Raw genomic sequence first — 57,671 nt, 5'->3', positions numbered from 1 at the left:
AAATGAATCTGGGCAGCCAGTATCTGAATGCGTTCAGTGTGGGCGATCAGTTGTTGTGGGGCGCTGCTGAGCCGCTACGACGCATGCTTCGGATTCTTATTGAAGAAGCTTAATTCGCTTTTTTAATTGTCTTTTTATAGCCCGACATTGCTCGGGCTGTTTTGTTTTGGGATGGTAATGGACAGAGTAGTTAATGTAGCGATTGTTGGGGCTACCGGTTTGGTTGGTGAAGCGATACTCAACTTCATCGCGAGTCGAGCATTTCCCGTGGGTGAATTGCATCTGCTTGCCAGCGAGCGTAGTGCTGGTAATTCGATGGAGTTTTCTGATCGACACCTTAAAGTGCGCGTTTTAAGAGATTTTGACTTCAGTGCAGTAGATGTTGCCTTCTTTGCGGTGGATGCGGACGTATCGCTTGAATTCGCACCCATAGCGGCGGACGCAGGGTGCTTGGTGATAGACTGCTCTTCTGCATTTCGTTTAGAGCCGGATGTGCCGCTTGTGGTTCCAGAGGTAAACCCTGAGTCAATCGCCGACTATGGTATGCGCAATATGATTAGCTGCCCGGGTAGCCAAGTGATACAGGTGTTAACGGCGCTGGCTCCGATTCATAATGAAGTAGGTCTTGATCGGGTAAGCTTATCTACCTATCAGCCTGTATCGGGCGTAGGAAAGCAGGGTGTTGAGGCGTTGGCTAAGCAAACGGCGAACTTACTCAATGCGCGAGAAATTGATCCACAATGTTTTACTAAACAAATAGCTTTCAATGTAATTCCTAAAATGGGAGATGTACTGGAAAATGGTTACACTCTGGAGGAGATGAGAATTCAGTGGGAAATTCAAAAGGTTTTACAGGACGATGCCGTTTCGGTTGATGCTACTTGTGTTACCGTACCTGTGTTTTTTGGGACGAGTGTGTCACTTTGTGCTGAAACGAAAGCGTATATCAGCGCTGACGAAACCAAAAGCTTATTAGCACAAGCCGAAGGTATTGATCTGCTAAATGATTCGGGTGAATCAGATTTTGCTACGCCGGTTACTGAAGCTGCGGGTCAGGATGCTGTTTTTGTGAGTCGTATTCGAGAAGATTTAGGTGAGCGGCAGGCGATATCTTTGTGGTTATCTACTGATAATATCCGCAAAGGGGCAGCTTTAAATGCTGTTCAGGTGGCAGAGATCGCTCTGAAAAACTATATTTAAACGCAAAAATTAATAAAATTATGACTTAATATGCTATCTGTTGGTTCAGTTTCTTGACCCGCTGGTACTTTATACATAATACTTTGAGCATAATTCAGACCGGCAACTTGCTGATTATGCAAGAAATAATCAGCAAGTAACTTAAGGAAAATAAAATGCTGCGCAAACTTGCTTTAAGTCTGGCTGTTGCAGGTGCACTTGTATCTACTCAGGCTAACGCGTTGGGGCTTGGTGATATTCGTATTAAATCGGCTTTAAATGAACCGTTGAATGCAGAGATTCAGCTGCTTCAGGTTCGTGATTTAAACCCGTTGCAGATAAAACCAAGGATGGCCGACCAAGATGAATTCGCACTGGCTGGCGTTAGTCAGCAGCGAGCCTTGTCCGATGTTCGTTTTCAGGTCAAGGTAAATCCAAACGGTACGGGCGTTATTATGTTAACGTCAAGAAGGCCCATCAAAGAGCCTTTCATGAACTTTTTGGTTGAGGTTAATTGGCCTAGCGGTCGATTGGTAAGAGAGTACACTGTACTGCTTGATCCTCCCGTTTTTGATCCAACACCCACCCAGAGGGTTGTGCAGCCTGCTCAAACGAGATCGGCAGAAGTGACGCCGAGCGTTAAGGCAGCCCCTGCATCTGTCGAGCCCGCTACATCCAATGTTCGTAGCCGCACCGATAAAAAAACGCAAACCTATGTTGATGTGAAGGATACGCTATGGGAAATTGCCATACGCTATCGGGCTGCACCGGATATCTCTTCCTATCAGATGATGGTTGCGTTACAGAAGAAAAACCCCCACGCATTTCCCGATGGTAATATTAATAACCTAAAAGCGGGTGTGACCATTGATCTTCCTACTGAAGCTGAAGCGCGAGCCGTGACATCTGAGCAAGCGGCTGCTGAAGTTAGACGGCAAACCGGTTTATGGAAACAAAAAGGTAAGGTTGCTACATCTAAAGCCCCTGTTGATGGAAGTAAAAAAAGTTTAAAGAGTGAAGCCGCAGATTCTAATGTAGCCGAAGAAGCTGACAATGGGCAATTGAAGGTTGTCACGCCGCCTGAAGCAGCACCAGCGGATGATGCGGCACTCAATGACCAAACAAAACAAACAGACTCTGAATTAGATGAAAAACAAGCACTCATTAATAAAAATGAAGAGCTTGAAAACAAACTTGCGGTCTCTATGGAGTCTATTGACCGGCTTGAGAGAGATAATAATGATCTTTCTGAAAAAATGGATGCAATTCAGCAGCAGCTGGACTCGCTCCAACGGTTAATCGAGCTGAAAGATCAGCAAATGGCCGCGTTACAAACGGAGCTCACTAAAAAGGCCGAGATGGCTTCTACTCCACCCGCAGCGCCAGAAAAAAGCTTGATAGATAAAATCATGCAAACGCCAGAATATTTGGCGGGCCTTGGCGCTGGTTTGATCGCTGTTTTGGCTGGTATTTGGTTAATTATTCGCCGTAAAAAGCAGCAGGAGGAAGCGGCTGAAGAAGCGGAGTTTATGGCTTCTGCAATTGCTGATCCAGACATAGAAGATATGGCGGACCAGATATCACTTGATGACTCTCCTTTGGATGAGTTGGACTCTATGTCTGATGAACTCGCTATTGCTGCTGCAGAAGAAGCTGCTAGCGATGTGGCTGACGAGCTTCAGATGAGCGAGTTGGACGATTTGGATGACTTAAATCTCGATATGGATCTGGATCTAGATGAGTCGTTTGAAGATGAGCTGGATGCATTGGCAGTCGACGATATGGCTCAGGATGCTCCAGAAGAAAACAATGCCCTAGATATAGATGATGAAGACCTGCTGGGAAGTATTCTAGAGGAGCAGGACGAGGTTGTTGCGGATGAAGAATTCGACCTAGGCGTCGATGATATAGAGGACGAGCTGGCTGCTTTGGATCAGGATGATAACCTGATGGCGGATTTGGATGAAGAGTTGGCCATGCAGGATGAACCAGCTGATTTGGATATTGACAGCTCTCTTGATGATTTACTCACTGCGGACTCTGCAGAGGAAGAGTTTATCGAGCAGTCTCGTCAGCGTAATGAACGTTCCGGCATGGGGTCGGTTGAGCCACTAACTGAAATTGACGAAACGGAAGATACGTTAGAGTCGTTAGGTTTAGATAGCTTGATGGCAGAGAGTTCAGAAACGCCTGAAAATGAAGAAGAGCTGGAGTTTGAGCTTTCAGATACAGAGCCTGCAGATGTTGAAGCGCAATTAGCAGAGATTGATGCAGAACTCGAAAGCTTAGAGTTTGATTCAGCAGATTTAACCAATGCCGAAGAGTCTGATGATTTTGAAATGGATCTGATGGCTGATCTTGACTCCATTCTGGATGACACTGAAGAGGCTCAAGAGCAGGAGCCTGAAGTAGACTTAGGTGCTGATCTGGACTTTGAATTGACTGATGAGGCTGACCTATCCAGCGAGTTGGATGCGCCTGAGCTTTCAGAGGTAGATTCTTTGGATGCTGAGGTTGCCCCTGTTGAGTCTGCTAATGATTTAGACTTGGCAGGAATTGAGCTGGATGATACCGAAGACTCGTTACCTAAAACGCCTAGTGACGCTGAAGTGACAGAGGAGTTAACCTCCAATATAGAGCATGATCTGGATGCAGAGTTAGACGGGGAGCTGGAAGCGTTGCTTAACAGTACTGATAACGATATTGCTTTGGAAGAAACGGTGTTGGAAGATGAACCAGTGCTAGATTCTTTGGGGCTTTTAGATGGTGCTGATGAAGTTGAAACTAAGTTGGATTTAGCTCGTGCATACATCGATATGGATGATGCCGAAGGCGCTAAAGATATCCTGCAAGAGATTCTTCAGGAAGGTAACGAAGCCCAGAAAGCAGAAGCTACGGGTCTAATGGAGGGATTGGCTTGACGGAAGTACCAGTCAAACCAAGTGATACACAAGGGGCGATTTTTATCGCCCCTTATCGTTATGCACTGTGTATAGAGTATGCCGGGAGTAGCTACAAAGGCTGGCAAAAACAAAAAGCAGACGAAGTGCCGACTATTCAGGGATATGTAGAGAAGGCTTTGTCGATTGTAGCAAATGAAACGGTTTCGGTTGTGTGTGCTGGTCGAACGGATGCCGGCGTAAATGGCACTTACCAAGTTATTCACTTTGACACCTATGCTAAACGGGAACCCCGTGCATGGGTTATGGGTACTAATACCCACTTGCCATCCGATATAGCAGTGCGATGGGCGAAACCCGTTGACGATTCGTTTCATGCGCGATTTAGTGCGCTTGAGCGTCGATATCGGTATTTAATTTATAGTCAGGAAGTTATGCCGGCTCTTTTGTCTAAGGGAGTTACATGGACGTATAAAACGTTAGATGTTGAACGAATGCGTTCCGCAGGTGCTTACTTGGTGGGAGAGCATGATTTCACTTCCTACCGTGCTGTAGGCTGCCAGGCAAAAAGTCCGGTGAGAACTATCCGGTCTTTAGAGGTTTATACTTCTGGCGATCTTATAGTCATCGATGTGACGGCAAATGCCTTTTTGCATCACATGGTCAGAAATATAGCGGGTGTTTTAATGACGGTTGGGGCGGGTGAGGCAGAACCTGAGTGGGCAAAAGCTGTGCTAGATGCAAAAGATCGAGCAAAAGGAGGGGTGACGGCGCCACCGTTTGGACTGTATTTCGTTGATGTAAAATATCCTGAAAAGTTTGAATTGCCTAAATCGACGTTGGGGCCCTATTTCTTAAATATATCCAACTAACGTTGTGGCATGAGTTCTGTTAGAATCCTGCCTTTAGTTAATTCTGAATTGATCTTACATCATGGCAGTACGTGTAAAAATATGTGGTATTACCCGTCTTGAAGACGCTAAGTTGGCCGTTTGCGCTGGGGCTGATGCGTTGGGTTTTGTATTTTATGGGCCTAGCCCACGTAACGTGTCTGCCAGTGTGGCTGCTGAGATCATTGCATCCCTCCCTCCTTTTGTAACAACCACCGCCTTGTTTGTTAATGCATGTGCTGACTTTGTATTGGATACGATTGGGCAAACACAGATTGACCTTCTCCAATTTCATGGTGATGAGTCACCTGAGTATTGTGAGCAATTTGCCAGACCTTATATCAAAGCGCTTCGGGTTAAACCTGGGTTGAATTTAGAGGTTGAGAAGCAACGTTTCGCTTCTTGTCGTGCTTTGCTTCTGGATGCCTATAAACCAGGAGTTCCCGGTGGTACTGGAGAGTCATTTGATTGGGAGCTCATTCCAAGAGAGATGCGATCTGAAATTATTTTAGCGGGTGGATTAACGCCTGAAAATGTAGCGGCAGCTATACAACAGGTTTCGCCTTTCGCCGTAGATATTAGTGGTGGAGTCGAGCGGGCTAAAGGCGTGAAAGACGCAGATAAAATTCAACGTTTTTTTGAAGAGGTGGCACGTGCCAACAAAAACTGATCTCGCTGCTTTAATGCAGTTGCCTGACGAGCGTGGACACTTTGGTCCTTATGGCGGTCGCTTTGTTTCTGAAACCCTGATGGGTGCACTTCAAGAACTTGAGCGCGTTTATGAAAAGCTTTCTAAAGAGCCAGCTTTTCAGGAAGAGTTCGATCGAGATCTGGCTCATTACGTAGGTCGCCCCTCGCCATTGTACTTTGCTGAACGTCTGACTGAGCAGGTAGGCGGTGCAAAAATATATTTAAAGCGTGAAGATCTCAACCATACGGGTGCGCATAAAGTTAATAACACTATAGGACAAGCGTTGTTAGCTAAGTTTATGGGTAAGCCTCGCATTATTGCTGAAACGGGTGCAGGGCAACACGGTGTGGCCTCTGCAACGGTAGCTGCACGTTTAGGTCTAGAGTGTAAGGTCTATATGGGTATTGATGATGTACGTCGTCAGTCTCTGAACGTTTACCGAATGAAGCTTTTAGGCGCTGAAGTGGTGGCTGTTGAGTCGGGTACTCGCACCTTAAAAGATGCCATGAATGAAGCGATGCGAGATTGGGTGACCAATGTGGATAATACCTTCTACATTATTGGCACAGCAGCAGGCCCCCATCCTTATCCTAAACTGGTGCGAGATTTCCAATGTGTGATTGGTCGCGAAGCGCGTCAGCAGTGTTTGGCACAAGAGGGGCGTTTGCCCGATGTACTTATCGCTTGTGTGGGCGGAGGTTCAAATGCAATTGGTTTGTTCCATCCGTTCATTGAGGATGAAGCGGTTCGTATGATTGGTGTTGAGGCTGGAGGTTATGGTGTTGAAACTGGCCAACATGCAGCCCCACTTTGCGCGGGTCGTCCGGGAGTCTTGCATGGAAACAGAACGTATTTGATGGAAGATGATGCAGGACAAATTTTAGGCACGCACTCAGTTTCTGCAGGCTTAGATTATCCAGGTGTTGGTCCTGAACATGCGTGGCTAAAGGATTCAGGCCGTGCGGAGTATGCAGCGATTACAGATGATGAAGCTTTAGATGCTTTTCGTATGCTGACCCGGGTTGAAGGTATTATGCCTGCACTGGAGTCTAGCCACGCCGTCGCGCATGCGATCAAAGTCGCTAAGACAATGGATAAAGATCAAATTGTATTGGTGAACCTATCGGGCCGTGGTGATAAAGACATCCATACAGTTGCCGGTATTGACGGAATCGAGCTGTAATTGCTGAGGAGATTGAGAAGATGAGTCGTATTAATCAATGCTTTGCAGCACTGAAAGCTAAAGATAAAAAAGCCCTGATCCCCTACGTGACTGCAGGAGATCCACAACCAGCGGTTACGGTTCCTTTGATGCACGCTATGGTAGAGGCGGGTGCGGATATTATTGAGTTAGGTGTACCTTTCTCGGATCCAATGGCGGATGGTCCTGTGATTCAGTTGGCCTGTGAACGTGCATTAAGCCATGGCACTCGCTTGCTGGATGTGCTGTCGATGGTGAAAACCTTCCGCGAAAAGGATGATATAACTCCTGTTGTATTGATGGGGTATTTGAACCCTATAGAGGTGTTAGGGTACGAGTCTTTTGCTGCACAGGCCAAAGCCGCAGGTGTGGATGGTGTTTTAACTGTAGATCTGCCGCCAGAAGAGTCTGCTGAATTTGTTGAAGCGATGAAGCAAAACGCGTTGGATGTTATCTATTTGTTGGCACCGACTACACAAGAGAGTCGTATCGAACAGGTTTGTGAATACGGTTCAGGCTATGTTTACTATGTATCTGTTAAAGGTGTAACAGGCTCCGCTGCGTTAGATGTATCAGAAGTGGCAAGCAAACTTGAAGTAGTGCGTCGCCACACAGATATGCCTGTTGGTGTGGGCTTTGGTATACGTGATGGCGCATCCGCAGCGGCTGTCGCTAATGTTGCTGATGGTGTGATTGTTGGCAGTGTTTTGGTTAACGCGATTGCAGAAAAAGTTAACCAGCCAGAACAGATTTCTAAGGATGTCGCTGGTATCATAGCGCAAATGCGTGGTGCGATGGACGCCTGAGGCGAACACAACTTTATTGACACTGGATTGAAAAAGAATGAGTAATTGGTTAGACAAAATTGTCCCATCACTTGTTCGCTCAGAGAACAAACGAGCGAGCGTTCCTGAAGGCCTTTGGAAAAAATGCCCAAAGTGCGAAGCTGTATTGTACCGCCCGGAACTAGAGAAAAACCTCAACGTATGTACCAAGTGCGATCACCATATGCGCCTGACGGCACGCCAGCGCCTTGAAAGTTTCCTTGATAAGGGGTCTTTTACTGAGATAGCCGCAGAAGTTGAACCAGTGGATCGCTTGAAATTTCGTGATTCAAAAAAATATAAAGATCGTCTTTCGGCTGCTCAAAAAGCGACAGGGGAGAAAGATGCTCTGATTGCTATGCGAGGCACGCTTAACGGTATGCCTGTGGCGGCTGTCGCTTTTGATTTCCAGTTTATGGGCGGGTCAATGGGTGCGGTTGTTGGTGAGCGATTTGTGCGCGCGGTTAACGAAGCGCTAAAAGATAATATGCCTCTAATCTGTTTTTCCGCATCGGGTGGTGCTCGAATGCAAGAGGCTTTGATTTCGCTGATGCAGATGGCTAAAACCAGTGCGGCATTAGAAAAAATGCGCCAAGCGGGCCTGCCTTATATTTCGGTGTTAACTGACCCTGTTTATGGTGGTGTGTCGGCAAGTTTAGCGATGTTAGGCGATTTGAATGTTGCAGAGCCTAAGGCGCTGGTTGGCTTTGCTGGCCCTCGTGTCATTGAGCAAACCGTTCGTGAGAAATTACCAGAAGGCTTTCAGCGGGCAGAGTTTCTGTTGGAGCATGGGCAGGTCGATATGATTATCTCTCGTTTGGAACTGAGAGATCGTCTGAGTTCAGTGCTCTCCATGTTTATGCATCGTCTTACAACTCAGGAGTCCCTAGCTGAGGTGACAATGGATGAAGTTGCAGACGATGAGTTAGATGTGGCGGCTGAGCCTGTTCAAGGAGGAGATGAGCAGCCGGGTGTTGAGCCAGAAAGCACGCCTAAACATTAAGTTATACTGAGCAAAGGCCGGTAGTTACCGGCTTTTCTTATTCTTAAAGAGTGCCCATGAACAGAGCGGAATTTTCTCTCGACCAATGGTTAAGTTGGATGGAGCAAAACCATCCCGTTTTAATAGACCTTGGGTTGGATCGCGTTCGAAAAGTGTTTGAATCCCTTTCACTGGACTTTACTGGTATTCAATTGATTACCGTGGCAGGCACAAACGGAAAAGGTACGACGTTGGCGTACCTGGATAGCATTTTTCAAGAAGCGGGATATACCACACTGTGTTACACCTCACCTCACCTTGAGCTTTATAATGAGCGTGTCAGGCTTTGTGGAACGATGGTTGAAGATGGGGTGCTGGTTGATGCATTTCAGGCGATTGATCGGGCTAGGGGTGAGATATCCCTTACCTATTTTGAGATGGGAACCTTAGCGGCGCTTTGGATCCTTGATCAGTACCGACCTGATGTTGCCTTGTTAGAGGTGGGATTAGGCGGTCGTTTGGATGCGATCAATGTGGCAGATGCGGACATTGCGGTCGTAACCACTATAGATATCGATCATATTGAATGGTTAGGAGATGATCGTGAGCAAATAGGGCGAGAGAAAGCTGGTATTTTCCGTGCGAATGCGCCTGCCGTTTGTGGGGAACTACTACCCCCAGCATCGATTCAAGCCTATGCCGATGAACTAGGTACGCCTTTGTATCAGCTGAATCAGGCTTTTTCCTACCATAAATCCGATGAAAGTTGGTGTTGGCAAGGGCAAACATTAGCCGGAAATACACGTATCATCGAGGATTTGCCTTTACCAAGATTGCCTTTGCAAAATGCAGCAACGGCCTTACAGGTTGTACAATTATCAGGGTTGTCTTGTGATGCTGATGCGATAAAACGTGGTGTGGCGAACGCAAGCGTTGCTGGCCGTATGGATACGTTTACCCATAAGGATCGCCGTTTTATTCTTGATGTTGCTCATAATCCTCAATCGGCCCAGTATCTGGCTGCACACCTCTCTCAAGAGCAGGGGCCTGTTCAGTTGATTCTCGGCATGTTGGCTGATAAAGACTGTCAGCAAGTTATGGTGTCGCTAAGTTCGGTGGTTGATCAATGGCACTTGGTTACTTTAGATGTGCCAAGAGGGCAAGCAGCCGAGGCGTTAAAGGGGCGGTTGCCTCAAGAGATCCAGAGCCATCAGGTTTGTTGTTATCGCTCAGTAGAAGAGGCGATTAGGTGTTTGCTTGATGACACCCCTCAGGGTGAAAACTCAGGAGTTATTGTTGTGGCAGGCTCCTTTTTTACCGTTGGTGCTGCTTATCGTGCACTAAATAGAGAGATAAAGTAATGCATTCTCAGTTGAAAAGACGCTTAATTGGCTCTGCTGTGTTGCTGCTAGCAGCTATAGTTTTTTTACCGTTTTTTCTAACAGGCGAAGGCTATCGCGAGAGACAATTGGAGAGCCGTATTCCTGCACCTCCACCGCTGTCTGCGCCTATAGAGATAAAGCAAGAGACATCCGTACTGCCTGATACTTCCGAGTACCCACCTGTTCAGGTTGAGCCTAAATCTGAACCTGAAGCCGTTGTCGTTAAAGTGGAAGTTGAATCAACTGAGGAAGTACAAGAGGCCTTGGAAGAAAAACGTCCGGTGATTGGCGTAGAGAATAAGCGGCCAGAGCTTGATGAGCAGAATGTGCCCGTTGCTTGGACATTGCAGTTGGCTAGTTTTAAAGATGAGGCAAATGCGCGTGCTTTACGTAAGCAGTTAATGGATTCAGGGCATAAGGTATATACCCGAAAAACGGCTGATTTGTTCAAAGTATATGTCGGCCCAGACCTACAAAAAGCGCGTTTAGAGAGCCTCAAAGAGGGGCTGAAAAACGACTTTGGGTTGGATGGAATAATTGTCCGATTTACTACGCAATGATTGGGTTCCATTTAACCCTCTGTTAGAATGCGCGCAAATTTTATGGATGGTATATCAATGATGAATTGGGCTGATTGGACGATATTGGCCATCGTGGCTATATCGGGCCTTTTCAGTATTCGCAGAGGCTTTGTGAAAGAGGCGTTATCCCTTGTTACTTGGGTAGCTGCCTTTATTATTGCTCGCCTTTTTACACCAGCGTTGACTGTTGTATTGGCTGACTATATCCAGACTCCGTCGTTTCGTATTGGCGCAGCTTTTATTAGCCTATTTGTTATTACGCTAATAGTAGGTGCTTTGTTAAGTAACTTAGTGGGTATGTTGGTAGAAGCGACAGGACTCAGTGGTACAGACCGCATGTTGGGTATGGGGTTTGGTATCGCCAGAGGTGCTATTATTGTTGTAGTTTTAATTGCGCTGCTGGGACAAACGCCTGCAGTGCAAGATGCTTGGTGGCAGGAGTCTCAATTGATTCCTCACTTTGTGTTGATGGAAGCTTGGACCAAAGATGTTGCCACCGAAGTGGGGCAGATGATTTGGAACGCAGGACGTTAAGATAAGTGGCCTGTTTGCAGGTCGATAGCTTTTAAGATTCCTCTTGAGGTAGTTCAAATGTGCGGTATTGTCGGCCTTGTAGCCAAATCACTTGTTAACCAGACGATCTTTGACGCTTTAACGGTATTACAACATCGTGGTCAGGATGCTGCAGGTATGGTTACCTGTGAAGGTAATCGTTTCTTCCTACGCAAAGATAACGGTTTAGTTAATGAGGTTTTCAGGACGCGGCATATGAAGCGTTTGGTGGGCCATGTTGGTATCGGCCATGTCCGCTACCCTACTGCCGGTAGTTCCAGCGCCGCAGAAGCGCAACCGTTCTATGTCAACTCGCCCTATGGGATTGCACTAGCACACAACGGTAACCTGACCAATGCCGATGAGCTAGGTGAAGAGATGTTCCGAGCAGATCTTCGTCATATCAATACAACCTCCGACTCTGAAGTGCTACTGAATGTTTTTGCTCATGAGCTCCAGCGCCAAGGCAAATTAACGCCTGATGCGGATGATATTTTTGAAGCAGTGTCTAAAGTTCATAAAAGGGTTAAAGGTGGATATGCCGTTGTAGCCGTGATTACCGGTTATGGCGTCTTGGCATTTCGTGATCCAAATGGTATCCGACCACTGGTTTATGGTACGCGCTCAACACCTGAAGGCGAAGAGTGTATGGTTGCTTCTGAAAGCGTAGCATTGGATATCTCAGGTTTTACCCGTGTGAGAGATATTGAACCTGGTGAAGCAATTTTCATCGACATGGATGGAAATGTTTTTACGCGTCAATGTGCTGAAAAAACGAATTTAGCACCCTGTTTGTTTGAGTTTGTTTATCTGGCACGGCCTGATTCGATCATCGATAATGTTAACGTTCACCAAGCGCGTATGCGTATGGGGGTTAAACTGGCTGAGAAAGTGCTTAAAGAGCGGCCAGATCATGATATTGATGTGATCATCCCGATCCCGGACACCAGCCGTACTTCAGCCTTAGAGATGGCTAAGCATCTTAATGTGACGTTCCGTGAAGGTTTTATTAAAAATCGCTATATTGGTCGTACCTTTATTATGCCGGGTCAAACTCAGCGTAAAAAATCAGTACGACGTAAACTGAACCCGATTGAGATGGAATTCAAAGGTAAAGTCGTCATGCTGGTAGATGACTCAATCGTTAGGGGAACAACTTCTAAGCAAATCGTGCAAATGGCACGGGATATGGGTGCACGCAAAGTCTATTTTGCTTCGGCGGCACCGCCAGTACGCTTCCCGAATGTCTATGGTATTGATATGCCATCGCCAACAGAGTTTATAGCGCATAATCGTACCGAGTCTGAAATTGGTGAAGCGATCGGTGCTGACTGGATGCTATACCAAGACCTGAACGATCTGAAAGAAACGGTCGCTGAAGGATTGGATATCGCGTTAACAGATTTCGATTCGTCGGTGTTTGATGGTTATTACGTGACAGGCGATATTGATGATGCCTATTTAGAGCGGATTGATCAGAAGCGAAATGATGCGGCGAAAGTGAAGCCTGAAAGTGTTGATCATGAAGATGAAGCCCCTGCGGATCTTCATACAAAAATACAGTAAGAGAGAAAGATAATGGCAGTTAATGGGTTTGAACGGGAAGATCGTATACAGTTTGATCTGACAGAAGCAGAACTGGCAACTATGGCGGTTCGTGCCGGGCAAACCCGAACAATGGAAGGGGAGCATAGCGATGCGATTTTTCCTTCTTCCAGCTTTGTTTACTCGACTGCCAGAGAAGCGGCTGCTCGTTTTAGCGGTGATGAAGAGGGAAATATTTACTCTCGTTTTACCAATCCGACGGTAAATGCCTTTGAAAAGCGTATTGCCGCTCTGGAAGGTGCAGAGCGAGCAGTAGCGACCGCTTCAGGTATGGCCGCTATTCTGAGTATTGGCTTATCCTTGCTGCAAAATGGTGATCACGTGGTCTGCTCTCGTAGCGTGTTTGGTTCTACGGTATCGCTGTTTGAGAAATACTTAATCCGTGCGGGTATAACAACCAGCTTTGTTGATCCCACCTCGTTGAACGCATGGGAAGCTGCAATACAGCCAAACACTAAGCTGTTATTTCTTGAGACGCCCTCAAACCCATTAGGTGAGCTGACGGACATTCAGGCAGTGGCTGAAATTGCTCATCGTCATAATGCCTTATTAGCGGTCGATAATTGTTTCCTGACGCCTATCTTTCAGCGACCAATTTTGTTGGGTGCAGATATAGTGATTCATTCTGCAACCAAATATTTAGATGGCCAAGGCCGTTGTGTTGGTGGTGTGGTTTTAGGAAGCCATCAGTTGATGGAAGAGATCTTTGGTTTTATTCGGACAGGTGGAGCCTGTATGAGTCCGTTTAATGCTTGGGTTTTCCAGAAAGGCCTAGAGACTCTGAAAGTTAGAATGGAAGCACATGCGCGAAATGCGCAAGAGTTGGCTACATGGCTACAAGCGCAACCGGCTATCGAACGTGTGTTTTATACCGGTCTTACAAGTCATGCCCAGTATGAGTTGGCGAAAAAGCAACAAACAGGCTCTGGAGGCGTTTTGGCTTTTGAGGTCAAGGGTGACAAAGAGGCCGCTTGGCGATTCATTGATGCTACCCGAATGGTGTCTATTACGGGTAACTTAGGGGATGTGAAAACAACGATCACTCACCCTGCAACAACAACTCATGGTCGAATGAGTCCTGAAGCCCGTGCGCAAGCGGGTATAAAAGATAATCTGATACGTTTATCTGTTGGTATAGAAGACATTGATGATATTCGAGCCGATATGCAGTTAGGTCTGGATGCGGTTTAGCCATTAGGTATGCGCCGGATAGATCTGCTCTATTCGGTGCAATGCTGCTGAGGAACGAGTCCAGCTGCTCTTTAAATTAAAGTATCGACCTCAAAGTTAAGGTTGTCGAAGTGACGACGGCTTTCTAGTAAGCGAAGCACTAAGGATTCTTCATTTTTAGCCGTGTAGGCCAGAGTGATATGCGGCTTAAAGGGTCTGCCTTCATAGCCTAGCCCGAGTTTATCCAGCTGTTTTCTTAATTGTTGATGCAGTGCTACCAGTTGCTCTTCTGGCGTGACACCTAACCAGATATCCCCGCTGTTAAAGCTACCAAAGTGGTCACAGGACAGTTGAAACGGTTGGAACGTGATAGACCGTAATAGGTTATCTACGGCCGATAGTTGTGACGTTTTGACTTCGCCCAGAAAGGCGAGGGTAATGTGTAGTCGTTCAGGTGGAGACCAAGTGACGCCATGAAATTTGCAATAAAGCCGGCTGATCTCCTGCTGTATATTGTCAGGGATATCGATCGCAACGAACAAACGCATAAGTACTCCGTACGATAGAGGTAGGCATTAAGCATAGCTATGAACACCGATGAAGTGAACGCTAATCATGGGAAAATCGTTCTTGCACCCATGGAGGGTGTGGTGGATTCGACCATGCGGCATGTCATTACGCAGCTGGGTGGTGTGGACCTATGCGTGACGGAATTTATACGTGTCACCGACCGAGTGCTGTCCCCGCGGGAAATTCTGAAACATGCCACCGAACTTAGCGGAAGTGGACTAACGCCTTCCGGTGTCCCTGTTGCAGTACAGCTTCTAGGGAGTGTTCCTGAAGTATTAGCGCAAAGTGCTATTGAAGCGGTGAAAATGGGGGCACCTTCCATAGATCTGAATTTTGGCTGCCCATCCAAAACCGTTAATAAACACCGCGGAGGTGCAGTGCTTCTGGATGAGCCTGACCTGATACACGCTATTGTAAAGACTGTCCGACAGTCTGTGCCGCAAAATATAGCGGTGACGGCAAAAATGCGCCTAGGTAACCTGGATAAATCTCTTGCTTTGGATAATGCCAAAGCGATTACTGATGCGGGAGCAGATGGTTTAGCGATTCATGCTCGCACGAAAGTAGAAGGCTATAAACCGCCGGCACATTGGGAATGGATAGGTCGCATCAAAGAGGAGGTTGATATTCCTATTGTGGCGAATGGCGAAGTATGGAACTGTGAAGACTACCAACGATGCCGAGCGCTGAGTGGCTGTGAAGATGTCATGATTGGTCGTGGTTTAATCGCAAGGCCAGAGCTTGGATTGATGATTAAAAGTTACCAGCTCGGGACAAGCCATAGTGGTGCAGCTTGGCGCGACATAATCAGCATTTTACTTCACTACTTTGCGATTGTAGAAAGCCAATTGCCTCCTAAATATGTGCATGGGCGTATTAAGCAATGGTTACATATGATGCGGCCTCAGAGAGAAGAGGCAGAAGGTGTTTTTCGTGAAGTTAAAATATTATCTGATCTTAATCAGCTGCGTGCGCGTTTAGAGGCTGAATTATAACGGTTACAAAGATAGGCCTTCCAATAGGTTGTTAACTTTATCGTACGTCTCTTGGTATTCCATCTGGCTGATAGAGTCCGCTACAATGCCACCACCCGCCCAGCAATGCACTTGATTCTCTTCTATTAAAAGCGTGCGAATGGTGATGCTGGTATCCATGCTCCCGGATAAACTGATATAACCGATACTACCGCAATAGATGCTTCTACGATGTGTCTCTAGCTCATCAATAATTTCCATTGATCTTATCTTGGGGGCTCCTGTGATAGAGCCGCCGGGAAAGCAGTTTCTTAGCAAGTCGATGGGTGATTGGTTCTTAGATAGTGTCCCTACCACAGTGCTAACCAGATGGTGAACGTTCTTATAGTGCTCGATATCGAAAAGTGAGGGTACTTTTACACTGTGCGGCTCACAGACTTTGCTGAGGTCATTTCGAAGCAAATCAACAATCATCACATTTTCAGCTCGGTCTTTTTCTGATGAACGAAGTGCTTCAGCTAACGCCTGATCTTCTTCTGGGGTCTGACCTCTAGGACGTGTTCCTTTGATCGGTTGGGTAATCACATGCCCCGAATTGTCGACAGCTAAAAAGCGCTCAGGTGAGTAGGATAAGACGGCCCCTTGGGGGGTATCGTAATAGGCGGCATAGTGCGTTGGTGCCGCTTCTCTCAGTTGCTTATAAGCTTGCCATGGGTCGCCTTCACAGGTTGCAGAAAAACGTTGTGCAAAGTTAACCTGGTAACAATCCCCTGCGTGGATATAGTCATCAATTCTCTTGAGTGCTTTATGGTAGTCCTCTTCAGAGGTATTGCTTTTAAACGCGGAGGTCATTTTAAAAGGGGAGTCTTGTCTAGAGGAGACCTCTGTCAATATCGTCTGGAGCAGGCTTTCTTGTTTGTGAGAATCAAACAACGGACTGGGAACCCATGTGGCTCGCTCTTCAAGATGATCAATAATAATTGCCCAATGATAAAGACCTACATGCATCTCTGGTAGTTGGGTGTCATCTTCTGCGGATGTTGGAAGTTGTTCGATAACTCGCCCTAGATCATAGCCAAAATGACCTACCAGTCCACCACAGAAGGGAAACAGATGATCAATGTTTGAGGTCTGTGCCTTGGCATATTGATAAAGGCTTTCTAGCGCATCGAAGGGATTCTGATACAGCTCAATAGCTATCGGCAGATTAGTCCCTAATAGCTCGCCGCGATGATAGGATAATTGACACTGAGGTTCCGCCACTAAAATATCATACCGGCCTCGCGCACATGCTGGCTTTCCACTATCGAGTAGAATCGCACCGCCTAGCGGTCGGATACGCTCAAAATATTCTGTAGCTGATACACCGAAAGAGAGTGAAACCGGTTGCAACACGCCATTAACCTTACAGCAAATAAAAGGCGCATTTTACGCATCCTCTTTAAGGATAGCGAGTGGTAGGTGGATATCGCCTTTGCCTTAGCATAATCGCGTATAATACAAATTGTCGACAATTGCGCATGGGAGTTAAGCGTGCATGAGAAGTAAGCTCAATATCCGCAAGGATACATTTTTATTGTCGGACCAGATCATCACTTATCGAGTCCTGAAACATCCTGACATACATAACGGCAAGCGTTTAGTGTTACTGCATGGCGCTGGTGTTGCCGGAGAAGATACGTGGCTGGCTATCGCGTCAATGTTGACGCAATGGCAGGAGATTCTTATTCCCGACCAGAGGGGCATGGGGGAAACCCATTATCCTGATCACAAAGAATATCCCTTTACGGCACACAGGTTAGTGGCGGATATCAATGCACTGGTTGACCATTTAGGTTGGTGGTCGTTTGATATGGGAGGTTACTCATTGGGAGGAATGGTTTCCTTACTATACAAACAACAGCACCCAGACCGCGTAGAGAAGCAATTTTTACTTGAGTCAGCTCTACTGGACAGGCCGTGTTGGGACACAACAAAGGTGTTGCGACAGAAATACAGTGAGGCTGCTCACTTTTTAAGAAGTGATAATAAGGAGCAAGGAATTCGTAACTTTCTCGACACCATCTCTCCTAATCGCCGCACAACCAGCCAAGTGGATGACTTATCGATTATGCGCCTAGGGGCTCGCCCTTTGGGTTTCGCGCATGCATTAGATTGTGTGACCGAAGCGATAAATTCAATCGATAGGGAGTTGTTGGTGGCTGCACAGGGTGATGTATCTAGCTTTATTGGGGGGTTGAGTGTTGATCTGATGCATCAATACCACAGAGATATGGCGGAAGGGATGCCTAATTGGCATTACTTCATGGTGCCGGGAACTGACCACTCTTTGCCTTTTCAAAAGCCGCGGCAGATTGCCAAAATCATGAACGCCGAAGCGCAAAGATACCGAATCAGTCGAAATATATAGATTGGGGCAAACCCTTAAACTTTTGTATTGTGTAGACAACTTTATACTTTTGTTCGGTTGACGAGCGTAAAATAGCGTTGTATCGTTGTTTTAAATAAAGATTGTCGACAATCTTGGAGAGGTAGGTTGTTATGACAGAGATGGCAAACGATATTCCCATAGAGAGCCGCACATTAGCGGATAAAGTCTGCGAACAGATCGTAACTGCGATCATCGTCGGCGATATACCTCCGGGCCAAAAAATCAGTGAGCCAGAATTGGCACGTACCTATGGCATTAGCCGAGGTCCTCTCCGAGAAGCGATACGTCGCTTAGAAGGCTTACGTTTGATTGAACGCAAACCTCATGTGGGTGCGCGGGTTGTTAAACTCAGCCTCAAAGAGCTGGTTGAAATCTATCGTGTTCGTGAGGCACTTGAAGGCATGGCATGCCGAATGGCTGCTGAATTTATGCCTGCGAATGAGATTGCAAGCCTGCGCGCGCTGCTTGAAGAGCACGAGCGGGATGTCGAACAATTAGAAGGTCGATCTTATTTCCAAAAAGAAGGTGATCTCGACTTTCATTATCGAATCGTGCAGGGCAGTAAAAACGAGAAATTGTTAGAACTGCTCGGCAGTGACCTGTACCACTTGGTACGCATGTACCGCTATCAATTCAGTGTATCTAGCTCTCGTCCAAAGCGAGCGCTTAAAGAGCACCACCAGATTGTGGATGCGATTGAAGCGCGAGACCCAGAACTGGCAGAGCTCTTGATGCGTCGGCATATCAGTGCTGCCCGTAAAAACATTGAAGCGAAGCTGAATATGGCAACTGACCTTAAAGGGGAGAATCATGGCTAAACTGACTGCAGGCGGTCGATTCCGCAAAGCGCTGGACGAAACTAAACCACTACAGATCGTAGGTACAACAAACGCATATCACGCAATGATGGCGGAACGCGTCGGCCATAAGGCAATTTACCTGTCTGGTGGTGGTGTAGCTAACCACTCCTATGGTCTTCCGGATCTAGGTATGACATCTATGAACGATGTTGTGGAAGATGTACGTCGTATTACGAGCGCTGTAGAAACGCCTTTATTGGTAGACATCGACACGGGTTGGGGTGGTGCATTCAATATTGCTCGCGCTATTAAAGAGATGACAAAAGCAGGCGCTGCCGCTGTGCATTTAGAAGACCAAGTTGCACAGAAACGTTGCGGCCACCGTCCAAATAAAGAGATCGTATCGTTAGAAGAGATGGTAGATCGTGTTAAAGCGGCGGTTGATGCAAAGACTGACGACGATTTCTTCATCATTGCACGTACGGATGCTTTCCAGATGGAAGGTCTGAATGCAGCTGTTGAACGTGCTCAAGCGTGTCTTGAGGCTGGTGCAGACGGTATTTTCGCAGAAGCTGTTCATACGCTAGAAGACTATAAAGCCTTTGCTAATGGCATCAATGGTGCCCATTTGTTAGCGAACATCACTGAATTTGGAGCTACGCCACTGTTCAATACAGAAGAGCTGGCTGCCAACGGTGCAAGTATGGTGCTTTACCCGCTATCAGCATTCCGTGCTGCGAATAAAGCTGCTCTCAATGTTTACGAAGCGCTGTTGCGTGACGGAGATCAGAAAGCGGTTGTCGACACAATGCAAACACGAATGGAACTGTATGATTTCTTAAATTACCACGATTTTGAGCAGAAGCTTGATGCTTTGTTTGCTCAGGGTAAAAACAAGTAATTCCCTACTAAGGTATTCCAATAACTAGAACAAAAGGGCGAGGCGTGCCCCGCCCCAATAGAAGGAGAGACAGGATGGCAGAAGCAAAACAACTGGGTGGCGCAGGTTTACGTGGCCAATCAGCGGGTGAAACTGCACTCTGTACTGTGGGTAAAACCGGTGCAGGCCTGACCTACCGTGGTTATGACATTAAAGAACTGGCTGACAAAGCACAATTTGAAGAAGTAGCTTACCTTTTATTATATGGAAAGCTGCCAAACCAAGCTGAGTTGGATGCTTATAAAGCACGCCTGAAGGGTATGCGAGCACTTCCAGATGCACTGAAAACTGTTTTAGAACAGATCCCTGCTGATGCGCATCCTATGGACGTTATGCGTACGGGTTGTTCTATGCTGGGTAACCTGGAAACTGAGCAAGACTTCTCTGAACAACTGGATCACATCGATCGTATGCTGGCGGCTTTTCCTGGCATCATCAACTACTGGTACAACTTCAGCCACAACGGCAAGCGTATCAATGTAGAAACGGATGCTGACTCAATCGGCGAGCAGTTCTTGTGGACGTTACACGATAAAAAACCTGAGCCTTTACATGTTGATGTTATGCATGCCTCTTTGATTCTTTATGCAGAGCATGAATTTAACGCTTCTACTTTTACTGCTCGTGTATGTGCATCCACGTTGTCTGATATTCATAGCTGCGTAACCGCTGCTATTGGCTCTTTACGTGGTCCATTGCATGGCGGCGCGAATGAAGCTGCAATGGCAATGATTGAAAACTGGCGTTCAGCTGATGAAGCTGAAGCTGAAATCATGGCGATGCTGGCGCGTAAAGACAAAATTATGGGCTTCGGACATGCAATCTATCGCGATTCTGATCCTCGTAATGCGATCATCAAAGAGTGGTCTAAGAAGTTGTCCGATCAGGTGGGTGATGAGTACCTTTATGCAGTATCTGAGCGTGTTGAAGCGGTCATGTGGCGTGAGAAGAAGCTTTTCTGTAATGCCGATTTCTTCCACGCATCTGCATACCACTTCATGGGTATTCCAACAGAACTATTCACACCGATCTTTGTATGCTCTCGCGTCGCTGGGTGGGCAGCACATGTGATGGAGCAACGCGCTAACAACCGTATCATACGTCCAAGTGCCGATTACTCCGGCCCTGAGTCGGCTGAGTGGATTGATATCGCTGACCGCCCTTAATTGAGTGCTATCAGGGAGGGCTTTCTACGCCTCCCTTACATGAACTGAATGAATAGCAGGTGTTATATGAACACTGAATACCGTAAAGCTTTACCTGGCGCTGGTGTTGACTACTTTGATACCCGCGCAGCTGTCGAGGCTATCCAGCCAGGCGCTTACGCTAAGCTGCCATACACCTCCCGTGTTTTGGCAGAGCAACTGGTTCGTCGTTGCGAGCCGGAAACGCTGACGGACTGCCTGAAGCAGCTTATCGAAAACAAACGTACCTTGGACTTTCCATGGTATCCAGCGCGTGTTGTCTGTCATGACATTCTGGGTCAGACTGCATTGGTTGACTTGGCAGGTCTGCGTGACGCTATCGCTGACCAGGGTGGCGACCCATCCAAAGTTAACCCGGTTGTACCAACTCAGCTGATCGTTGACCACTCTCTGGCTGTAGAAGCGCCAGGTTTTGATCCCGATGCGTTTGAGAAAAACCGCGCAATTGAAGATCGTCGTAACGATGACCGTTTCCACTTTATCGACTGGTGTAAAACAGCGTTTGATAACGTAGACGTGATCCCAGCCGGTAACGGTATCATGCACCAGATCAACCTGGAGAAGATGTCTCCGGTGATCCAGAATCGCGATGGTGTTGCTTACCCGGATACTTGTGTCGGAACTGACTCTCACACCCCCCATGTTGATGCGCTGGGCGTAATCGCCATTGGTGTTGGTGGTCTGGAAGCTGAAACCGTCATGCTGGGTCTGCCATCAATGATGCGCCTCCCAGACATCATCGGTGTGAAAATTATTGGTGAGCGTCAGCCTGGCATCACGGCTACGGATATCGCCTTGGCAATGACTGAGTTCCTGCGTAACGAGAAAGTTGTTTCTGCATACTTGGAATTCTTTGGCCCAGGTGCAGCTACGTTGTCTATCGGTGACCGTGCTACTTTGTCTAACATGACACCTGAGTACGGTGCATCTGCTGGTATGTTCTATATCGATGAACAGACCATCGACTATCTGAAGCTAACTGGTCGTGAACCAGAACAGGTTGCACTGGTTGAGCAGTATGCGAAAGAAACAGGCCTGTGGGCGACTGATCTTGAAGCGGTAGAGTATGAGCGCGTTCTGGAATTCGATCTGTCGACTGTTGTACGTAACATGGCAGGTCCATCTAACCCACATCGTCGCCTGCCTACATCTGCGTTGAACGAGCGTGGTATTGCCAGCGATGAGATGCTGGCTGCGGCTAAAGTTCAGGAATCTGAAGGTTTGATGCCGGATGGCGCAGTTATTATTGCTGCGATCACCTCTTGTACGAATACGTCTAACCCACGCAACGTTGTTGCTGCCGGCCTGCTGGCTAAGAAAGCGAATGAGTTGGGTCTGGTACGTAAGCCTTGGGTTAAGACCTCTTTTGCTCCAGGTTCTAAAGTTGCAAAACTGTATCTAGAAGAAGCAGGGCTACTATCTGAGCTGGAAAAACTGGGCTTCGGTATCGTTGCTTACGCATGTACTACCTGTAACGGTATGTCCGGTGCGCTGGATCCAGTGATCGAAAAAGAAGTGGTTGAACGCGACCTGTACGCGACAGCTGTACTGTCTGGTAACCGTAACTTCGATGGTCGTATCCACCCGCACGCTAAGCAGGCATTCTTGGCGTCTCCGCCACTGGTTGTTGCTTATGCAATCGCAGGTACCGTGCGTTTTGACATCGAAAAAGATGTACTGGCAGTTGTTGATGGCAAAGAGATTACGCTGAAAGATCTGTGGCCATCCGATGAAGAGATCGATGAAATTGTCGCTAAGGCGGTTAAGCCTGAACAGTTCAAGCAGATCTACATTCCAATGTTTAATCTGGGTGATATTGAGCGCGCGGAAAGCCCGCTGTATGACTGGCGTCCAATGTCTACCTACATTCGCCGCCCGCCATACTGGGAAGGTGCACTGGCAGGTGAGCGTACTATGAAAGGTATGCGTCCTCTGGCAGTACTGGGCGACAACATCACAACAGACCATCTGTCACCATCCAACGCTATTCAGGCGTCCAGTGCGGCGGGTGAATACTGCGCGAAAATGGGTCTGCCGGAAGAGGATTTCAACTCTTACGCAACTCACCGTGGTGACCACCTGACAGCACAGCGTGCAACATTCGCTAACCCGAAACTGTTGAACGAAATGGTTCGCAATGAAAATGGCGAAATCAAGCAGGGCTCTCTGGCACGTATCGAACCAGAAGGTACTGAAAGCCGTATGTGGGAAGCAATTGAAACCTACATGGAACGTAAGCAGAACCTGATCATTGTTGCAGGTGCTGACTACGGCCAGGGTTCTTCCCGTGACTGGGCTGCTAAAGGTGTACGTCTGGCGGGCGTTGAAACCATCGTTGCTGAAGGTTTTGAGCGTATCCACCGTACTAACTTAGTAGGCATGGGTGTGCTGCCGGTTGAATTTAAAGCCGGTGATACTCGTCACACTTATGGTATCGATGGTACAGAGACATTCGACATTGAGGGTGAAATCTCTCCACGTTGTGACCTGACTCTGATCATCAATCGTAAAAACGGTGAGCGGGTAGAAGTACCTGTAACCTGCCGTCTGGATACCGCTGCTGAAGTAAATGTTTACCATGCCGGTGGTGTTCTGCAGCGCTTTGCTAAAGACTTCTTGGAAGGAAGTGCTTAAGCCTTAGTGCACTGATAGGCGTTGCTTGCTTTTTAGCATAAACAATCAAGTAAGCAGCGCCCATCCTAATTAGTGAGGCTTTTTACTAATAACTACTGCTGGAATAAAGAGCAGATAGCCGCAGTAGTTGTTACTAAGAATTTTCTGAATCGCGGCATATAACCGATACAGCTGCAACCAAAACAGGATAATGTTCTTATGGCACACGTACCACAGATTAAAATCCCTGCGACCTATATTCGCGGCGGAACCAGTAAAGGTGTTTTCTTTAGACGTCAGGACCTGCCAGAAGTGGCACAGGAGCCGGGCGAAGCGCGCGATAAGATTTTGATGCGTGTGATCGGCAGTCCTGATCCATACGGTCAGCAGATTGATGGCATGGGTGGTGCAACCTCTAGTACTTCCAAGACGGTTATTCTGGATAAAAGCGCTGAGCCCGATCACGATGTGGATTACCTTTTTGGTCAGGTAGCGATCAACAAAGCTTTTGTTGACTGGTCCGGCAATTGCGGCAACTTGACAGCAGCGGTAGGTGCGTTCGCTATCTCTGGCGGTCTGGTTGATCCAGCACGTATCCCGCAAAATGGTATCTGTACAGTGCGTATCTGGCAGAAAAACATTAAGAAAACCATCATTGCGCATGTGCCGATCACTAACGGGCAGGTTCAGGAAACCGGCGACTTTGAGCTAGACGGTGTCACCTTCCCAGCTGCAGAAGTCGTGATTGAGTTTATGGACCCAGCTGATGGCGAAGGTTCCATGTTCCCAACGGGTAATTTGGTGGATGATCTTGAAGTGCCGGGTATTGGTACATTCAAGGCGACTATGATCAATGCGGGTATCCCGACTATCTTTGTTAACGCTGAAGATATTGGCTACAAAGGGACCGAGTTGCAAAAAGATATCAATTCTGATGCTGCAGCATTAGAACGTTTTGAAATCATGCGCGCCTATGGCGCAGTTAAAATGGGCCTGATCAGCGATATTTCTGAAGCTGTTGCTCGTCAGCATACGCCTAAGATCGCGTTTGTAGCACCAGCAACCGATTATGAAGCTTCTAGTGGTAAGCAGATCTCTGCTTCTGATATCGATGTATGTGTCCGTGCATTGTCTATGGGCAAATTGCACCATGCCATGATGGGTACCGCTTCAGTTGCGATTGCTACGGCAGCGGCAGTGCCAGGCACCTTGGTGAACTTGGCAGCAGGTGGAGGCGAGCGTGACGCGGTTACCTTTGGCCATCCATCCGGCACCCTACGTGTAGGTGCGGCTGCATCTGAACAGGAAAATGGTGATTGGACTGCAACCAAAGCGGTTATGAGTCGTAGTGCGCGTGTTTTAATGGAAGGTTGGGTGCGTATACCTGGTGATTGCTTCTAAGCAACGCCTGGCTTTCTCAAGTTCTGAAGTGGGGATGTGGTAGATCTGACTGCCTATCAGGAACGATCTACTTCTACTTCTTTTATACCCCGCATGTTCGCATGCGGGTTTTTTTTGCCTTTAATACTGAAGTGCTTCTTTTGCAATGTTTCTGACTTCTGCACTTATATCTTTTGCCGCCTGATTGAGAAATGCCCGAGACGCTTCAGTGTCAGGATAGGACGAGATAAGTTTTACGGCTGCAATGCGTACTCTAGGTTCGGGATCTGAGAAAAGGATTTGTCCTAATAAAGGTTGGGCTACTTCGGGCGTAATATGCATAAGGGACTCGATAACAATAAGCCTTACGTTTGGGTCAGGATCCCCCAAAGCATCGGCTATTAAGTTAACATTGCCTGTTGATGCTAGGTGTCGAATTGCATACTGGCGAGTAGTCGGATGTTCATCAAAAATAAGATGGCTTTTCTGCTCTTTTACAAACGGTTTTGTTGGAGAGTGGTTTTCTTTATATTCTTCTGTGGGGGTAGATAAGTATTCAGAAGAGGTCGCGATAGTTTCGGCATCTTCTGCTTCTATTGCAGTGCTATTTCCTTTGCCGACAATCAGTGCTTTATCGATGGTTTCTTGCTTGGTGCTCATGACCAGTGCTAGGCCATTAGGGAAAGCGAGAGATGTAATAACTTGGCGAAGTGGCGTTTGAATAAAGAACCAGTCTTGAATAATTTCAGTCGGTTGACCAATTAAAATGACTTCCATATCTGCTTCATCAGATAGCCTTCTCAATAACTTAATATTCGAGGTGGCAGGAGCTGATAAACTTACTTTTCCCGCCTGGTACGTGATATCCGGTAGGCTCTCAGCGTTAGTTCGAGTGACGTAGATTGCACCAGATACAATAAGCCCAGTTACTAAAAAAATTATGCGGTGATAGGACTGCTTGAAAGCCATACTTACCATTACTAATTACAGCTGCTTTCGCCGATTAACATTAAGCTTTCCTCAGCAAAACCTGTTCCGGCTTCTGTGTAGAAGTTAAAGACATTGTTTATGCCGCTTGCCAAAAGTTGTTCCCTCTCATCTTCATAGCGGGCAATGGCGGCAACTTGGCCTTCATAACCTGCTTCTCTGAGTTGAATGGTAATATTAATATCATCTTGGATAGAGGGAAGTGCCAATAACACCAGCCTTATTGGGCTTGTATCAAAGCTCTCCCAAAGATCAGCATCTTCACCGTCTCCAAAAAATACGTTCATACCTTTTTGCTGGTAGAGTTTAACGCGTGTTCGATCAGCATCCATTCCAGCGACGCGTTGATCCAGCATATTTTGCAATGCTTTAAATGCACCTTTCCCGACTCGACCTAAGCCGATGACGAGTATTTCTACATGTGGAGGTTGTATAAAGCGATCTTCAGGTAAGCGTGTAGGGCTTTCATGGCGCTTAATGACCTCTTTATGTTGGCGGTAGAAAGAGTGAGCATGGCGGTAGAACAAGCTGGTTAGTATGAAAGATAAAGATACGGCTAAGGCAAGAATGACTAACCACTCTTTGCTTAGCCAACCTGAATCTACGCTTAATGCAGCAACGATTAACCCAAACTCACTGAAATTACTTAAAGCCAGAGAGGCTAAAAAAGCCGTTCGGCCACGAAGCTGCAGACGAGTAAATATATGGAAGAACATAGCAAATTTGATTAATAGCAGTAACGACAGTAGAAAAGCCATGCCAAGCATCGACCAAGTAGGCAATGCGGTGAAACCGATAGAAAGGAAGAAACCGATCAAAAAGATATCTTTGAAACTTAACAGCGATTTCGTTAGCTCGCTCGCTTTTGTATGATGACTGAGCAGCATGCCAAAAATGAGTGCTCCAAGATCGCCTTTAACGCCCACCAGAGAGAATAACTCGTAGCCGCCAAGAGCTAAGAAAAAGCCCGTCAGCGGCAGCATTTCACCGTGGCCTGCTCGATTGAGAAGCGCATCTAAAAGTGGCCGTACAAAGACTAAGCCCAGTAAGCCTATTGCCCAAATAGTAGGAAGCTTGCCGGTCGCTATCACCAAGAATATAACGGCAGCGATATCCTGCATAACCAGCACACCAATGGCTATTTGGCCGTGGCGTGTTTTCATCTCGCCACTTTCTTCAAGTAATTTTACGATGCAAACGGTACTGCTAAAGCTTAACGCAAAACCTAATAAAGCCGCTGTTTTGAGATCGAAATCGGTAAAGTAGGGAAGGCTAATGAGCGACAACAGCAGTGCCAGCGCAGCGATAAGGATAACCCATACACCCATATGGGAGAGAGTGCTCGCCCAAATCTCTTTTTTTAGTAAATCTTTAACGTGTAGTTTTAAGCCGATAGTAAACAGCATGAGCGTAATGCCAAGGTCGGCCAGCGTATTAAGAGAATCTGTTGGCTCAATACCAATGGCGTGAAGAATAAAACCTGCACATAAAAAGCCAATAAGGGGGGGGAGGCCTGCCAGCTTGACTAGCAAACCGCAAACAAAAGCAAACAAAATCCAAATAAAATCCATACGCGCTTAACTATTTCACATTAGATGTAAGAGGGTTGTAACTGGCAATTATATACGTAAATTCTGATTCTTATTGTAGTTTCCTAAGCATCGACCAAGATAATTATGTTATTCCTCAAATGGTATACTTAAGCAGGGCAAATCTATTTAGTGGCAACGGGTTTGTACAGCCTAGCTCTATGTTAAGATAGTGCTCCTGAAAAGCATCTCCACGCGGTTGTTTTTTGCTCTGTTATCAATTTGTGCATTGGGAATATGAATGTTTAAGAAGCTGAAATCTATTTTCTCCTCGGGTAATGAACAGACTAAGGAGAATCAGTCTATTAATGAGGCTGCTCAGCCTGTAGAGCAATCAGAGAGCAGAGACGTAGTATCCGTTGAAACTGATGTGGCTACAAAAGCAGAAGAGAGCACCACGAAAGTGGATGTTGTTTCCGTTGAAAGCACTACCATTCAGCCAGAGCCAGAGCCAGAGCCAGAGCCAGAGCCAGAGCCAGAGCCAGAGCCAGAGCCAGAGCCAGAGCCAGAGCCAGAGCCAGAGCCAGAGCCAGAGCCAGAGCCAGAGCCAGAGCCAGAGCCAGAGCCAGAGCCAGAGCCAGAAAAGAAAGGTATGTTTGCGCGTATTAAGGCGGGACTAAGCCGAACAAAAGCGAACTTATCAGAGCAGCTAGGTAACCTCTTTTTAGGGAAAAAAGAGATTGATGATGAACTGCTGGAAGATATTGAAACGTTGCTGTTGACCGCAGACGTTGGCGTAGAGGCGACTACAGATATTATCGATCGCCTAACGGATCGGGTTGCCCGTAAGCAGCTTGCCGATGCCGAAGCACTTCATCAGGCCCTCAAACGAGAGCTAGCGGCTTTGCTTGATCAAGTTGAGCAACCCCTTGTGATCTCTGGGCATAAACCTTATGTAATTTTAATGGTTGGTGTTAACGGTGTTGGTAAAACCACCACCATTGGCAAGCTGACGAAGCGATTCCAGAGTGAAGGTAAATCAGTCATGCTTGCTGCAGGGGATACATTCCGTGCAGCAGCGGTTGAGCAGCTACAAGTCTGGGGTGAAAGAAATAATGTGCCAGTCGTTGCTCAGCATACAGGGGCTGACTCAGCATCGGTGTTATACGATGCGCTGCAATCTGCTCAATCCAAAAATATAGATGTACTGATAGCAGATACAGCGGGGCGTTTGCAAAACAAAGATCACTTGATGCAAGAGTTGGAAAAAGTGGTGCGTGTCATGAAAAAAATTGATGAATCTGCGCCCCATGAGGTGATGCTTATTTTGGATGCGGGTACAGGCCAAAATGCCATGAGCCAAGCCAAAATATTCAAAGACGCTGTGGGTGTTACCAGCATCACGCTTACAAAGTTGGACGGCACCGCAAAAGGTGGAATTATTTTTGCCATTGCTAAACAGTTGGGATTACCGATTCGCTTTATCGGTGTGGGAGAACAGGTTGATGACTTAAGGCCATTTGTGGCTGAAGAGTTCGTTAATGCGCTGTTTGATTAGACGCGCTAAGGATTGGTAATCTGAGTAAAGTACTGTATATTTAACCATATTTAAATCCTTGTAGGGCAAAAGCTTTGATCGGACGTTTAAAAGGTGAGTTAGTAGAAAAGCAACCACCGCACCTTATGGTAGATGTACAGGGCGTAGGTTATGAAGTAGAAGCTTCTATGAATACCTTCTTTCGGTTACCTGAGATTGGTCAGGGAGTTCTGATCCATACGCATTTTGTTGTTCGAGAAGATGCACAGTTGCTTTATGGCTTTATCGATAAGCAGGAACGCAGTCTTTTTCGAGCACTGATCAAAGCCAATGGTGTTGGTCCTAAGCTTGCCTTGTCTATCTTATCAGGCATGACTACGGAAGATTTTATCGGATGTGTGCAGCGTGATGATGCTACTGCTCTAACTCGTATTCCTGGCGTTGGGAAAAAAACGGCTGAACGACTGATTGTTGAACTACGGGACAAGTTAAAGCAGTTTCACCAAGAAGCGCCTGCCGATTTCTCTTTAAGTGGCGGTGACTTTGTCGAACAACCATCGGTAAATCACTATAGAGATGAGGCTGAAAGTGCGCTGTTGACGCTGGGGTACAAGCCTGCACAGGCAACCAAAGCGGTTGCTCAAGCAGAGAAAGAGCTAGGAACGAATGTTAGTTCTGAGTCTCTAATTCGTTTGGCGCTACGCTCTATGGTTTCAGGGCAATAACCGATGATAGAAGCGGATCGTTTTATTGCGCCTAAAAGCTCCCCCGTCGAAGAACAACACGATCGGGCTATACGCCCCAAACAGCTCGCTGATTATCGAGGTCAGCCAGTCGTTAAAGAGCAGATGGAGATATTCATCCATGCAGCGAGAAATCGTGGAGAGGCTTTAGATCATACATTAATTTTCGGGCCACCAGGCTTAGGTAAAACCACGTTAGCCAATATTATTGCTAATGAAATGGGCGGAGATATCAAAACAACCTCAGGCCCTATTCTTGAAAAGGCGGGTGATCTTGCGGCGTTACTCACTAATCTCGAACCCGGCGATATTCTTTTTATTGACGAAATTCACCGGCTTAGCCCTAATGTTGAAGAGGTTCTCTACCCCGCTATGGAGGATTATCAACTCGACATCATGATTGGTGAAGGTCCCGCTGCCCGTTCAATTAAGTTGGACCTACCTCCTTTTACTTTGGTGGGAGCGACGACCCGAGCCGGTTCGCTTACATCGCCACTACGTGACCGCTTTGGTATTGTCCAGCGCTTAGAGTTCTACAATATTGAAGACCTGACCCACATTGTTATGCGCTCGGCAGAACTGTCTGGTACCCATATTGACGAAGAGGGGGCAAAAGAGGTTGCTAAGCGAAGCCGAGGCACGCCGCGTATAGCTAATCGTCTTCTTCGCCGTGCGAGAGACTATGCCGAAGTTAAAGGGCAGGGAAGGATTACACGGGATATTGCAGATCTTGCACTGAATATGCTTAGTGTTGATGAGCAAGGCTTCGATCATATGGACCGACGTCTTTTGTTGGTTATGATTGAGAAATTTTCAGGTGGGCCGGTTGGTATCGACAGCCTTGCAGCGGCAATCAGCGAAGAGCGAGATACCATAGAGGATGTGCTGGAACCTTATCTGATTCAACAAGGTTATATGATGCGCACACCGCGTGGGCGAGTCGTAACAGATCATGCCTACCTCCACTTCGGTATTCAGAAGCCTGACTCGGATCAATAAACCTCTAATAAGGCGTATGTTTTTTTTTAATCGTGATGTTGGTCATAGTTTGAGCGCAGTAAGCTCAGTAGCATGAAATGAAACCAACCATCGAGAGAAAAAATATGTCACCCAATCTGACTCTGACTCAAATAAAAACGATAAAGGCAGAGCTTCTGGATCTTCTTGAACATCTTCGCGAGGAGGTGAAGGGGGAACTGGCTGATCAGCATGGCGAACGAGGTTTAATCTCATCAGCGGGTACTCATGATCTTGGAGACGAAGCTTTAGCGGATCTGGATGCTTCTATTAATATAGCCAATATCTCTCGTCATCTTCAGGAGATAAGAGAGTGCCAAGCAGCTCTTCACCGTCTCGAAACGGGTGATTACGGCTTTTGCAGTGATTGTGGCGAGCAAATTGAGCTAAATCGTTTAAAGGCAAACCCTATATCGACGCGGTGTTTAGCGTGTCAATCTCATGAAGAACACCAGCATCCTGAAGTTCGTTACGCCTCCCTTTAAATAAGAAGCCGCTCTGGGTAGGCTCAGAGCGGAAATATTCTTCTATACGGGTGCCTCTCACCTTGTATAAATTTTCCTGCCTGCTATTGTTTGCTCTGCTGATTTTTAGGGGCGTTCCTGCCTGTAGTTAAGGGGCTGTGCTAGGTATTCAGGAACTTTCTTGATTAAAAATCATCTGAAATGTCTCAGTCACCTCAGATCGACTGGATGAAATACACAATTCAAATAGTTTGCCGAGCGCTATAAAACGTTCGCGAAGGTAATGGAGAGTATATAGTGGTCGAACAGTTGTCGATCTGGAGCTTGGTGGTTCATGCCAGCTTAGTTGTTCAAGCCGTTATGGCGATTTTGGTACTGGCTTCTTTCATCTCGTGGGTCATGATTTTCCAGCGGTTTAGTGTTATTCGAAGTGCCAGAAATGCGCTACGCCAGTTTGAAGATAGATTTTGGTCTGGTGTTGATCTTGGACAGCTTTACCGAGAGATCACTGAGTCGTCTTCAAATACGACAGGCGCAGAGAATATTTTTTGTGCGGGAATAAAAGAGTATACCCGCATGACGCAGCAGAAAAACTATGACCCCGATGCGGTCATGGAAGCGGTCCAGCGTAGCATGCGTATAGCTTTGGCCCGTGAAGAAGAAAAGCTAGAGCAGCACCTGCCATTTTTAGCTACGGTGGGCTCAACAAGCCCGTATATCGGCTTATTTGGTACAGTTTGGGGAATCATGAACTCTTTCCGAGGTTTGGCAAACGTTCATCAGGCTACGTTGGCTTCGGTGGCCCCAGGTATCTCTGAAGCGTTGGTGGCCACAGCGATAGGTTTGTTTGCCGCGATCCCTGCCGTTATTGCTTATAACCGCTTTTCAGCTAAAACCGAATGGCTAATGAACAATTACGAAAACTTTGCCGATGAGTTCTCAAGTATTTTGCATCGTCGTATCCACAACTCTATTTAGTAGTGATGTAAATAATGATTAGACGGCAAAAAAATAGGCGTAAATTAAATTCAGATATCAATGTGGTGCCATACATTGATGTGATGATGGTACTACTGGTCATCTTTATGATTACGGCGCCTATGTTGACTCAAGGTGTGAACGTTGATTTACCGCAAGCGACTGCAGACCCAGTGGATGCGCAAGATCAGGAGCCTGTGATAGTCACGGTGGATAAAAACGGTGCTTACTACATCAATATCGGCGGTGACGAGCAGGAAGCGATTGATCGGGAGGTTGTGTTTGAGCGCGTTGATAAATTGCTCAATGCAAACCCGAAACAGTTGTTGTTAGTCAGAGGCGATAAAGATGTTAATTATGACAAGGTGGTTAAGTTGATGTCGTTACTGCAGCAAGCGGGTGCTACCCGTGTTGGGTTGGTAACGGAATAGGTCTGCGTGGGTATTGTGAGTTATATCATCCCTATTATACTTGCGCTGATCTTACACGGTGGGTTGTTGCTATTGTTGATCCCTCACTGGTTCCAGCAAGATGACCCTTATAAAAAGCGTCAGCCACGGCATATCCAAGCGGAAATGATCGATCTGAAGGCGCTAATGAACCAAGAGTCCCTTCAGAAGGAGTTTGCTGCAGAGCAAGCCAAAAAAGAAGCCGCTGAGAAAAAGCGCATACAAGAAGAAAAGCAGCGTCAGGCGCAGAAACAGAAGGAAGCGGAGAAAGCCCGTATAGCGGAAGCTGAAAAGAAAGCACAGCAAGAAAAAGTCCGCCAAGAAGCGCAGAAGCAAAAAGCCATCGAAGCTCGTAAAGAAGAGGCCGAGAAGAAAAAGCTGGCCGAACAGAAAATTCTCGAAGAAGCTAGATTAAAAGTTGCAGCAGAAAAGGCGCTTGCAGAGAAACAGAAAATTGAAGAGAACAAGAAAAAAGAGCTAGCTAAGAAACAGGCAGAAGAAAAGAAACGGGCACAAGAGAAGAAAATTGAAGCAGAGAAAAAACGTATAGCAGAAGCGAAACGTTTGGAGGCGGAAAAAGCAAAGCAAGCCCAAGCGAAGCGGGAGGCTGCAGAGAAGGCAGCTGCTGAAAAGTTAGCAAAAGAACAGGCCTCCGAGCAACGACGCTTAGCAGCCGCGGAGCGGTCTGAAAAGATAAGAGGCGACATAACCGCTTATATCCAAGGAGTTATGAAGAAAAATTGGAGAAGACCTTCTATCGCACGAAATGGGATGACTACAAAAATTGAGGTCAGATTATTCCCTTCAGGAGAAGTTGATAGTGTGCGGATAATAGAAAGTAGTGGGGATGCTGCGTTTGATAAAGCAGCAGAGAGAGCGATTTATCGAGCTGAAAAATTCCCACGTGTCGCAGAGATAGATCCAATCTTCTTCGAGCGAGAACTGCGTCCGGGTATCATTATTGTGTTTCGTCCAGATGACTTAAGGTGGTAAGGCATGTTTAGAGTATTTTTAGCAGGGGTTACATTGTTACTGATGACAACAACCCTCAGAGCGGAACTGGTCGTTGAGGTGACACAGGGTGTTGACGCACCAACGCCGGTTGCAGTTGTTCCGTTCGATTGGACAGGTGATGCCTTGCAGGAAGATGTCGCTAAAATCGTCTCTGATGATCTAGGGCGCAGTGGCTTTTTTAAAATGATGAAGCGTGAAAATATGCTTGGTACACCACACGCTAAAGATCAGATATTTTTCCGCGACTGGCGTATTTCAGGCAATGACTACATCGTTATTGGTCGTATGGTTCCCAGTGGTGATGGACAGATTAGTGCCACGGTAGAACTCTATGATGTGTTAAAAGAACAACGTGTGTGGGGGGAAACCGTTCAAGGTCGTCAGGATGGATTGCGTGATGTTGCCCACTATATAGCGGATCGCATTTTCGAAGAATTAACCGGTTTACGAGGTGCGTTTTCGACACGCATTGTGTATGTCACGGCAGAGATGTTAGGTACTAATAACTACCGTTATCGCTTACAGTTAGCGGACTCTGATGGCGCACGACCCCGTACAATTCTGGAGTCTAAAGAACCCATTTTATCGCCTACATGGTCTCGTGATGGCACGAAGTTAGCCTATGTCTCTTTTGAGAGCACACGCCCTTCTATCTATATTCAACATTTGGCAACAGGGCAGAGGCAGCGTATACAATCTTTTAAAGGCTTGAATGGCGCGCCTGCGTGGTCTCCAAACGGGGATAAGCTGGCTTTGGTTTTATCAAAGGATGGTAATCCTGAAATTTATATTTTGACGCTGGCAACTGGGCAATTAGAGCGAATTACACGTCATTATGGTATTGATACAGAGCCAACGTGGTCACCCGATGGACAATCTATTTTATTTACCTCCGACCGTGGTGGGATGCCGCAGATCTATTCACTGCACCTACCGAGTCGTGAGCTGAAGCGCTTAACTTTTGAAGGGAAATACAATAGCCGTGGTCGCCTAACCCAAGATGGACGTTTTTTGACTATGGTTCACCAAGATAGCAGTGGCTTTCATATAGCCGTTCAAGACCTGAAAAAAGGTCGCTTAGATGTTTTGACCAACTCCAGTTTAGATGAGTCTCCAACGATCGCACCGAATGGAAGCATCATTTTGTATGCAACCAAAAAAGGCGGTAGAGGAGTTCTAGCTGGAGTATCGCTGGATGGGCGCGTACGTTTTACGATGCCAAATACGCAAGGGGATGTTAGGGAGCCAGCTTGGTCTCCTTACTTGCAATAATTAGAATCTACCATTAAGTTAATTGAATTTTCCGGCACAGTCCGATAGTAATCAGGAGTCATAATGCGTGTATCCAATACGGTTAAAGCAGCTTCTTTAGCAATTACATTTGCTTGGTTAGCAGGGTGTAGTTCTCCTTCAACCATGACCGAAGGCGGTGAAGGTACAGGAACAGGTACGGCAGGCGGTGCAAACACTTTCGGTGCAGGTAACGGTTCTGGTGTATCTGGAACGGGAGTAGGCGGCTCAGTTGATGTCGCAAACTTGAGAACGGTTTTCTACTTTGATTTTGATGAGTCAACGGTGCGCAGTGACAGCATTGCTGATTTAGAAGCTCACGCCCAGTATCTGGCAACACATCCTAATGCGTCTGTTCGTCTCGAAGGCCATGCGGATGAGCGTGGTACTCGTGAATACAACATGGCTCTGGGTGAACGCCGTGCTAAGGCGATTGAACGCTTCCTAGCGGTTAATGGCGTTGGACAATCTCAAGCCGAGACGATCAGTTATGGCGAAGAAAAGCCTGCTGTTATGGGCTCTGGAGATGGTTCTTGGTCGCAGAACCGTCGTGTTGAATTGAAATACGTATCTCGCTAACAATGAAAAGACAGCTAATTACCTCTATTACTGTCTCCTTGCTGGTTGCCGCATCTGCGGCAACCGTGCAAGCTGCGCAGGTGGTTCCTGTTATTGAAGTTAACGCGGCTAATGGTCAGCGGGTCTCGCATGCCCCTTCACAAAACAGTGAACTGATCTTAATCATTCAGCAGTTACAGGATGAAATGAGGCAACTGAGAGGCCAGGTTGAGTCTCAGCAGCATCAGTTGCGTAAAATGGAATCTGACCAGAAAGAGCGTTATCGAGATCTTGATCGACGCTTGAGTGTGTTAATGCAGAACGGTATGGGGAGTGCTGAAACTGACCCTACAACAACGCTGCCAGATACAGATACCAGCGTTGTGAGTGACGATCAGCGTGTGGAAACAACACAACCGAGTCTTTCGCAATCGACTGATGAAGCCGCACCTGTAGCGCCTTCTGAGCCTGCAAGTGTTAATGATCAACAAGATTATCAAAGTGCATTCGCGCTGGTGCGACAGAGAGACTTTAATGGTGCATCAGAGAGCTTTAAGCGCTTTTTGGTCGATTATCCAGATAGTCCACGTGTGCCCAATGCTCACTACTGGCTGGGTGAAATTTATTTAGCCCAAGGACTTCACCGCCCATCGGAGCAGGCATTCGTTAAAGTCATTACTGACTATCCTTCTAGCCGAAAAGCATCCGATGCGATGTACAAGTTAGGTATTTTGTATAAGCAGCAGGGTAATATGGAAAAATCCCTCAGTTTTATGCGTCGCGTAGTAAAAGAGTATCCTGACTCTTCTGCAGCTCGTCTGGCAGAGAGTGCATTAAATTAATTGTGTTTTGGAATAGTTGTTTATGAATAAGCCTTCTAAAAAGGCTGTAGTTCTTTTGTCTGGTGGTCTTGATTCGGCTACGGCATTAGCGATGGCAAAGGATCAAGGGTTTCAGTGTTATGTTTTAAGCTTCGATTATGGTCAGCGCTCGATTACCGAGTTAAATGCGGCCAAAGCAGTCGTCAAACAAGTTGGTGTGACAGAGCACCGCGTTATTCGTCTTCACCTTGAAGACTTTGGCGGGTCGGCACTAACTGATCACTCGATTGATGTGCCTGATCACGAAACCGGTGGTATACCGGTTACTTACGTTCCTGCCCGCAATACGGTGTTTCTTTCTTTAGCGCTTGGGTGGGCTGAAGTGTTGGAGGCAGAGGCTATTTTTATCGGTGTCAATGCAGTGGATTATTCGGGTTATCCGGATTGTCGGCCTGAGTTTATCGAGGCGTTCGAGAAAATGGCTAATCTGGCAACGAAAACCGGCGTATCAGGACAAGGCATCACTATTCATACACCACTGATGAAAATGACGAAAGCGGAGATTATCCGTGAAGGTGTCCGTTTAGGTGTTAACTACGGCGATACTATCTCATGTTACCAAACAGATGATGATGGAAGAGCTTGCGGTGTCTGTGACAGTTGTCGATTGCGTGAAAAAGGGTTTGAGGATGCCGGTGTGGCAGACCCAACGCGGTACTTCAACCGCTAATAGCCTCCATCACTCTACTGACGTGTACCATGGCAGAGAAATTTCCTGTCGTGGTACAATCCCCCCCTACATCTAATTAGCCATGGCGATAGCTGACTATGTTAAATAAACAGGATATCTCTGATCGTATTCTGGTGCAGGAGCATTTCGCGCAAGAACATCTACCCAGTGAAATGGATCAAGCAGAAATTGACCGTTATAAGGCACGTATTAAAGCGCTTTTAAAAGAGAAAGATGCGTGCTTGGTTGCCCATTATTATACCGATGCGATCGTACAGGAAATCGCAGAAGAAACCGGCGGTTGTATCTCTGACTCTCTAGAGATGGCACGTTTTGGCACGATCAGACCCGAACAGACGCTGGTTGTGGCGGGTGTGAAGTTTATGGGAGAGACAGCAAAGATCTTAAATCCTGAAAAACGGATTTTGATGCCGACACTTGAGGCAACCTGTTCGCTGGATATTGGTTGTCCAATTGAAGAGTTTTCTGCGTTCTGTGATCAGCATCCTGATCATGAGGTTGTGGTTTATGCGAATACTTCCGCTGCCGTAAAAGCTAGAGCCGACTGGGTTGTGACTTCGAGTATTGCGCTTAAAGTGGCAGAGCATTTAGAAGAGCAGGGTAAAAAAATTATTTGGGCACCAGACAAACATCTTGGAGAATATGTTCAGAAGCAGACAGGGATTGAAATGCTGATGTGGGATGGTTCCTGCATCGTGCATGAAGAGTTTAAAGCCAAGGGCATTCTTGAACTGAAAAGTGTTTATCCTGATGCTGCCGTACTTGTGCACCCGGAATCGCCTGATGCGGTTGTGCAGATAGCAGATGCCGTGGGTTCAACAACGCAGTTAATCAAAGCGGCGGCAGAGCTTCCTAACGAGACGTTCATTGTTGCTACTGACCGTGGTATTTTCTATAAGATGCAGCAAGCTGCACCAGGGAAAACGTTTATCGAGGCCCCTACCGGCGGCAGTGGAGCAACATGTCGTAGCTGTGCACATTGTCCGTGGATGGCGATGAACGGTTTACAGAACATTGTGTCGGCCTTGGAAACGGGCGAGGGAGAGGTGCTGGTAGACGAAGCACTGATCACTGATGCACGTCGTCCTTTGCAGCGTATGTTGGATTTCTCTGCAAGTTTAAACAAGTAATTCTCGCGGGGTGAACTCATTTCACCCCGCACTCTTCTGAACATTCATTATACTTATGTCTTGAATTTCTTGCTTCAAATCAGTGCATTTTTACAGATATAGGTGCATGATCTCACTTTGCTTAATCTCTCTGAGATGCCTCTTTTTAGGCCAAAAGCCTTAATTTAAACAACGCTTTATCCAAGTGTTCAATTATTTTGGAGCAGTGACTATGACGCTCATAAAGAACCCCTTGTGTGGTTTGGTACTTAGCTTAACGATGGCGGCCTCCGCCATAGCCTCTGATACGATTAAAATTGGTATTGCTGGCCCCTTCAGCGGTCCTGTCTCTCAGTATGGGGAGATGCAACAGCAGGGTGTACGCGCTGCAATCACGATGATTAATCGTGCAGGAGGGGTGGATGGTAAGATGCTTGAAGCGATCCCGTATGATGATGGTTGTGAGCCTAAACAAGCAGTCACGGTAGCGAACAGCATTGTTCGTGATGGAGTTAACTATGTCGTGGGGCATCTGTGTTCAAATTCTACACAACCGGCAACTGATATCTATAAAGAAGAGAACATTCTAGTAATCACGGGTTCAACTAATCCCGGAATAACCAGTCGAGGTTATGACAATATTTTTCGGACAATCGGCATCGACTCAGAACAGGGAGCGGTTGCTGCCCAGTTTATAGCAGAGCGCCTTAAACCGAACCGTGTTGCCGTGATCCATGATAAGCAACAATACGGTAAAGGTGTTGCTATGGTTGTAAAGCAACAATTAGAAGGCCGTGGTATTAACATCGTTTCTACGGATGGTATTAACAGCGGAGAAAAAGACTTTTCTGCCCTGGTATCAAAACTGAAGCGTGAAAATGCCGATGTTGTCTATTATGGCGGTTACCACCCTGAGCTGGCATTGATCATGCGACAAGCCAAAGCTTCGGGGTTTAGCCCGCGTTTTATGGGGCCTGAAGGTTTAGGCAATAAAGATATTGCGTATCTGTCTGGCGATGCCGTTGAAGGCTTGCTGGTAACATTGCCTAAGCGTTATGACTTAGAATCCGCTAATGCTGAGGTTGTCTCTTATCTGAAAGAGAGTGGTGTAGACCCGGTTGGCCCCTTTATCTGGACAAGCTATGCGGCCGTTCAAGCGCTAGCTGAGGCAATGCGTCATGCCGATGAAAGTAATCCAAAAGCGGTTGCGAAGCAGTTACACCAGATGACCATTGACTCGGTTATTGGCCCTATCCGCTGGGATGAAAAAGGGGATTTGCAGGGCTTTCAATTCAATATTTACGAATGGCATGCTGATGGATCAGGTACCCCTGTTCATTAAGAAAAAACGCCTTTACCTGTCTATAGCTTGATAGTTTAAAGTGCCCTCAGTAAATCTTATTGAGGGCACAGTAATGAATGACCTAACATTTATAAATGCAATACGAAACAAAACACTCCCACCTGAAGAGTTTGGGCATAAAGGCCACTTGCGTTTAGCATGGCTGTACCTTGAAAAATACCCCCTTTATAGCGCCATTGATAGCATCTGTGATCATATACAAGCTTATGCTACTGCTTTAGGTGCGCATGATAAGTTCCATAGAACGCTGACCGTCGCGATTATGAATATTATGGCTCATCGTAAACCACGCTCTGAATACGCTAGTTTTGATGAATTTTTACAAAGTAATTCAGATCTGATTGATGATATGGAAGCTTTGGTCGCTAAACATTACAGTGCTGAAAGGCTAAGCGATCCTGAAGCGAGGCATATTTTTCTCGCCCCTGATCGTGATGACTTTTACTAAATAACGATTGAGAAAAGAGTATGTTTTCGATTGGCCAGCTTGCTAAAGCGTTTCTGCTCTCCCGCAGTACGTTGCTGTATTACGATGAGATAGGGCTGCTTTCGCCAACCCGACGAACGGCGGCAAATTACCGCGTCTATAGTGCGGATGATGTTTCCCGCTTACAGAAAATTGTCGAGCTACGTGGAACCGGTATTTCTCTTGAGCAGATTAAAATGCTGCTGGATGAATCAAGTAAAAGCAAAACAAACCAACTTTTTGAGCGTCGACTATCTGAATTAAATCAAGAAATTTCGACGCTTAAACAGCAGCAACGCTTACTTTTAGGGATGCTTGGCAGAAAAGTACTCGATGAAACCACGGGCGTGATGAATAAAGCTCAGTGGGTACAGCTACTTATTGCAACAGGCCTATCGGAGAAAGATATGGAGCGCTGGCATGTAGAGTTTGAAGCACAAATGCCAGACGCCCATCAGCAATTCTTACAGTCTCTTGGTATCTCGGACGCTGAGATTACGCAAATACGTGCTTGGTCAAGAGCGTGTACAGAAACTAAATAGAGCACCCAGAAGCATCGCATGCAGCGCCACTATTAAGAGGAGGTTGCCCTGACTCGCCCCGAGCCCAATTGTACGCGTTTTCAAGGTCGGATAGTGAAGCGTAGCCTGAAGCTATTTTATAACCCTTCTGATCATGAGCATATAAAAGGGCAGGGAATCCCTGAATACCCAACTGTCTCGCCATTGCATATTCATCACGGGTTGTTTCTAAAGTACTATCAGAATGGTACTCGTTTAGGAATATATCCTGTGGGATGCCACACGCCTCGGCAATTGAGGCCAAAACAATAGGATCGTTTGGATTTAGACCCTCGACAAAAACAGCTTGCTGAAGTTCGTGGATGTAGTGTTGCATAGTAGCATCGTCTTTTAGCAGCTTGACTGTAACCGACGCACGAGCGGCAGGCTCCGTGTCATAAAGATAGTTTTCTGTCTCCAGCAAGGCCCAAAACTTTTCACTAAAGATTTGGCCAGTTCTCTCGGTAACATGCTTAGATGCATTTTTTAGGTAGTCTCGAAACGCTTTATCTGTTCGTTTTGCTTGGGTGTTTGGAAAAAGCCCACCATTGATAGTGATGCGTTCTATATCCGAAGGTAGGTTTTGATAAAACTTTTCTAAATCAGGAGCTATCCCATAGCACCATAAACAGAGAGGGTCGGTAACATAAATAATCTGGCTGGGGTTCATAACAATCCTACAATCTAAAAAAAGCAGCCCCTCGAAAGGAGCTGAAAAGGTGACGGTGTACTAAGAACAATCAGAACTCGTGTTAATCTTCGGTAAGTGGAATACTGTTTTGTTGCCCTATACCTTTGGCAAGAAACAACAGGAAAGTAAGACCTCTGCGAACCTCTGGGTCTTTCGTCATTTTTATCAATCCCCACACTGTCGGCGGCTCTTCTAACAGGCTAACTTCGTTACTTGCCATACGTGCAAGATTGCCGGCATTCCACAGGCCACCGATGGCTTCTTCATAACCTTTACAGAGTTTTTCGACCATATAGTCATCGGTCATATCCACAACATCAGCAACCACAGACATCAAGTCTACGATACGATTAAGACGTCCTCCGGCCAGAAGGGGATCTATTTTTGCGATCAGTTCTTCCAGACCTTGTTGTCCAGCAGGGCTAAGGGCAGAGGGGATATCAGTTTCTTCGATAGTTGTACTTGTAGTATTCATGTTTGATCTCCTTTGCTTAGACTAGTCCGCGGGCAACTGACCAATAAACGCCGCGATTAAAACCTTTGCGCATTAAGCCGCCCAATTTATTAGGCGGTGTAGGTTGCACTTCTGACTCATAGTCATACCAGAGTGGCATGCCATCTTCTAAGCCCATTTGCGCAATAGCAACAACGCGTCCGTCGTACTGATCAAATAGGTGACCAAGTCGGATTAAAGAAGCAATATTGTTGACGATGACAGGAGATTGGCTGTGGCAAGAGCCGCCAGCTTTACTGATAGGTAAGTCGACAGTGTCGCCCATAACAAAGACGTTTTCCAGACCATAGACTTCCATAGTTTCATGGTTTGTCGGGAGCCAGCCTTCATCGTTTTCAGCTTGTGAGATACCTGAATTTAAAACCGCATCGACTGCCCGGATTGGAGGCGTTGCCATTAAAATATCGAAGTCTGCTTCTTTTCCTTCTTCCGACGTCGCAATTTTTTTGCCTGGGTCGACGCTTGCTAACGAGAAGCCACGCTCATACTTAATATTACGCTGCTCAAAAATAGTCGGAAGGACTTCGCACGTATCTTTCTGCATAAATAAGCAGTTACGTAATAGCTGAGACACCGTCGGGTACGTGTAGACAATTTCTACATTGTCCCTAACGCCTCGCTTGCGGAGTAAGTCATCCAACATAAGGGTTGTTTCTATTGGAGCGATACCACATTGGTGAGGAACATTCGGCGTTTTAGGGAAGTTGACCGTAACAAATATACGGCCTTTCTCGATAGTCATCAGCTTCTTAGCCAAATTCCTGGCTGGCTGATATTGATAGAAGTGATCACCGGCTTCTTTTAAGCCTTCTATTCTTTCAGGGGAAGGGATACAACCTGTAGAGATAACTAGATAGTCGTATGCTACTTGTTTCCCGCTGGCACATCTTACTTTGCCAGCCTTAAAATCAAACTCCTCAACCTCATCAACAATAAACTTGATTTCAGGTCTTAACAGGCTTTGTTGTGGCCTTCTTAGCTCATCCTTAAAAAACTTATTAAAGGCAACATACATAAACGCGGGTTTGTAATAGTGCCAAGGAGAGTTGGACAGCATTACAATCTCAACATTTTTGCTACTGACTTCGGGGTATAGCTTAGTTACTAAATGGTTGGCAGTCATCGTACCGCCAATACCGCCTCCAATGATCAGGATGCGTTTAGCCATATTGAGTACTCCTCACGTTTTATAGTTATTCTGTATTCGTGCTTTGTTTTATAAAAACGAACGTTCGTTCTGTTTTGGTTTCAATAAAAAGCACAACAGGTGTTGTGCGTTTCAGAATAGAACGAATATTCGTTCTAGATCATAAGAAAGAAAATATCACGGGTCAAGCCCGCGCCAAGTATTCTCCCAAAGACTTTCCAAAAGCGTTGGAAGGGGGGCTTCAACAACATCATCTAACCTCAAACAGATCATTCGTATCGCACCGCCGTATACAATCATCGCAGCTACAAGCGGGTCCATTTCGCGAATTTCTCCATTATCCATCCCCGTAAATACAAAGGCTCTCATACGCACAAATGCCGTTGTGGAACAAATGGACTTTTCTTCTGGCAAAAACTCTTTATGGCGTGCATGAATAATAAATTGCATCACCTCAGGTTCGCTTTCGGTCAGTTCAAATAGCGTTCGAATAACGGCAAAGCAACGGCTCTTAGTATCTGTATAGGCTACCTCAATTTGATCGATAAGCTCGTTCATTCGCTGAAGTAATAAGTTATACAAAGAGCGGGCGATTCCTTCCTTATCCTTAAAGTGATGGTAGATAAAACCGATGGAGACTTGTGCTTTTTCAGCAATATCATGCACCGACGTTTTGAAGAACCCCTTATTGGTAAACAGCTCAAGAGAAGCTTCCAGTGTTTGGGCATTTCTAACAGGTATGTTTTGGAAAAAAAAGGATGGAGTTGCCGAGCTAGTCATATGTGTGTGATCCAACAGCATAGGTACGTAATCGCCGTGAATTATAACATGATGCAGGTGGTATTCACGCCCACTGTACCTATTAGATAAAAACTCGCTAAATAGTATGAATCGCTGTAAAGTGGCTTTCCCCTTACGTGGTGATCATGTGTTATCGCTTGCTGCGTCCGCTTTTAATGCAGGAGCTGTTTGTGATGAGTGAGCTACGCCTACGTTTTCAGACCTTAGAGGTCGGTGATCTGGATATACATCTTCGTACGTTACGTGATAATCAGCAGTTTCAGGACGATGATGGGGTTGCGCAAGCGCTGGGTATTTCATCTGCATCATGGTCTTTATTTGGGATCGTATGGCCTTCAGGCAAGGTATTAGCTCATCAGGTTTTAGACAAAGATATCAAGGGTAAGCGTATCTTAGAGGTTGGCTGTGGAATCGGTTTATCCAGTTTGCTGCTTAACTTACGCGATGCAGATATTACGGCAACAGACTACCATCCAGAAGCCGGTGCTTTTCTGCAAGAAAATGCTCGAATCAACGAAGCCAAAGAGATCCCCTTTGTTCGAACAGGTTGGGAAGATATAGATAGCGGTATCGGCAAGTTTGACCTCATTATAGGCAGTGATATTTTATACGAAAGCGAGCATGTCGAGCTGCTCGCCAAATTTATTGAACAACATGCAAACCCCCAGTGTGAAGTGATGATCGTTGATCCCGGCCGGGGCAACCATGCACGTTTTAGTAAGCAAATGGTATTGCGAGGGTTTACGCATACCCAAGCCCCTCCTGAAGCAAGCAGTGACTATTTGGATAAGCCTTTTAAAGGGCAGGTGCTTAGTTATATTCGTACGTAACGATTAGGTCATTACGCGAGACACGATCAGCGATAATATCCCACGCTTCTGATACTATAGTCTGCATATCGCTCTTCATCATTGAGCTATAAGACAGGATATAGATTTTGAACAACACTGATTTCGCTTCGCTACAGCTCCAAAAGCCGCTACTGGATAACCTCATTACCTTGGGGTATGCATCCATGACGCCTATTCAATCACAAAGTCTCCCGGCTATTTTGGATGGTAAAGATGTCATCGCGCAAGCGAAAACAGGGTCGGGGAAAACAGCAGCCTTCTCATTGGGCATTCTTGAAAAGCTCAACGTTCGACATTTTGCGGTTCAGTCATTGATTCTTTGCCCAACACGAGAGTTGGCAGATCAAGTTGCAAAAGAGATACGTAAACTTGCCCGTGCAATCCACAATATCAAAGTACTGACCTTATGTGGTGGCATGCCGTTTGGCCCGCAAGTAGGCTCTTTAGAGCATGGTGCACATATTATTGTCGGCACACCAGGGCGAATAGAAGAGCATCTTCGTAAGGGCTCGTTAGTACTGGACAATGTTTCTACCTTGGTTCTAGACGAAGCGGATCGCATGTTGGATATGGGGTTTCAGGAAGTACTCGATTTAATTATCAGCTTTACCCCTGACCAGCGCCAAACTTTGTTATTCAGCGCTACATATCCTGAAGAGATTCACCACATAGCTGAACGGGTTATGCAATCACCGGTTATGGTGAAAGCCGAATCAGTCCACGACGCAGCCAGTATCCAGCAGCACTTTTATGAAGTAGGAAGTGATGATGAGCGTGCTGGTGCGGTAATGGCACTACTGCTTGAGTATCGGCCATCAACCGCGGTAATCTTTTGTAACACAAAACGCGAAACACAATCGCTAGCGGATTACCTAAAAAACCAAGGTTTTGATGCGTTGGCTTTACATGGTGATCTTGAGCAAAGAGATAGAGATCAAACGCTAGTGCGTTTCTCAAATCACAGTATTTCGGTACTTGTGGCAACCGATGTGGCAGCTCGTGGTTTAGACATAGCTGCATTGGATGCCGTTATCAATTATCAAATTGCCCGTGAAACAGAAGTACATGTGCACCGTGTTGGGCGAACAGGCCGAGCAGGCAGCCATGGTATGGCGTTCACGCTGTACACACCCTCAGAGGATTACAAACTTGAACGTTTGGCCGCCTATCTTGAGGAGCCAGCACGCCCAGAATCGTTACCTCATCTGTCTGGAGAAAAGCCCTATCGCGCGCCAATGGTCACGCTACAAATTGGTGGCGGGAAAAAGCAAAAGATCCGCCCAGGGGATATTGTAGGGGCCCTGACCGGAGCTGGGGGCGTAAGTGGTGATGATATCGGTAAAATTGCCATATTTGATAACACCGCTTTTGTTGCTGTTAAACGTAAAGTCTCTTCTCATGCCATAGAAAAGTTAGGAACCGGACGCCTAAAAGGAAAGCAATATCGAGTGCGATATATCTAATTTTCAAAGTATCTAGCACGTTGGGTTATTGAACGAATGCTCACTTTTGTCATCAAAAGTGAGTATGGCGGTAGCTATTTTCAAACGCTGTGCTACTTTTTAAATGGGTGTATGGGCATTGAAGCAAGTACAAAAATAGGTTCAATAAGGAGATATTGCCGGAAAATGCCTTTGTAGGTGGCTTATGTCTCAAATGATGGTTCAAGTCAGGCACTTTATGTATGAGCATCGTGTGGTATTGAAAGACAGCGTGTTATTGGTGCTTTTTGTTATTATGACGGGCACTGTTCTGGGGTACTTTGAAGTAGCTGAATGGATTTACGAGTACTCCAGAGACCATGAAGAGATTGAGCTAGATGAGCTGATCCTTACCATTGCTATCTCCTCCATTTACCTAATAGCCTTTATTCTACGACGTTATTTTGACCTTCGTAACGCGGTAAAAGCGGCTAACACCGACCCGCTAATCGGTATCACCAACCGACGCAAAGGCTCAGAACTGATTGAGCTAGAGATAGATCGAATGAATCTGCACCAGTTCACATCATCTCTGATTTTATTTGACGTTGACGACTTTAAACAAGTAAACGATAACTATGGTCACTCTGTCGGTGATATGGTTCTCAAAGAGATGAGTAAACGGGTGTCCGATGAGGTGCGTTCATCAGACATCATGATTCGATGGGGCGGGGAAGAGTTCCTGATATTATGCCCTCGGACAGACTTAAATGATGCCTCAATGCTGGCTGAAAGGCTGCGTGAAAAGATAGAGGCAACGCCGTTCCCTGAAGTAGGGCGTATTACGGCGAGTTTTGGCGTCGCACCCTTGCAGGAATCAGAAACCCTGAAAGGCCAAATTGACCTTGTAGACCAAGGTCTCTACTTCAGTAAGCGAGAAGGCAAAAACCAAGTCACTGTGTGCTCGCAAAGGTAACTTACGCCTCCTTTTTGGCGATAAGAAAAACAGACTCCTTTGCGGGCTGCCACTCATAGTCGATCTTAAACCCCGTTAGAGTTAATTGGGAGACAAGTTGCTGCTTGCTCAACTTACTCACATAGGGCGCAAAACCAAAAAATTGCATAAGCGGAATCAGCAGTCCCCAAGCGGGGTTCATATCATCGATAAGCGCTGTGCTTGAAACAAACACGCCGCCGGGTTTCAACAAATCATAGACCCTACTGATATCACCCTCTACATCCTCTAGCAGGTGCAGGATGTTCAGGCCCAAAATTACATCAAACTGCTCTTTGCTGAAATCCAGCGTATCTAAGCTCCCAACGTGGAAACTAACATTATTTATATTGGCCTCTTTGGCCTTCTGCTCGGCAATCTCCAGCATCTTATCCGAGATGTCAGTCGCGGTAATATGCTTAACATAAGGTGCATGTAATAGCGCCGTGCTACCGGTGCCACAGCCAAACTCAAGAACTAACGACTCCGGCTGTAAATACCCCCGTGTGACCGTTAACTTCTTTTGATAAGCCGCCTCGTCTTTAATAGCGCTTTTGGCGTAACGCGGCGCGCTTTTGTTCCAAAATGTCTTTGAGTCCTTCAAGGGATCACCTTATCCTATCTATAAACGGTATCCGTGTATTAAGCATTATTCTGCACTTATTTACACCTTTTCCGTGTATTGTGGCCACCTATTGGTCGAAGCTGGCTTGAAAATTATTCGAAAGTACGTTAAATCAATAACTTAAAATCATGGATGAAACATCTTAGATGCCAATAGGTGGAATCCGTATACTAAGCTGTTAGCTGTAATCAATAACGGAGATATTGTGCAAAAAATAAGCTGGAAATTGGAAGATGCGCAGAAGATCGCAGATGAGTTTCCGTACACTTTTCACAAGCCATCAAAAGAAGTTGTGTCTCAACTAAAAGAGGGCAACCAAGCCAAGCTGATTTTTGAATTTGAATCAGATGACCCTGAGGCACCAAGGGCTGAAAGGATGTGGGTAGAAATAACCAGTGTTAACGATGGAGTATTTTCAGGTTACTTAGATAATGATCCTGCATATATCAAAGACTTGAAACACAAAGATCCCATTGAGTTTGGCGAATGCCATATCATTGATACCGATCTAGACGATCCAATTCCATCAATTACCGAGAAGTATATAAAGCGTTGCTTTGTTACGCATAATATTCTTTACGAAGGTCGGCAGGTTGGTTACTTGTATCGTGAAGAACCAGATTACGACGATGATAGCGGGTGGCGTTTTACTGCCGGTGACGAAACAGACGAATACATGGAAGATTCAGACAATTCTTCTTATGTCTCTCTTGGTGCAGTGCTTCGTGAAGATGATAGTATTCTTCCGTTGCTAGAGCGTGAAGCAGGTGTTGCCTTTGTAAAAGATGAGAATGGCAACTTCATAGAACTTGATGACTAAAACTCAGCTAACAAGCGCCTGCAACGGACAAATTTTACTGTCACCTTTTTCGCGCTGCGCAGCAAAAAAGCCGCCAGCAAAATTTGCTCGTTGAGGCGAGCGCTAAATTCTTATGTTGGACTTCATCGCAAACTATAAGCGCAACAAAGCCATCAAAGAGTATTTGGGTATTCTCGGTATGGCTCTGAACAAGCGGTATTCTGCCCTTGATCAGTTCACCGTGATGCAGATCGAAAAAACAATTACAGACTTGAGCTTAAGTAACAGGTTTACTGGTTACGCCATCGCAATGTATCGGCATGAAGAATCCAAAAACACAATAGCACTGTATTGCATTGACCAAGAGCTTTTAGATCTACTGCGTCGAGACATCGCTGATTGGTTCTTTAATGGCAGCACTGATTATCGTGCTCAAGATATTGTGCGCCTAGGTTCACCTAGGGGTTGGCGCGGTGGTTCTCCCAATCAATGGGTTGCTAACCAAGCAAGGATAGGGGCTTATCACAAGTGAATTTAACAAAGCGTTCAAAATCAGTCGCTGCGCTCCTTGGAACCTCCAAACTGCTACGCAGTTTTCCGTCCCTTTAACGCGGCGTTGGTATGACTCCCACTGTCAAGCTTAAGCACAGATACTCCTGCCTTTTCTTTAAAGCCTACTGGTAAAATAGATAGAGTTAATGCATCGAATGAGGTCAGTACCCTGAGGGCATAAATAACTTTCGTCGGTTTTCATGCTGGTATTCGTGGATTACTTATCGCTGGATAAGCAGCGCCTACCTTACTTATTCCGTCGTGGCACCGATCTTCAGTCTATGCTCGTGGATCAACTGTTTACACAGTTGCCTGCCTAACGCCGTCGGAGGTTATGCCACTGTCGTGGCCTGATCCAATGCACTAACTCTAAACCTGTCATTAAGCGGGTACCCTTGATAAGCGTTTGCTAAGAGATTCCTGACGTTTTTGTAGGTCCGTTGATATATTGGCACTGTAACGATAACTATGTGCCCCTTCGATCAATAATCGTCTTGCTCGACCGTTGCCGCACTTGGTAATGCTACCCCGTCGTCGGTGTCCACCACTTGAATACTCACTCGGAACTAAACCCAAATAGCTCATTAATTTACGAGGATAGTTGAATCGTGTGAGATCGCCCAGTTCAGCAATCACACCCACAGCGACTAATAACCGTACCCCACGCGGCTTTTACTACAGGGTAATATCGCCAGTTTTTCACATGGTGGATTAATTCGTTATCCAATCGTTCCAGACGTTTCACGCGTTCACTGATGGTTTGGATATATTCTTGTAAAACAATCTGCTGGCTTGGGTAAGGAAGTACCAGTTCTGTCAACCATCGCAGATGCTTTTGTGACCAGTTATCTTTTACTGTCGGTTTAATATTGTTACGTAGTAAAAGAGCGTTGAGTTGATACTTTCCATCCTTTAAGTCTTTCATTGCCGTTTCGCGAGCACGAGATAAATCACGTATGGCTTCATCTTCTGGTTTAGGTACATAAATGGGAGCTAAGTCGCCCGAGCCAATAAAAACTATGTTACTGTTAATCATGCTGACCTCCGGCTGGTATTGTTAACAGATACAGTATGGCTCTGGCTTTCAGCTAACCCACGAAAATGGAGGTCAGCACCTCGTGGGAGCCATTATGTCTATGTGAAGTCATGAAATTAACTTTAGCTCCAATTTTGAGAGGCTTAGAAATCACGAATGGTGAAGGTAAGCTTATCTATAAAAATAAGTTGTTTTCGCTTTCATCTGAAATCCAAGATGAAAATGGCGTCGTATTGGCAACATTAAAAAGAAAAGGCTGGTGGCATCTTACCTTCAGTGTAATTACACCTGATGGAGAATATGAGCTAGAAGGAAAATGGGGTGATTTTAAGTTAACTTCCTATCGTACTGGTGAGCTATTTATTACTAATTCTGGGGTTGAGTTTTATACATCGCATGGGATTCGAGTCACTGAATTTCAGCGTGCACATATGTTTGGTTCAAGGTACAGTCTAACAATAAATAACCCAGGTCACGCATTGGCATTTGTCATGGCAAGTTGCCTACTATACAAAACAAACGTCGAGAGTGCGGGCATTGCAGCAGGGTAATCACATAACAAGCGACTGCAATCCACTGTCACCTTTTGTGCATAAAACCCGCACAAAAGGCGCCAGTAGCCTCCGGTAGTTGAGCTGGGCGTTAAATAGTAAAGGAGAGTTCGTCATGGGGCGACGTTATAGAAGAGGGAGTGCAGCCAGCTCAATCGTTTCTGATACCGTCTATATGAGTTCGAGGCTTCCTTGGTGGGGTGCCCTTATTTTCGGATTAGCGGGGTTCATCCTGTTCTATTTCATAGTTCCTGCTTGGCTTGAGTCCAAGCTCATAGCTCAAGAACCTAGTAGTTTCTATCCAATGCTTGAAGCTATATTCGGTCGCCGTATCCATTGGTTTGAGTGGTTAGGTACCGCATGCGGTTTAGTCGGTTTGTTTTTTGGTGTTCGTAATTATTTCTGGTCTAAGGAAGCAGGTTACAAGGAGCGTGGGGCTGTTGCATTGCTATCCAAAATATTCGGTAGGGACTTGAGTTAGTTGCAATTTAACAAGGCACAGCAGTCGCTCCCGTTGGTCGCTGGGACGACCAAAACTGGCCGCCCATGTGTGCGGCGTGAGGAAACCTCGAATGAAAGATCCGTGGGAAAATCGGGTTCGGCCCGAACTTGAACACATAACCTCGCTATTTGAAAACGAGGTTCTGGGTGCTTTCATGTCTGGGCATTTAGCCCTAGAGTCAATTTTAGTGCAGATGCTAGAGACTCAGCCCAAAGAGGGTGACGGTGGTCGTTACTTTGAATGGAGCTTCAGGAGGAAGGTTGATGCATCTGAGTCCAGAAGAATAATTGGTAAAGGTACAGCTGATTTTTTGCGTGGTTTAAATGATGTTAGAAATCGTTTGGCTCATAGGCTTGATACTCCGATTACCTTTGCGGAAGCCTTTTCACTTACCAAGCTCGCTGCAGAAGGTGGTATAGATTTTTCGGATGAAACAATTTACCTGGATCGTGAAAAATCTGAACAGTTGTACGGTATTGACGGCATCATTCAAGAAATCTTTCAAAATGCAGCACAGGATCTTCTAGACTTTCTAGATGACGATAGCTACATTTTGGAGTTCGTCAGTGCAAAAAATTCCTAACACATATGAGCCTTTTCGGAGTCAATAGATAAAACCGCTCTTCTGGCCGCGTTAGCGGCCAGTCTGTTATCCATCAGCAAGATAGACTGCTCCCCGCTTGGCATGCTTTTCAATAAAGCACTCGATTGGTATTTACATAACATCTGTATCATTGCTTCGCGAGCTTCGTCTGCACTTTTCGCATTAGGTTCAACTTGGTTTTACGCTCAATAAGGCTAACTATCGCGCCTGTACCTTGCTTTCCTAACACCGGAGATTTGCTCAGGACTCCATTTATTTGACAATCCTAACTCAACCAGTGTGACTGTCAGTTCACACAGTCTAGACTTTACTGAGCAATGTCGGCGATTAAGAGCCCTGGCGTACGCTTTTTCAGGCAGGTAGCCTTGAGAAATACTTTGATTACGCCTGACTTCTCGACTAATGGTACTGTGGCTCAACCTTAGCCGTTTAGCGATAGCTCGGTAGCTTATATAGGCTAAAATCTGGTATCTTTGGCCTTCAATCAACTGCTTGTAACTCATGGTAATACTCTGTTTGTTTGGCGACTGTAGAGTACCAGCAACAGGCAGTTGATCTATTCTCACCGCTTAACCATGAGTGGTGCACTTATTATCTGAGTTTTCGGGTATGGAAATCGAGTACGCATACAGCGTTTACGAAAATATTTTTTACACGGGCGTAGGAATGCTACGGTTTTATCTTTGGCTTATTCCGCTTGCCTTTGTATATAGTTTTTATAAACATCGAGCTTCGCTGCTGAAGCTTTTTGGGGCGGTGTTCACTGTATCAACACTCTTTTACTGGGAATATGACTCACTGGAAGAAAAATTTGGAACGATTACCTATGAAGAAAGTGGTGTAACGCTATTTCAAAAGAGTGGACAACAAGTTTCGTTAAATCCTAAGCAAATCGAGCGGTTCTGGTCCATCTCTATAGGACGAAGCGGCGGTTGGTCTTGTTATTTGTTAGTAAAGGCAGAGGGACGTGATTACGAAAGCTTTATTGTCCATAAGCGTGATCACCTCTGTGAAGACGATGCGATATTGCTTAATAGGTTCTACGGTAAGGGATAATTTTGCATTCGGCTCCAAATCTGCTTGTCAAGTTTGTGCTCCGATCTTTGTTTTCTTGTAAGTACTTTGTCTAGAATATGATGAGTTATTGCATTGTATAGGGTCAGTAAATTCGTCGGTTTCTTGCTGGTATCCATCTTGTCGTTTAATTTTTTGATCCAACTCTAAACAGTAGCCGTAATCGTTTGAAACCCGTCTGGACATTAGGTGCCTGTAGGATATGAATACTCTGTGTTAGATGAGGGTATCATGAAAATATATTAGCCGCCGCTGTTAGATCGAGTGTCATCATGTAGAGTAGGGGCTTGAATGGGTAAAAGGAAACAAGATGTTTGAAGATCTACACCTGAAAATACGTAACTTAGAGCAATCTGACTATCCGCAACTTAAAGCGCTAATGGACTCTATTTATGATGATATTGGCGGTGCGTGGCCGGAGCATACGATCTTTAAGTTGATAGCTGATCTTCCCGAAGGGCAGATTTGTTTGGTTGATCGTGATGTGATTGTGGGCGTGGCCTTGTCGGTTCAGGTGAATTATTTACGCTTTAGTAACCCGCACGCCTATGAGGACTTGATCAGCACTAAAGAGACGATCTTAAACGACCCTGATGGGGATGCGTTGTATGGTTTGGATGTACTCATTCATAAAGATTACCGTGGCTATCGTTTAGGTCGCCGCTTATACGAAGCGCGTAAAGACCTGTGTCGCCAGCATAATTTTCGGGCCATTCTTGCGGGTGGACGTATTCCTAACTATTACCAGTATGCGGACGAGATGTCTCCCGTTGAGTATATCGAAGCAGTGGATCATAAGCGTATCTACGACCCGATCCTGACGTTCCAACTGTCTAATGACTTTCAAGTAACGCGCCTTCTTAAGCAGTATCTACCTGAAGATGAGAAATCTCAGGGCTATGCGACGTTGCTTGAGTGGCGAAATATCTTTTACGAACCCGAAAGTACGGTGATTGAAACCCGCAAAACCGTTGTGCGAATTGGTGCGATTCAGTGGCAGATGCGTGAGGTAGATTCCGTTGAGGAGATGCTAAAGCAGGTTGAGTATTTTATTGATGCTTTATCGAGCTACAAAAGTGACTTTGCGCTGTTTCCTGAGTTTTTTAATGCGCCCTTGATGGGGTTGAGCCCAAACCAGCGCAACCAGACCGAGGCGATTCGTTTCGTTGCAGGCTTTACCGAGCGCTTTAAAAATGAGATGTCTCAGTTGGCTGTGAGTTATAACATCAATGTGATTACAGGGTCTTTACCCTTGGTTGAAGATGACCTGTTGTACAATGTTAGTTATTTATGCCGCCGTGATGGCACGATCGAACTACAAAGCAAGTTGCATATTACACCCCATGAGCGCCGTGACTGGGTGATTCAGGGGGGGGATCAGTTAAGGGTGTTTGATACCGATGCTGGGCGCATTGGTATTTTGATCTGTTATGATGTGGAGTTCCCTGAGTTAGGGCGCATTCTGGCAGATCAGGATATGGATATATTGTTCGTGCCCTTTTGGACGGATACCAAAAATGGATACTTGCGTGTTCGACACTGTGCGCAGGCACGTGCCATTGAGAACGAGTGCTATGTGGTGATCTGTGGCAGTTGCGGTAACTTGCCGCAGGTTGAAAATCTGGATGTTCAGTATTCTCAAGCGGCGGTTTTCTCGCCCTCGGATTTTTCGTTTCCCCATGATGCTGTTATGGCTGAAACAACCCCTAATACAGAGATGGTCATGTTTAGTGATCTGGATTTGGATAAGCTCAAGCTGGTTCGTAGCGAAGGCTCGGTTAACAACTTAAAAGACCGACGCACCGATCTGTTCAGCGTACAGTGGAACACCCCTTAGTCTCAATAGTGGAGATACCATGCAGCCCGAGCAGGTCGAAATACAGCGTTTTTTGGCGGATTATTCCCCCTTTGATGAACTCCCTGATGATGCGCTAATGACATTGGCAAAGCAGGTTGAGGTGGCTTACTACGTTGCAGGTAGCGATATTCTGAGTTATGGCGAGCCGGTTAACGACTTGTTTGTTGTGCGTAGTGGCGCGGTAGAGACCTTCAGACGAAATGGTGAGCTGTATAACCGGCTTGATGCGGGTGGCATCTTTGGACAGATGGGCCTGATGATGCGAGGCCGTGTGCGATTCCCCACAAAAGCATTAGAGGATTGTCTGCTTTATTGTATCCCCGCCGATCTTTTTAATGATTATTGTGATCAATATGAGGGCTTTTCTAACTACTTTGAAGTAGATAATGCAGCCTTGTTGCGTCAGTCGATTACGGATCAAACCAACAAAAATGATCTGACAACCGATAAGGTGAAAAGTCTGCTAATGCGAGATGTAGTCACCATCAGTAAAGAGGCGCCTGTCAGCGAAGCTGCACTGTTAATGACACAGGAGAGTGTTTCGGCGCTTCTGATTACCGACCCTGATAAGCCAATCGAGAGTGATCCTGAAGATGATGATGGTCAGGCGATTGGCATTATCACAGATAGAGATTTTATTACCCGTGTGGTGGCAGAGAGTCTGGATCTGAAAACGCCAATCGGACAGGTGATGAGTACTGATATGGTGGTGTTGGATGAAAATGCGTATGTCTATGAGGCGATGCTGGCGATGCTGCGTTTCAATATCCATCACCTCCCTGTCCTCAAAAAGAAAAAACCGATAGGTATTATAGAGTTATCTGACATTGTTCGTTATGAGTCTCAGAGCAGTTTGTTTCTGGTACGCGAGATTTTTGCGCAACAAAATGTGGACGGCCTAGCGGAATACGCCAAGTTTGTACCCGATGCCTTTGTGCGGATGGTAAACGAAGACGCTAATTCTCATATGATTGGGTCAGCCATGGCGGTGGTGGGGCGAAGCTTCAAACAACGTCTGCTTGAACTAGCTGAAGAGTCATTAGGGCCGCCGCCTGTTCCTTATTGTTTTTTGGCGCTGGGCTCAATGGCTCGCGATGAGCAGATGCTGGTAACGGATCAGGATAACGCGATTATTCTGGATGATAGCTATGATGCAGCGCTGCATGGCGAATATTTTACAGCACTTACCCAGTTTGTCTGTGATGGTTTGAATACCTGTGGTTACACCTACTGTAATGGTGACATCATGGCAACTAACCCGAAGTGGCAACTGACACTCAGCCAATGGAAGCATGTATTCAGCCAGTGGATCGAAAATCCTGATCCAGAGGCGTTACTGCATTGCTCTATCTTTTTTGATCTTGAGGGTGTGTGGGGTAAGGAGCAGTGGGCAACAGAGCTGCGTCGCCATGTTGCCGTACAGGCTAAGGATAATCGTAAGTTTTTAGCGGCGTTAGCCCGTAATGCACTGTTAAGAACGCCGCCACTAGGGTTCTTTAAGGCCTTCGTGATGGAAAAAGACGGGCGACATAATAACTCTATCAACCTTAAAAGACGCGGTACCGCGCCACTAACGGATGTTATTCGTGTTCATGCGCTCGCGATCGGTTCCAGAGCACGCAACTCGTTTGAACGCTTGGATGATATTATTGCCGCTAATTTGCTCCCTGAAGGTAGCGCACAAGATTTAAGTGATGCACTGGAGTATCTCTCGATCGTTAGGGTGAAACACCAGGCCAAGGATGTGCTGCAAAAGGTAGCGCCTGATAATAATATCGAGCCGGATAATCTATCGCGCTTTGAGCGGCGCAATCTGAAAGAAGCGTTTCAGGTGGTAAGTGCTGCTCAGAACTTCCTTAAGTTTCGTTATACTGCGAACGCATCAATTAAAGGAACCAAGCATTGAGTCGTAGTGAAGCAATCCCCAGTGACTGGCTTCACTACTATGGGCAGCGGGCGGCTCAGTGCCAGCCCGGTATGCTTTTTGACTTTTACCAGCATGGAGTTCTTCATCCCGATACGCCTATTGCTCAGGCTCCGATGGTGGCGATGGACTTTGAAACAACCGGGCTGTCAGTGGATGAGGCGGAAATCGTCAGTATTGGTTTAGTCCCTTTTGACCTGCGCCGTATCTACTGTGCTGAATCAAAACATTGGGTTGTCAAACCCGAGCAAGAGATGACCGAAGACTCTATTGTATTTCACGGCATTACCCACTCTGAAGTTGAGTCGGCTCCGCCACTGGAAAGCGTTTTAGATCAGGTATTGGATGCGATCGCGGGGAAGCTGGTGGTTGTGCACTACCGATATATTGAGCGAGCATTTCTTAATAAAGCGGTGATGTCGATATTGAAAGAGCCTGTTCTGTTTCCCATGATTGATACCATGCATCTAGAGTCCATTATTCTGCAACGTCAGCAACACTTCTGGCATAAACTGCTCAAAAAACTGCTTCCTTCTGTCCGTTTAGGGCACTGTCGTAGCCGTTATAATCTTCCACACTATGATGCCCATAACGCATTGACAGATGCGGTCGCCACAGCAGAATTGCTACAAGCACAAATTGCCCACCATTTTAGTGCGGATCATGCGGTGAAAACCTATTGGGTATAAAAAAGCTCGGCTTAAGCCGAGCTTTGTGAACGTAGGTTAGCGTCTGCTTTCTGTTTTTAAGCCCAGTATCAAACTTAGGCACATCAGCAACAGCACGATGGTAAAAGGTAGGCCTGTAGAAATAGCCCCTGCTTGCAATGCTTGAATAGCTTCCGTTCCCCCAATCCATAGTAGTGCAGCAGCAATAGCCCCTTCAACGCTTGCCCAAAAGATACGTTGTGGTACGGGAGCATCAATCTTGCCGCCTGCGGTAATACTATCGATAACCAATGAGCCTGAGTCAGAAGAAGTAATAAAGAATACCAACACTAAGATAATGGCAATGACTGACAGAATGTTGCCCATAGCCATCTCATCAAACATTTGGAACATTGCTAGCGGTACAGAGGTGAGTCCGTCCGTGCCTAGTGCGCCAATGCCATTCATTACTTGATCTATCGCGATACCTCCATAAACCGACATCCAGATAATCGTGACACTGGTAGGGATGAGGAGTACAGCGATCAGGAACTCACGAATGGTGCGGCCAGAT

58 protein-coding genes and 1 pseudogene (2 of these 59 cut by a window edge) are annotated in these 57,671 nt (G+C 46.2%); 47 read left to right on the top strand and 12 right to left on the bottom strand.

Annotated elements, in window-relative coordinates; all coding sequences use genetic code 11:
• From asd to F0U83_RS09630, 13 genes are all read left to right on the top strand, one after another.
• Positions 1 to 113, top strand: partial view of an aspartate-semialdehyde dehydrogenase gene (asd, locus tag F0U83_RS09690; protein WP_138987720.1) — the final stretch only. 1,003 nt of this gene lie to the left of the window's left edge; the window shows 113 of its 1,116 coding nt (coding positions 1,004-1,116); the start codon falls outside the window, past its left edge; its stop codon occupies positions 111 to 113.
• Between the two features lie 64 nt (positions 114 to 177).
• Complete coding sequence (locus F0U83_RS09685) at positions 178 to 1,200, top strand: aspartate-semialdehyde dehydrogenase (RefSeq protein WP_138987721.1); 1,023 nt, start codon at positions 178 to 180, stop codon at positions 1,198 to 1,200.
• A gap of 155 nt (positions 1,201 to 1,355) precedes the next feature.
• Entirely contained in the window at positions 1,356 to 4,100 is a 2,745-nt protein-coding gene (locus F0U83_RS09680; protein WP_138987722.1) for a FimV/HubP family polar landmark protein, read from the top strand.
• The gene (truA, locus tag F0U83_RS09675; protein WP_138987723.1) at positions 4,097 to 4,951 is read left to right on the top strand and encodes a tRNA pseudouridine(38-40) synthase TruA; all 855 of its coding nucleotides are present in this window, start codon (positions 4,097 to 4,099) and stop codon (positions 4,949 to 4,951) included. Before F0U83_RS09680 ends, truA begins: the two co-directional genes overlap by 4 nt.
• Before the next feature lie 61 nt (positions 4,952 to 5,012).
• Positions 5,013 to 5,639 carry a phosphoribosylanthranilate isomerase gene (locus F0U83_RS09670; RefSeq protein WP_211343671.1) on the top strand — a complete coding sequence of 209 codons (627 nt, stop codon included), beginning with the start codon at positions 5,013 to 5,015 and terminating at the stop codon, positions 5,637 to 5,639.
• Positions 5,640 to 5,652: 13 nt separating this feature from the next.
• A complete protein-coding gene (gene trpB / locus F0U83_RS09665; protein ID WP_138987763.1) occupies positions 5,653 to 6,843 on the top strand; it encodes a tryptophan synthase subunit beta in 1,191 nt (396 codons plus the stop codon).
• A 20-nt stretch (positions 6,844 to 6,863) separates the two neighbouring features.
• Entirely contained in the window at positions 6,864 to 7,667 is an 804-nt protein-coding gene (gene trpA / locus F0U83_RS09660; RefSeq protein WP_138987725.1) for a tryptophan synthase subunit alpha, read from the top strand.
• Between the two features lie 37 nt (positions 7,668 to 7,704).
• Complete coding sequence (gene accD, locus F0U83_RS09655; protein WP_138987726.1) at positions 7,705 to 8,688, top strand: acetyl-CoA carboxylase, carboxyltransferase subunit beta; 984 nt, start codon at positions 7,705 to 7,707, stop codon at positions 8,686 to 8,688.
• A gap of 56 nt (positions 8,689 to 8,744) precedes the next feature.
• Positions 8,745 to 10,028 (top strand): bifunctional tetrahydrofolate synthase/dihydrofolate synthase, encoded by a 1,284-nt coding sequence (folC, locus tag F0U83_RS09650; RefSeq protein WP_138987727.1) that lies wholly within the window; start codon positions 8,745 to 8,747, stop codon positions 10,026 to 10,028.
• The gene (locus tag F0U83_RS09645; protein WP_138987728.1) at positions 10,028 to 10,609 is read left to right on the top strand and encodes an SPOR domain-containing protein; all 582 of its coding nucleotides are present in this window, start codon (positions 10,028 to 10,030) and stop codon (positions 10,607 to 10,609) included. Before folC ends, F0U83_RS09645 begins: the two co-directional genes overlap by 1 nt.
• 60 nt (positions 10,610 to 10,669) lie before the next feature.
• Positions 10,670 to 11,164 carry a CvpA family protein gene (locus F0U83_RS09640; protein ID WP_138987764.1) on the top strand — a complete coding sequence of 165 codons (495 nt, stop codon included), beginning with the start codon at positions 10,670 to 10,672 and terminating at the stop codon, positions 11,162 to 11,164.
• A gap of 57 nt (positions 11,165 to 11,221) precedes the next feature.
• A complete protein-coding gene (gene purF, locus F0U83_RS09635) occupies positions 11,222 to 12,748 on the top strand; it encodes an amidophosphoribosyltransferase (protein ID WP_138987729.1) in 1,527 nt (508 codons plus the stop codon).
• A gap of 12 nt (positions 12,749 to 12,760) precedes the next feature.
• Positions 12,761 to 13,978, top strand: coding sequence for an O-succinylhomoserine sulfhydrylase (locus F0U83_RS09630; protein ID WP_138987730.1), 1,218 nt, complete (start codon positions 12,761 to 12,763; stop codon positions 13,976 to 13,978).
• Positions 13,979 to 14,049: 71 nt separating this feature from the next.
• On the opposite strand, the gene thpR is transcribed toward F0U83_RS09630, so the two are convergent.
• Entirely contained in the window at positions 14,050 to 14,505 is a 456-nt protein-coding gene (gene thpR / locus F0U83_RS09625; RefSeq protein ID WP_138987731.1) for an RNA 2',3'-cyclic phosphodiesterase, read from the bottom strand.
• A 39-nt stretch (positions 14,506 to 14,544) separates the two neighbouring features.
• On the opposite strand from thpR, the gene F0U83_RS09620 reads away from it, so the two are divergent.
• Entirely contained in the window at positions 14,545 to 15,522 is a 978-nt protein-coding gene (locus F0U83_RS09620; protein ID WP_211343672.1) for a tRNA dihydrouridine synthase, read from the top strand.
• A 3-nt stretch (positions 15,523 to 15,525) separates the two neighbouring features.
• Here F0U83_RS09620 and pabB read toward each other — a convergent pair whose 3' ends face one another.
• The gene (gene pabB, locus F0U83_RS09615) at positions 15,526 to 16,896 is read right to left on the bottom strand and encodes an aminodeoxychorismate synthase component I (RefSeq protein WP_138987732.1); all 1,371 of its coding nucleotides are present in this window, start codon (positions 16,894 to 16,896) and stop codon (positions 15,526 to 15,528) included.
• A gap of 142 nt (positions 16,897 to 17,038) precedes the next feature.
• Between pabB and F0U83_RS09610 the strand changes: the two genes are divergently transcribed.
• The 6 genes from F0U83_RS09610 to prpF all read left to right on the top strand — a co-directional run bounded on the left by F0U83_RS09610 (position 17,039) and on the right by prpF (position 24,891).
• Positions 17,039 to 17,911 (top strand): alpha/beta fold hydrolase, encoded by an 873-nt coding sequence (locus F0U83_RS09610; protein WP_138987733.1) that lies wholly within the window; start codon positions 17,039 to 17,041, stop codon positions 17,909 to 17,911.
• A gap of 140 nt (positions 17,912 to 18,051) precedes the next feature.
• Entirely contained in the window at positions 18,052 to 18,750 is a 699-nt protein-coding gene (locus F0U83_RS09605; RefSeq protein ID WP_246077773.1) for a GntR family transcriptional regulator, read from the top strand.
• A complete protein-coding gene (gene prpB / locus F0U83_RS09600; RefSeq protein WP_138987735.1) occupies positions 18,743 to 19,633 on the top strand; it encodes a methylisocitrate lyase in 891 nt (296 codons plus the stop codon). Before F0U83_RS09605 ends, prpB begins: the two co-directional genes overlap by 8 nt.
• A gap of 74 nt (positions 19,634 to 19,707) precedes the next feature.
• The gene (prpC, locus tag F0U83_RS09595) at positions 19,708 to 20,838 is read left to right on the top strand and encodes a bifunctional 2-methylcitrate synthase/citrate synthase (protein WP_138987736.1); all 1,131 of its coding nucleotides are present in this window, start codon (positions 19,708 to 19,710) and stop codon (positions 20,836 to 20,838) included.
• A gap of 66 nt (positions 20,839 to 20,904) precedes the next feature.
• Complete coding sequence (gene acnD, locus F0U83_RS09590) at positions 20,905 to 23,511, top strand: Fe/S-dependent 2-methylisocitrate dehydratase AcnD (RefSeq protein WP_138987737.1); 2,607 nt, start codon at positions 20,905 to 20,907, stop codon at positions 23,509 to 23,511.
• Between the two features lie 198 nt (positions 23,512 to 23,709).
• Positions 23,710 to 24,891 (top strand): 2-methylaconitate cis-trans isomerase PrpF, encoded by a 1,182-nt coding sequence (gene prpF, locus F0U83_RS09585; protein ID WP_138987738.1) that lies wholly within the window; start codon positions 23,710 to 23,712, stop codon positions 24,889 to 24,891.
• Positions 24,892 to 25,011: 120 nt separating this feature from the next.
• Here prpF and F0U83_RS09580 read toward each other — a convergent pair whose 3' ends face one another.
• The gene (locus tag F0U83_RS09580; protein WP_170221820.1) at positions 25,012 to 25,647 is read right to left on the bottom strand and encodes a HEAT repeat domain-containing protein; all 636 of its coding nucleotides are present in this window, start codon (positions 25,645 to 25,647) and stop codon (positions 25,012 to 25,014) included.
• Between the two features lie 203 nt (positions 25,648 to 25,850).
• Positions 25,851 to 27,428, bottom strand: coding sequence for a cation:proton antiporter family protein (locus tag F0U83_RS09575; RefSeq protein WP_138987740.1), 1,578 nt, complete (start codon positions 27,426 to 27,428; stop codon positions 25,851 to 25,853).
• 259 nt (positions 27,429 to 27,687) lie between these two features.
• On the opposite strand from F0U83_RS09575, the gene ftsY reads away from it, so the two are divergent.
• From ftsY to F0U83_RS09500, 15 genes are all read left to right on the top strand, one after another.
• The gene (gene ftsY, locus F0U83_RS09570; RefSeq protein WP_150036807.1) at positions 27,688 to 28,944 is read left to right on the top strand and encodes a signal recognition particle-docking protein FtsY; all 1,257 of its coding nucleotides are present in this window, start codon (positions 27,688 to 27,690) and stop codon (positions 28,942 to 28,944) included.
• A 74-nt stretch (positions 28,945 to 29,018) separates the two neighbouring features.
• Positions 29,019 to 29,648 (top strand): Holliday junction branch migration protein RuvA, encoded by a 630-nt coding sequence (gene ruvA / locus F0U83_RS09565; RefSeq protein WP_138988324.1) that lies wholly within the window; start codon positions 29,019 to 29,021, stop codon positions 29,646 to 29,648.
• Positions 29,649 to 29,651: 3 nt separating this feature from the next.
• Positions 29,652 to 30,665 carry a Holliday junction branch migration DNA helicase RuvB gene (gene ruvB, locus F0U83_RS09560; RefSeq protein ID WP_138988323.1) on the top strand — a complete coding sequence of 338 codons (1,014 nt, stop codon included), beginning with the start codon at positions 29,652 to 29,654 and terminating at the stop codon, positions 30,663 to 30,665.
• 104 nt (positions 30,666 to 30,769) lie between these two features.
• A complete protein-coding gene (locus tag F0U83_RS09555; protein WP_170221878.1) occupies positions 30,770 to 31,168 on the top strand; it encodes a TraR/DksA family transcriptional regulator in 399 nt (132 codons plus the stop codon).
• A 276-nt stretch (positions 31,169 to 31,444) separates the two neighbouring features.
• Positions 31,445 to 32,125, top strand: a complete 681-nt coding sequence (tolQ, locus tag F0U83_RS09550; protein WP_138988321.1) for a protein TolQ — start codon at positions 31,445 to 31,447, stop codon at positions 32,123 to 32,125.
• Between the two features lie 14 nt (positions 32,126 to 32,139).
• A complete protein-coding gene (gene tolR, locus F0U83_RS09545) occupies positions 32,140 to 32,556 on the top strand; it encodes a protein TolR (RefSeq protein WP_138988320.1) in 417 nt (138 codons plus the stop codon).
• A 15-nt stretch (positions 32,557 to 32,571) separates the two neighbouring features.
• Complete coding sequence (tolA, locus tag F0U83_RS09540; RefSeq protein ID WP_170221876.1) at positions 32,572 to 33,567, top strand: cell envelope integrity protein TolA; 996 nt, start codon at positions 32,572 to 32,574, stop codon at positions 33,565 to 33,567.
• A 3-nt stretch (positions 33,568 to 33,570) separates the two neighbouring features.
• Positions 33,571 to 34,860 (top strand): Tol-Pal system beta propeller repeat protein TolB, encoded by a 1,290-nt coding sequence (tolB, locus tag F0U83_RS09535; protein ID WP_138988318.1) that lies wholly within the window; start codon positions 33,571 to 33,573, stop codon positions 34,858 to 34,860.
• A 63-nt stretch (positions 34,861 to 34,923) separates the two neighbouring features.
• A complete protein-coding gene (gene pal, locus F0U83_RS09530) occupies positions 34,924 to 35,457 on the top strand; it encodes a peptidoglycan-associated lipoprotein Pal (protein WP_138988317.1) in 534 nt (177 codons plus the stop codon).
• A 2-nt stretch (positions 35,458 to 35,459) separates the two neighbouring features.
• Positions 35,460 to 36,278: a tol-pal system protein YbgF gene (gene ybgF / locus F0U83_RS09525; RefSeq protein ID WP_138988316.1), complete on the top strand. Its 819-nt coding sequence runs from the start codon at positions 35,460 to 35,462 to the stop codon at positions 36,276 to 36,278.
• A gap of 22 nt (positions 36,279 to 36,300) precedes the next feature.
• Positions 36,301 to 36,987 (top strand): 7-cyano-7-deazaguanine synthase QueC, encoded by a 687-nt coding sequence (gene queC / locus F0U83_RS09520; RefSeq protein WP_138988315.1) that lies wholly within the window; start codon positions 36,301 to 36,303, stop codon positions 36,985 to 36,987.
• A gap of 98 nt (positions 36,988 to 37,085) precedes the next feature.
• Positions 37,086 to 38,138 carry a quinolinate synthase NadA gene (nadA, locus tag F0U83_RS09515; protein WP_138988314.1) on the top strand — a complete coding sequence of 351 codons (1,053 nt, stop codon included), beginning with the start codon at positions 37,086 to 37,088 and terminating at the stop codon, positions 38,136 to 38,138.
• A gap of 211 nt (positions 38,139 to 38,349) precedes the next feature.
• Positions 38,350 to 39,459 (top strand): high-affinity branched-chain amino acid ABC transporter substrate-binding protein, encoded by a 1,110-nt coding sequence (locus F0U83_RS09510; RefSeq protein WP_138988313.1) that lies wholly within the window; start codon positions 38,350 to 38,352, stop codon positions 39,457 to 39,459.
• A 73-nt stretch (positions 39,460 to 39,532) separates the two neighbouring features.
• Complete coding sequence (locus tag F0U83_RS09505) at positions 39,533 to 39,928, top strand: hypothetical protein (protein WP_138988312.1); 396 nt, start codon at positions 39,533 to 39,535, stop codon at positions 39,926 to 39,928.
• A 20-nt stretch (positions 39,929 to 39,948) separates the two neighbouring features.
• Positions 39,949 to 40,488: a MerR family transcriptional regulator gene (locus tag F0U83_RS09500; RefSeq protein WP_138988311.1), complete on the top strand. Its 540-nt coding sequence runs from the start codon at positions 39,949 to 39,951 to the stop codon at positions 40,486 to 40,488.
• On the opposite strand, the gene F0U83_RS09495 is transcribed toward F0U83_RS09500, so the two are convergent.
• From F0U83_RS09495 to F0U83_RS09480, 4 genes are all read right to left on the bottom strand, one after another.
• Positions 40,481 to 41,176 (bottom strand): DsbA family protein, encoded by a 696-nt coding sequence (locus F0U83_RS09495; protein ID WP_138988310.1) that lies wholly within the window; start codon positions 41,174 to 41,176, stop codon positions 40,481 to 40,483. The two genes, F0U83_RS09500 and F0U83_RS09495, sit on opposite strands and share 8 nt — an antisense overlap.
• An 82-nt stretch (positions 41,177 to 41,258) precedes the next feature.
• Positions 41,259 to 41,672 (bottom strand): DUF1641 domain-containing protein, encoded by a 414-nt coding sequence (locus F0U83_RS09490; protein WP_138988309.1) that lies wholly within the window; start codon positions 41,670 to 41,672, stop codon positions 41,259 to 41,261.
• A gap of 16 nt (positions 41,673 to 41,688) precedes the next feature.
• A complete protein-coding gene (locus tag F0U83_RS09485; protein ID WP_138988308.1) occupies positions 41,689 to 42,879 on the bottom strand; it encodes an NAD(P)/FAD-dependent oxidoreductase in 1,191 nt (396 codons plus the stop codon).
• A gap of 156 nt (positions 42,880 to 43,035) precedes the next feature.
• Positions 43,036 to 43,638: a TetR/AcrR family transcriptional regulator gene (locus tag F0U83_RS09480; RefSeq protein WP_138988307.1), complete on the bottom strand. Its 603-nt coding sequence runs from the start codon at positions 43,636 to 43,638 to the stop codon at positions 43,036 to 43,038.
• Positions 43,639 to 43,832: 194 nt separating this feature from the next.
• Between F0U83_RS09480 and F0U83_RS09475 the strand changes: the two genes are divergently transcribed.
• The 3 genes from F0U83_RS09475 (at position 43,833) to F0U83_RS09465 (ending at position 46,907) form a co-directional block, all read left to right on the top strand.
• Positions 43,833 to 44,489, top strand: a complete 657-nt coding sequence (locus tag F0U83_RS09475; protein WP_138988306.1) for a class I SAM-dependent methyltransferase — start codon at positions 43,833 to 43,835, stop codon at positions 44,487 to 44,489.
• Positions 44,490 to 44,596: 107 nt separating this feature from the next.
• Entirely contained in the window at positions 44,597 to 45,973 is a 1,377-nt protein-coding gene (gene dbpA, locus F0U83_RS09470; RefSeq protein ID WP_138988305.1) for an ATP-dependent RNA helicase DbpA, read from the top strand.
• Positions 45,974 to 46,157: 184 nt separating this feature from the next.
• Entirely contained in the window at positions 46,158 to 46,907 is a 750-nt protein-coding gene (locus tag F0U83_RS09465) for a GGDEF domain-containing protein (RefSeq protein WP_138988304.1), read from the top strand.
• Position 46,908: 1 nt separating this feature from the next.
• Here F0U83_RS09465 and F0U83_RS09460 read toward each other — a convergent pair whose 3' ends face one another.
• Positions 46,909 to 47,529 carry a class I SAM-dependent methyltransferase gene (locus F0U83_RS09460; RefSeq protein ID WP_138988303.1) on the bottom strand — a complete coding sequence of 207 codons (621 nt, stop codon included), beginning with the start codon at positions 47,527 to 47,529 and terminating at the stop codon, positions 46,909 to 46,911.
• 226 nt (positions 47,530 to 47,755) lie between these two features.
• Here F0U83_RS09460 and F0U83_RS09455 point away from each other — a divergent pair, with 226 nt between their 5' ends.
• Both F0U83_RS09455 and F0U83_RS09450 read left to right on the top strand, forming a co-directional pair.
• Positions 47,756 to 48,370 (top strand): immunity protein Imm33 domain-containing protein, encoded by a 615-nt coding sequence (locus F0U83_RS09455; protein WP_138988302.1) that lies wholly within the window; start codon positions 47,756 to 47,758, stop codon positions 48,368 to 48,370.
• Between the two features lie 112 nt (positions 48,371 to 48,482).
• A complete protein-coding gene (locus F0U83_RS09450) occupies positions 48,483 to 48,881 on the top strand; it encodes a DUF6559 family protein (protein ID WP_138988301.1) in 399 nt (132 codons plus the stop codon).
• 419 nt (positions 48,882 to 49,300) lie between these two features.
• Here F0U83_RS09450 and F0U83_RS09445 read toward each other — a convergent pair.
• Positions 49,301 to 49,907: pseudogene (locus F0U83_RS09445) on the bottom strand (IS110 family RNA-guided transposase); the annotation flags it as partial.
• Between the two features lie 140 nt (positions 49,908 to 50,047).
• Between F0U83_RS09445 and F0U83_RS09440 the strand changes: the two are divergent.
• The 3 genes from F0U83_RS09440 to F0U83_RS09430 all read left to right on the top strand — a co-directional run bounded on the left by F0U83_RS09440 (position 50,048) and on the right by F0U83_RS09430 (position 51,573).
• On the top strand, positions 50,048 to 50,488 hold the full coding sequence (locus F0U83_RS09440) for an LURP-one-related/scramblase family protein (protein ID WP_138988300.1): 441 nt from the start codon (positions 50,048 to 50,050) through the stop codon (positions 50,486 to 50,488).
• Between the two features lie 115 nt (positions 50,489 to 50,603).
• Positions 50,604 to 50,969 carry a hypothetical protein gene (locus tag F0U83_RS09435; protein ID WP_138988299.1) on the top strand — a complete coding sequence of 122 codons (366 nt, stop codon included), beginning with the start codon at positions 50,604 to 50,606 and terminating at the stop codon, positions 50,967 to 50,969.
• Positions 50,970 to 51,060: 91 nt separating this feature from the next.
• A complete protein-coding gene (locus F0U83_RS09430) occupies positions 51,061 to 51,573 on the top strand; it encodes a DUF4145 domain-containing protein (RefSeq protein WP_246077829.1) in 513 nt (170 codons plus the stop codon).
• Positions 51,574 to 51,788: 215 nt separating this feature from the next.
• Here F0U83_RS09430 and F0U83_RS17425 read toward each other — a convergent pair whose 3' ends face one another.
• A complete protein-coding gene (locus F0U83_RS17425; protein WP_150036806.1) occupies positions 51,789 to 52,097 on the bottom strand; it encodes a helix-turn-helix domain-containing protein in 309 nt (102 codons plus the stop codon).
• Between the two features lie 106 nt (positions 52,098 to 52,203).
• Between F0U83_RS17425 and F0U83_RS09420 the strand changes: the two genes are divergently transcribed.
• The 4 genes from F0U83_RS09420 (at position 52,204) to F0U83_RS09405 (ending at position 57,139) form a co-directional block, all read left to right on the top strand.
• Entirely contained in the window at positions 52,204 to 52,650 is a 447-nt protein-coding gene (locus F0U83_RS09420) for a hypothetical protein (RefSeq protein ID WP_138988296.1), read from the top strand.
• Positions 52,651 to 52,978: 328 nt separating this feature from the next.
• Complete coding sequence (locus F0U83_RS09415) at positions 52,979 to 54,505, top strand: carbon-nitrogen hydrolase family protein (protein WP_138988295.1); 1,527 nt, start codon at positions 52,979 to 52,981, stop codon at positions 54,503 to 54,505.
• Between the two features lie 19 nt (positions 54,506 to 54,524).
• Positions 54,525 to 56,432, top strand: coding sequence for a DUF294 nucleotidyltransferase-like domain-containing protein (locus tag F0U83_RS09410; protein ID WP_138988294.1), 1,908 nt, complete (start codon positions 54,525 to 54,527; stop codon positions 56,430 to 56,432).
• Entirely contained in the window at positions 56,429 to 57,139 is a 711-nt protein-coding gene (locus F0U83_RS09405) for a 3'-5' exonuclease (RefSeq protein ID WP_138988293.1), read from the top strand. The genes F0U83_RS09410 and F0U83_RS09405 overlap by 4 nt, the downstream gene beginning before the upstream one ends.
• A gap of 36 nt (positions 57,140 to 57,175) precedes the next feature.
• Here F0U83_RS09405 and F0U83_RS09400 read toward each other — a convergent pair whose 3' ends face one another.
• On the bottom strand, positions 57,176 to 57,671 hold the 3' portion of the coding sequence (locus F0U83_RS09400) for a BCCT family transporter (RefSeq protein WP_138988292.1). The gene runs 1,079 nt beyond the window's last position; only the last 496 of its 1,575 coding nucleotides appear in the window; its start codon lies off the right edge, out of view; the stop codon is at positions 57,176 to 57,178.

The sequence above is a fragment of the Neptunomonas concharum genome, assembly GCF_008630635.1.
Classification (GTDB): Bacteria; Pseudomonadota; Gammaproteobacteria; order Pseudomonadales; family Balneatricaceae; genus Neptunomonas; species Neptunomonas concharum.
This window is presented reverse-complemented; position numbering and strand designations above follow the sequence as displayed.

Coding starts and splice junctions, on each gene's coding strand:
- F0U83_RS09415 (WP_138988295.1), top strand. CDS start 52,979: ATGTTTGAAGATCTACACCTGAAAATACGTAACTTAGAGCAATCTGAC.
- F0U83_RS09505 (WP_138988312.1), top strand. CDS start 39,533: ATGAATGACCTAACATTTATAAATGCAATACGAAACAAAACACTCCCA.
- F0U83_RS09680 (WP_138987722.1), top strand. CDS start 1,356: ATGCTGCGCAAACTTGCTTTAAGTCTGGCTGTTGCAGGTGCACTTGTA.
- F0U83_RS09450 (WP_138988301.1), top strand. CDS start 48,483: ATGTTGGACTTCATCGCAAACTATAAGCGCAACAAAGCCATCAAAGAG.
- F0U83_RS09510 (WP_138988313.1), top strand. CDS start 38,350: ATGACGCTCATAAAGAACCCCTTGTGTGGTTTGGTACTTAGCTTAACG.
- F0U83_RS09465 (WP_138988304.1), top strand. CDS start 46,158: ATGTCTCAAATGATGGTTCAAGTCAGGCACTTTATGTATGAGCATCGT.
- F0U83_RS09500 (WP_138988311.1), top strand. CDS start 39,949: ATGTTTTCGATTGGCCAGCTTGCTAAAGCGTTTCTGCTCTCCCGCAGT.
- trpA (WP_138987725.1), top strand. CDS start 6,864: ATGAGTCGTATTAATCAATGCTTTGCAGCACTGAAAGCTAAAGATAAA.
- tolB (WP_138988318.1), top strand. CDS start 33,571: ATGTTTAGAGTATTTTTAGCAGGGGTTACATTGTTACTGATGACAACA.
- F0U83_RS09670 (WP_211343671.1), top strand. CDS start 5,013: ATGGCAGTACGTGTAAAAATATGTGGTATTACCCGTCTTGAAGACGCT.
- accD (WP_138987726.1), top strand. CDS start 7,705: ATGAGTAATTGGTTAGACAAAATTGTCCCATCACTTGTTCGCTCAGAG.
- prpC (WP_138987736.1), top strand. CDS start 19,708: ATGGCAGAAGCAAAACAACTGGGTGGCGCAGGTTTACGTGGCCAATCA.
- F0U83_RS09630 (WP_138987730.1), top strand. CDS start 12,761: ATGGCAGTTAATGGGTTTGAACGGGAAGATCGTATACAGTTTGATCTG.
- prpF (WP_138987738.1), top strand. CDS start 23,710: ATGGCACACGTACCACAGATTAAAATCCCTGCGACCTATATTCGCGGC.
- folC (WP_138987727.1), top strand. CDS start 8,745: ATGAACAGAGCGGAATTTTCTCTCGACCAATGGTTAAGTTGGATGGAG.
- F0U83_RS09610 (WP_138987733.1), top strand. CDS start 17,039: ATGAGAAGTAAGCTCAATATCCGCAAGGATACATTTTTATTGTCGGAC.
- F0U83_RS09410 (WP_138988294.1), top strand. CDS start 54,525: ATGCAGCCCGAGCAGGTCGAAATACAGCGTTTTTTGGCGGATTATTCC.
- ftsY (WP_150036807.1), top strand. CDS start 27,688: ATGTTTAAGAAGCTGAAATCTATTTTCTCCTCGGGTAATGAACAGACT.
- F0U83_RS09580 (WP_170221820.1), bottom strand. CDS start 25,647: ATGGAAGTCATTTTAATTGGTCAACCGACTGAAATTATTCAAGACTGG.
- F0U83_RS17425 (WP_150036806.1), bottom strand. CDS start 52,097: ATGAGTTACAAGCAGTTGATTGAAGGCCAAAGATACCAGATTTTAGCC.
- F0U83_RS09685 (WP_138987721.1), top strand. CDS start 178: ATGGACAGAGTAGTTAATGTAGCGATTGTTGGGGCTACCGGTTTGGTT.
- F0U83_RS09440 (WP_138988300.1), top strand. CDS start 50,048: ATGAAATTAACTTTAGCTCCAATTTTGAGAGGCTTAGAAATCACGAAT.
- thpR (WP_138987731.1), bottom strand. CDS start 14,505: ATGCGTTTGTTCGTTGCGATCGATATCCCTGACAATATACAGCAGGAG.
- tolR (WP_138988320.1), top strand. CDS start 32,140: ATGATTAGACGGCAAAAAAATAGGCGTAAATTAAATTCAGATATCAAT.
- prpB (WP_138987735.1), top strand. CDS start 18,743: ATGGCTAAACTGACTGCAGGCGGTCGATTCCGCAAAGCGCTGGACGAA.
- queC (WP_138988315.1), top strand. CDS start 36,301: ATGAATAAGCCTTCTAAAAAGGCTGTAGTTCTTTTGTCTGGTGGTCTT.
- F0U83_RS09480 (WP_138988307.1), bottom strand. CDS start 43,638: ATGACTAGCTCGGCAACTCCATCCTTTTTTTTCCAAAACATACCTGTT.
- purF (WP_138987729.1), top strand. CDS start 11,222: ATGTGCGGTATTGTCGGCCTTGTAGCCAAATCACTTGTTAACCAGACG.
- F0U83_RS09495 (WP_138988310.1), bottom strand. CDS start 41,176: ATGAACCCCAGCCAGATTATTTATGTTACCGACCCTCTCTGTTTATGG.
- F0U83_RS09575 (WP_138987740.1), bottom strand. CDS start 27,428: ATGGATTTTATTTGGATTTTGTTTGCTTTTGTTTGCGGTTTGCTAGTC.
- F0U83_RS09485 (WP_138988308.1), bottom strand. CDS start 42,879: ATGGCTAAACGCATCCTGATCATTGGAGGCGGTATTGGCGGTACGATG.
- trpB (WP_138987763.1), top strand. CDS start 5,653: ATGCAGTTGCCTGACGAGCGTGGACACTTTGGTCCTTATGGCGGTCGC.
- F0U83_RS09430 (WP_246077829.1), top strand. CDS start 51,061: ATGAAAGATCCGTGGGAAAATCGGGTTCGGCCCGAACTTGAACACATA.
- ybgF (WP_138988316.1), top strand. CDS start 35,460: ATGAAAAGACAGCTAATTACCTCTATTACTGTCTCCTTGCTGGTTGCC.
- F0U83_RS09645 (WP_138987728.1), top strand. CDS start 10,028: ATGCATTCTCAGTTGAAAAGACGCTTAATTGGCTCTGCTGTGTTGCTG.
- F0U83_RS09475 (WP_138988306.1), top strand. CDS start 43,833: ATGAGTGAGCTACGCCTACGTTTTCAGACCTTAGAGGTCGGTGATCTG.
- F0U83_RS09640 (WP_138987764.1), top strand. CDS start 10,670: ATGAATTGGGCTGATTGGACGATATTGGCCATCGTGGCTATATCGGGC.
- F0U83_RS09555 (WP_170221878.1), top strand. CDS start 30,770: ATGTCACCCAATCTGACTCTGACTCAAATAAAAACGATAAAGGCAGAG.
- ruvB (WP_138988323.1), top strand. CDS start 29,652: ATGATAGAAGCGGATCGTTTTATTGCGCCTAAAAGCTCCCCCGTCGAA.
- pal (WP_138988317.1), top strand. CDS start 34,924: ATGCGTGTATCCAATACGGTTAAAGCAGCTTCTTTAGCAATTACATTT.
- F0U83_RS09605 (WP_246077773.1), top strand. CDS start 18,052: ATGGCAAACGATATTCCCATAGAGAGCCGCACATTAGCGGATAAAGTC.
- acnD (WP_138987737.1), top strand. CDS start 20,905: ATGAACACTGAATACCGTAAAGCTTTACCTGGCGCTGGTGTTGACTAC.
- nadA (WP_138988314.1), top strand. CDS start 37,086: ATGTTAAATAAACAGGATATCTCTGATCGTATTCTGGTGCAGGAGCAT.
- F0U83_RS09620 (WP_211343672.1), top strand. CDS start 14,545: ATGAACACCGATGAAGTGAACGCTAATCATGGGAAAATCGTTCTTGCA.
- F0U83_RS09490 (WP_138988309.1), bottom strand. CDS start 41,672: ATGAATACTACAAGTACAACTATCGAAGAAACTGATATCCCCTCTGCC.
- F0U83_RS09435 (WP_138988299.1), top strand. CDS start 50,604: ATGGGGCGACGTTATAGAAGAGGGAGTGCAGCCAGCTCAATCGTTTCT.
- F0U83_RS09420 (WP_138988296.1), top strand. CDS start 52,204: ATGGAAATCGAGTACGCATACAGCGTTTACGAAAATATTTTTTACACG.